The organism is Chryseobacterium tructae (assembly GCF_030409875.1).
Taxonomy (GTDB): Bacteria; Bacteroidota; Bacteroidia; order Flavobacteriales; family Weeksellaceae; genus Chryseobacterium; species Chryseobacterium tructae.
This window is the reverse complement of sequence record NZ_JAUFQR010000003.1, coordinates 576,715-634,385: the sequence shown is the minus strand read 5'-3', so window position 1 is coordinate 634,385 and position 57,671 is coordinate 576,715. Positions and strand designations below refer to the sequence as shown.

The window sequence follows — 57,671 nt, the reverse complement described above, 5'->3', positions numbered from 1 at the left end:
AATGATCGAACATCGAAGTGTAGCTAATTTAATAGAGCAGGAAGCCAAAGAATTTGGACTGAAGTCAGAATCGGTTCATAAAAACTGTCTGTGGTATGCTAATTATGTATTCGATGCACACGTGTGGGAATTGTATCCATCCATTACTCACGGGCATAGCATTTACATCCTTGAAAAAGACAAACAAACGGATCTTGTTGCTTTACGGAAGTATATACAAGAAAATAAAATCAGTATTGCAACCATACCACCTGTACTTCTTACGAAAGATCATATTCTGCCATTAGAAAAATGGTGGTGGCAGGAGATGTTACCAATCCGCAGGTCATGAAGTTGTATAAAGAGCATGGTGTAGATCTTATTAATGCATATGGCCCTACAGAAAGTACAGTATGTGCTACGTTGCACCATTATAATGAAGATGACAATCCTGTGAATATCGGAGGAGCCATTGGCAATATGACGGTCTATGTTCTGGATCATTATCAACGTCCGGTACCTGTGGGTGCAGTCGGTGAACTTTATATTGGTGGAGCAGGTATTGCCAGAGGCTATCTGAATCGTCCTGAACTTACAGAAGAACGTTTTATCCTTAATCCTTTCCAAACTCCGGAACAGAATGAAAAAAATGAGAATAAAAGACTGTATAGAACAGGGGATTTAGTCCGCTGGTTACCAAACGGAGAATTGGAGTATATAGGCAGAAATGACTTTCAGGTGAAAATCCGTGGGTATCGTATTGAGTTAGGAGAGATAGAAAATACTTTACTGAATTATCCCGGAATCCGTCAGGTTGCGGTAATAGCAAAAGAAAATAAATCAGGAATTAAATATCTTGCAGGGTACTATGTTTCGGACGAAGTGATTGATTCGGCAATACTCTCAGAATATTTTTCAGAAGCACTTCCGGAATATATGATTCCCGGAGCTTTTGTTCATTTAGAGGCTTTACCATTAACTATCAATGGAAAATTAGATAAAAAGGCTTTACCTGAACCTGATTTTACAGGGAATAAAGAATATTCTGCTCCGGAAACGGAACTTCAAAAAAGCATCGTAGAGATTTATGGGGAAGTGTTGGGAATCAAAGCTGAAAATATAAGTATCTATGACGATTTCTTCAGATTAGGAGGAGACAGTATCATCAGTATTCAGCTGGTAGGAAAAATAAAACAACGTCTGGATATACGATTGAGTGTGAAAGAAATATTCTCCTCAAGAACAGCAGCAGCAATTGCTATTCTGATGGAAGATAAAAAATCCGAAAATCCGATCGAAATTTTTACAGAGCAAGGCTTCCTTACTGGGGAAGTTCCGCTTTTACCCGTTCAGGAATGGTTTTTTAGCGAAAAAGAAAAGGGGTACCTAGCGGATTCAAACTACTGGAACCAGGCTTTTTTGATTAATGTTCCGGAACTGAATAACATTCTTTTAGAGAAAAGTATGGAGCTTCTGATTGAGAAACATGATGCATTTAGATTGTATTATTCGCTTGAAAAAGGAAATTACAGACAGTATTATGGAAATCAGAATACAGAGGCAAAGATCAATTATCTTGATGCATCTAAAATAGACGGAGAAGAACTTTCAAAAATATTCACTACATGGCAGGAACAGTTTAATATTGAAAAAGCACCACTCTATACGATAGGCTACATCACAGGATATCAGGATAAAACCGCAAGAATTTTCTTTGCTTTCCATCACCTCATCATTGATACGGTGAGTTGGAGAATTATTCTTGAAGATCTCAGAAACATATACCAGACGCTTGAAAAAGGAGAGAATATTACAATATCTCAAAAAGGAAGTAGTTACCGTCAATGGGTAAAAGCAATTAAAAATTATAAATCAGAAGATACTGAATCCAAAGAAAGAGAATTAGCCTACTGGAATAAAATAACGGCTCAGGTGGATCAAAGCAATCGGGTTATTGAGGAAATTTCCGGTACTGAATATCATCATGATATTCTTCTTCTAGATCAGAATACTACAGAAATTGATTAGAAGAGGGCATCATATATATCATACCCAGATCAATGATTTATTACTGGCGGCATTAGCGTCAGCACTTACAGATTTCACAGGAGAACTCCGTCATGCTATTGTATTGGAAGGACATGGGCGTGAAGACATATTCAATAATCTGGATATTACAGAGACAGTAGGTTGGTTTACCTCCATGTATCCGCTATTACTGGAGATAGGAGCAAATGTGAGTGATACTGTAATACTGACGAAAGAAGCCTTAAGAGAAATTCCTGATCATGGTATTGGATACGGAGGGCTTCTAGGCTATACTTATCATGAACTTCCAAAGATAGGATTCAACTATCTTGGACAACTTGATCAGGAAGATCATTCTGGTGAAAAAACATGGTTTATTGCGGCAGAAGACACAGGGATTTCCATTGGAAAGCAGAATAGAGATAGTCATATTATCAGCATTAATGGTGGAGTACTGAATGGGCAGCTTCGGTTTAGTATTTCAGCGTATCTGTCTCAGCAACAGGCAGAACGGCTTGCACAATGTTTTAGAGAACATATTATTCATGTGGTGGAAGAACTCTCTCAATCAAAACGCAGCTTCCTTACCCGTTCAGATATTGATTACATTATTGATCATAAACAACTCTTATCAGTTCAGGAATCAGCAGAAGTAGATAAAATATATTTGGCCAACAGCCTTCAGGAAGGATTTGTATATCATGCATTGAACCAGGGTGATAAAGATGATGCCTATCGTGTGCAGCTGATATGGGATTACCTTTCTGATATTAATGTAGAGGCTCTTATAGAAGCATGGTCTTACACTCAGCAACAATTTCCGGCATTAAGACTTAGATTTGACTGGAACGGAGAAATTATCCAGATTATCGATAAAAAAGGAGTCTTAGATTGGCGTTATCAGGATTTAAGCCTAATGAATGAAGATGGGCAAGAAGAATTGATTAGAAAAGTTACCCAAAATGATCGCTTTGAAGTATATGATTTATCAAAAGGAGGATTATTCAGAGTGTATCTGTTTAAACGTTCTGATAAGCATTATACCTGTCTTTTCAGTAATCACCATGCAGTATTGGATGGCTGGAGTATGCCTATTGTATTAACAAGTATACATGATACCTACCTGAAGCTGATCAAAAAACAGGATCTGAACATAGTAACAGATCATGCTTATATAAAAACCCAGGAATATCTTCAGCAGCACAAAGATGGCAGCCGCAACTTCTGGAATACTTATATGAATCTTCTAGAAGACCGTGAAGACCTTAGCAGTCTGATCAAAGAGTCCCAGAAACATGTTGACTTGGGAACTTATCGTCAGATTAAAGATCATCAGTCTGTAAAAATGACGATTGTTGAAGAAGAATACCAGCAGCTGAAAAAATTTACCACTGAAAATGGTTTCACGATTAATGCAGTATTACAATATCTGTGGCATAGTCAGCTAAGTGTATATGGAGGAGTTGAAACAACTGTGGTAGGGACAACTGTATCGGGTCGAAGCCTTCCTATAGATGACATAGAATCTTCAGCTGGTCTCTTTATCAATACACTTCCATTAATTGTACAACACACTCGTGGTAAAGTAGCAGATGCTATTTCTGATATTCAACAGAGAATTAGTGAACTTAACACGCATAGCGACATTAACCTTGGAGAACTGCATCAGGATGCAAGACGTATTTTCAGTAGTCTATTTGTTTATGAAAATTACCCTGTACCACAAGGAGGAGATGGTAACAATGAATTAGGATTTGTCTTCAAAGACTCTGTTGAAAAACTGGATTATCCATTAGGAATTATGGCATTTGAGCAGGGAGAAAGTGTAACGTTGAAGATCAACTATGAAGGCGTTCTCTTCGAACAAAAGACTATGGAACAGCTGATTGATGGAATGAAAACCATTTTAACCCAGATTCTTGAAAACAGAAACATCACTTCTGATAAGTTTTCACATGTTTCGAACAGCCAGTTGAAACTGATGCAGGAATGGAATACTGTAGAATCGGATTATCCATCTGATAAAACAATTCATCAATTGTTTGAAGAGCAGGCCATGAAAACGCCGGAAAATATAGCATTAATCTATCAGGATGTGGTATTGACTTACAAAGAATTGAACGAAAAATCCAATCGCTTAGCCAACCACTTAATCGCTGCTTATAACCTTCAGCCGGACGAAATAATCCCATTATGTTTAGATCGTTCCGAGAATATGCTTATCGCTATTTTAGCGGTATTAAAATCCGGAGCAGCTTATGTTCCAATGGATCCGTCTTATCCGACAGATAGGATAGAACATATTCTTCAGGATACCGGAGCAAGATTAATTTTAGGGCAGGAAAGTACATTAGAAAAGCTTCAATATGTAGTAGCAGATGTAATCTTATTAGATGGGGTTACTTTTAAAGCAACACTTGAAACAGAATCAATTAATAATCCTGTTACCAGTACTCAACCTAATAATTTGGCGTACGTTATTTTCACCAGTGGAACGACGGGATTACCAAAAGGAGTAATGGTTGAACACCGAAATGTTTCCAACCTGATTCATCAGGAAGCTAGAGAATTTGGATTGCTTGAAACAGGAGTTCAGAAGAACTGTTTATGGTACGCGAATTACGTATTTGATGCCCATGTTTGGGAATTATATCCATCCATTACTCATGGACATACCATTTATATTTTAGAAAAAGAGCTTCAAACCGATCTGTCTGCTTTAAAAGATTATATCGAAGAGAATAGCATCAGAATAGCAACAATTCCACCGGTATTATTAACGAGAGACTCTATTTTACCATTAGAAAAACTTGTGGTAGCCGGAGACGTTACCAATCCCCAGGTAATGGCCATGTACAAAGAACATGGAGTAGATGTGATTAATGCTTACGGGCCAACAGAAACAACAGTATGTGCCACATTGCACCATTATAACGAAGATGAAAACCCGGTGAATATCGGAGGGCCAATTGGAAATATGACCGCTTATGTCTTGGATAATCATCACCGAATAGTTCCTGTAGGCGCTGTAGGAGAGCTTTATGTAGGCGGAGCCGGAATTGCCAGAGGCTATCTGAACAGACCAGATCTTACAGAAGAACGTTTCATTGTAAATCCTTTCCAAACTGAAGGAAAGAACGGACGCTTATACAAAACAGGAGATTTAGTACGCTGGTTGTCCAACGGAGAGTTGGAATACATAGGAAGAAATGACTTCCAGGTAAAGATCCGTGGGTATAGAATTGAATTGGGTGAAATTGAGAATCAGTTATTGGGCTATGCTGGAATTAGCCAGGTCGCCGTTTTAGCTAAAGAAAATAATACAGATTTAAAATATCTTGCAGGTTATTATATTTCTGAAAATGAAATAGATTCATCTTTATTATCAGAATACCTCTCAGAATCACTCCCTGAATACATGGTTCCATCAGTATTTGTTCACTTAACCTCTTTTCCGTTGACCATCAATGGTAAACTGGATAAGAAAGCCCTACCTGAACCGGAATTTACAGGACGCAAAAACTATATTGCTCCTGAGAATGCATTACAGGAGAAACTATGCCAGATCTATGGTGAAGTATTAGGAATCAATGCTGAAACAATTAGTATTCAAGATGATTTCTTCCGATTAGGAGGAAACAGTATCATGGCTGTTAAGCTCATTAGTAAAATCAGGAAGGAGCTGGATCTGCAGGTCAATGTAGGAATGGTATTTAATCATAAAACAGTGGCCTCACTTTCCAATGTTTTATCTCATGAAAATCATCGTGAAAATGGAATAAACATAATTCCGGTAAAATTAAATTCTCCCGAAGAGCAACAATTATCATTTGCCCAGCAAAGACTTTGGTTTATAGAATCCTATGAAGGCGGAAGCAGTGCCTATAACATTCCTGTCATTACAAGACTAGATGAACGTATTCAGCTGAACCTTTTTGAAGAATCTTTGAGAAGGGTAATAATGCGTCACGATATACTTCGTTCAATGATCCATACAACTGAAAATGGAGTAGGATATCAACAGGTTATAGACACTCTTCCTAAGATTAAAACCTCGGAAGTAAATAACCAGGCAGAATTGGAAAGAGCTATCAACAAATGTGTGAATAAAATCTTCAAACTGAATGAAGAAATTCCTATAGAAATCAATATTTTCAGATGGGCAGAACAGGTTTATCTGGCTATTGTTATTCATCATATTGCTTTTGATGGATGGTCTACTGATATTTTATTAAAAGAAGTAGCCTCTGCTTATTACGCTCTTGCTGATGGAAAAAAACCGGAATTATCACCTGTAAAAATTCAGTATAAAGACTTTGCATTGTGGCAGCGCGACTATCTTTCAGGAGAACGCCTTGAAAATCAGATTAGATATTGGAAAAATAAACTGGATGATTTCCAGAACCTGGAATTACCTTCAGATTTCAAAAGACCATCTCAGATTTCCTACGAAGGAGAAAATCTTTATTTCAATCTGAATACAGAACAGGGAGAAAAACTTAGAGCCCTTTCCCAAAAGCTAGGCGTAAGTCTTTACAGTGTAATGCTGGGAGGTTATTACCTTATGCTGTCTGCTTATTCTGGTCAGGACGATATTGTGGTGGGAACTCCAATTGCCAATCGTCACCATGCGGGTCTTGAGGATATCATCGGTTTCTTTGTGAATACATTGGCTCTAAGAGAAAAAATAGAGCCTGCACAGAATATCAGTGATTTTATTCTTCAGGTATCGAAATCTGTCAATGAAGCCCAGTCTCATCAAGATCTTCCGTTTGAGAAATTGGTAGATGAATTGGGCGTGGAGCAGGATACTTCAAGACACCCTGTTTTCCAGGTAATGTTTGGTCTTCAAAATATTGATGGAGACGTTAAAGCCAATAAGGACGAAGCATTATTCCATCCTTTTGCCGGAGAAGTAGATTATAAAGCGGCTAAATTTGACCTTACTACAATGGTTGACGATGACGGAGAAAACATCCGAATTATGTTCAATTATGCCAAAGCTTTATTTAAAGAAGAGACCATTACCAGAATGGCTAACTCTTATCAGCTTCTTTTAGATCAGATGATAGAAACTAATCCGGATCAGACAGTTATCCGTAGCCTTTCATTGATCTCAGATGAGGAAGCTCAGCAGATCATCACAGAATGGAATGCTACACAGGAAGAATATCCGTCAGAAATGACCATTCACAAAGTATTTGAACATCAGGCAGAAAAGAATCCGGATACAATAGCTTTGGTTTACAATGATGTTAAACTCTCATATCATGAGCTTAATGAACGTTCAAATCGCCTGGCGAATCATTTGATCCATCAATACCAGGTTAGACCTGATGACCTGATCCCATTATGCCTTGAAAGATCCGAAAACATGCTGATTGCAATCCTTGCCATTTTAAAGGCAGGAGCCGCTTATGTACCAATGGACCCATCATATCCTGCAGACAGAATCAGTCATATTCTGGAAGATACCCAGGCAAAATTGGTCATTGCACAGGAAAGAACCATCAATAAATTACAGAATATAGATGTTATTTCATTGGATGAAGTGACCCTTAAAGCAACACTTGAAACAGAAGTGACTAATAACCCTGTTACAGAAGTTCATTCAGGAAATCTGGCTTATGTAATTTACACCAGTGGAACGACAGGACTTCCTAAAGGGGTAATGATTGAACATAAAGGAGTGATAAACCTCATCATATCAATGATAAAGGCACATCGACTTGAAGAATATCAGGAAGTAGGATGCTATTCCAATTATGTATTTGATGCCTTTGTATATGAAGTATTCCCTGTATTGTGCAACGGAAATACCCTTTGGTTGTATAGCAATGAGCTTAGAACTTCAGTGAGTGAGCTTAATGATTATATTAAAAACAACGCTATTGAAGTTTCCTTTATTCCACCGGTTTTATTGAGAGAAATTGTGGAAAATGAAACAAGCCTAAAACTCATCTTCGCAGGCGGAGAAAGCTTCCCGGCATTGGATAAAAATATTGAGAATATCACTCTTGTCAATGAATATGGGCCAACAGAAGGTACTGTATGTGTTACTCTTCATGAATACAAAGAAGATAAAAATCCATTGAATATTGGAGGAGCGATTGCCAATACAACGGTATACGTTCTTGATGCTCAATGTCGTCCTGTTCCTGTAGGAGCCGTAGGCGAATTGTTTATCGGGGGAGCAGGGATTGCCAGAGGCTATCTGAATAGACAAGAGCTTACTGAAGACCGCTTCATGATAAACCCTTTCCAAACTGCTGAACAAAAAGAAAAAGCTGAAAACAGTCGTTTATACAGAACCGGAGACTTAGTTCGATGGTTGCCAAACGGAGAGCTGGAATACAGAGGAAGAAACGACTTCCAGGTGAAAATCCGTGGTCACAGAATTGAGTTGGGAGAAATTGAAAATGCCCTGCTTCAATTTGAAGATATTCGTCAGACTGCTGTTTTAGCAAGAGAGAATAAATCAGGGGTAAAATACCTTGCTGCGTACTATGTTTCAGATTCAGCGATTGATGCTCACCAGCTTTCTGAATATGTATCAGAATCCCTGCCGGAATATATGATTCCAGGTGCTTTTGTTCACTTAACTGAACTTCCGCTTACCATTAATGGAAAGTTGGACAGAAAAGCACTGCCTGAACCTGAATTTTCAGGAAGTAAAGATTATGTAGCCGCTGAAACAGAACTTCAGGCAGAACTTTGCCAAATCTATGGCGATGTTCTGGGGATTGATCCAAATACGATTAGTATTCATGATGATTTCTTCAGATTGGGTGGTGACAGTATCATTAGTATTCAGCTGGTAGGGAAGATCCGTCAGCAATTAGAAATAAGAGTAAGTGTAAAAGAAGTCTTTACGACCCGAACGGTAGCCTCATTATCCCAGCTTATAGAAGATAAAAAACAGGGAAGTGAAGCCAGTATTCTTACCGAGCAGGGCGTCCTTACAGGAGAAGTTCCGCTTCTTCCGGTACAGGAATGGTTCTTTGAGCAAAAAGAATCCGGCTATCTTGCAGCATTCAATCACTGGAATCAGGCATTCGTCGTCAATGTTCCGAAGCTTGATAAAGAACTGTTTGAACAGGCTATAGTCCTATTACTGTCGAAACATGATGCCTTCAGATTGGGGTATACAGGTCATACTCAGGAATATAAATCAGAAGAAAATGCTCCTGAGATCAATTATCTTAATGCTTCTGATTTGAAACCCGAAAAATTGGCCAATATATTTACAGAATGGCAGTCCCATTTTGATATTGAAAAAGGATCATTGTATCAGATTGGATATATTGATGGATATGTTGATGATAGTGCAAGAATATTCTTTGCATTCCACCACTTGATTATTGATGCCGTAAGCTGGAGAATCCTTACCGAAGACCTGAAAAACATCTATCAGACTCTTGAAAAAGGAGAAAATTACCAGGTTCAGAAGGGAAGCAGCTACCGTCAATGGGTAGAAGCCATCAGAAACTATAAAAAAGAAGACCCGGAATCCAGAGATCAAGAAACTATTTACTGGAACCATATTGCTGATACTGTTGAGGAAAGTAATGCAACACTATCTAAGCTGACCACAGAAGAATATCATCATGGACATCTTCAACTGGATAAAGAATCTACCGGAATTTTTATTCGTGGAGTCCATCATGTATATCATACCCAGATCAACGATTTGTTGCTGTCAGCTTTATCACAGGCTCTTACAAAGATGACTGGAGATGATCGTCATGCTATTTTGCTGGAAGGGCACGGTCGAGAAGAAGTATTCAGCCAGTTAGATATCACAGAAACGATGGGATGGTTTACGACCATGTATCCGGTGCAGCTGGAAACAGGGAAATCATCAAAAGACACCGTTATCCTGACCAAAGAATCTTTGAGAAGCATCCCAAATAATGGAATCGGTTATGGTACGTTGATAGGTTATACAAACCGTGAATTACCAAAGATTAGTTTCAATTATTTAGGTCAGCTTGACAAAGAAGAGGTATCTGGTGAGAAAACATGGTTCATCACAGCCGAAGATACAGGGGCTGGAGTTGATCCTTCTAACCGCGACAATCATTTTATAAGCATCAATGGTGCTGTTGTTGATGGGCAGCTTCGCTTTGGAATTTCAGGATATCTTTCGGCTGAAAAGATTACACTTTTAGCAGAAAGCTTCAAACTGAATCTGGAATCTATTATTAAGATCCTTTCAGAAGAGAACAGAAGCTATCTTACAGCATCAGATGTAGATCATGTGTTAGAAAAAGCGCAGCTTTCAACGATTCAGGAAAAAGGAGAAATAGAAGGGGTGTATCTGGCAAACAGCTTACAGGAAGGATTCGTTTATCATGCTCTGAATCAGGGAGAAACAGACGATGCCTACAGAGTACAGTTAATGTGGGAATATCGGGCTAAAATAAATACAGAAAAACTAAGAAATTCCTGGAAACTGACTCAGGCACAATATCCGTCCCTGAGAGTAAGATTCGACTGGAATGGAGAAATTGTACAGGTAATAGATAAGGAAGGGAAATTAGACTGGAGATATCATGATATCAGCGCCATGCCTGAAGAATCGCAGGAAGAATGGATTAAAGAAATCACTCATAACGATCGTTTTGAAGGATACGATCTAACTAAAGGAAATCTATTCAGAGTCTATCTTTTCAAACGAAATGAAGAATATTACAGTTGTTTATTCAGTAACCACCATGCGATACTGGACGGTTGGAGTATGCCTGTCATGATGAATAGCGTTCATGAGGCATATTTGAGCCAAGTGAATAATGAAGAATATGTTCTGTCAATAGATCATGCGTATGCCGCAAGTCAGAAATATTTACAGGTCAATAAAAAGGCAGGTCGCAGCTTCTGGGATCAGTATATGACCCTTCTTGAAGATCAGGAAGACTTGAAAAGCCTTGTAAAAGAAGACCAAAGACAGATCGATTTAGGAACCTATCGTCACATCAAAGATCACCAAAAGGTTACCTTGTTGATCAGCGGAGACAGATACCATAATCTGAAAAACTTCACGAAAGCTCATGGATTAACCGTAAATGCTGTATTACAATACCTATGGCACAGCCAGTTAAAATTATACAGCGGATTGCAGACAACTGTAGTAGGAACTACTGTTTCAGGAAGAAGTTTACCGGTGGATGGCATAGAATCCTCAGCTGGATTGTACATCAATACCTTACCATTAATTGTGAATCATGAAGATGGCCGTATTATAGATCGTATCATGGAAATTCAAAACAGGATCAGTGATCTGAATACCCACAGTGATATCAATCTTGCAGAACTTCACCATGACGGACGTCGTATTTTCAGCAGCTTATTTGTGTATGAAAACTATCCTGTTCCAAAAGGAGAAGGAAGCAATGAATTGGGCTTTATCTTCAGGGATTCTGTTGAAAAACTAGACTATCCACTAAGCATAATGGCTTCAGAGCAAGGAGATTGTGTGACCCTTAAAATTAACTACGAAGGCTACATTTTTGAATCAGAAATGATGGAGCAACTGGTAAAAGGAATGGAATTGATGTTGAATCAGATTGTAAAAGATGCTGATATAGACTCAAACGAAATGTTATATACTACTGAAATTCAGGTGGATGTATTGAATTCGTGGAATGATACTGAAGATTTAACTATTTCCTTTAATACAACCCTTCATCAGCGATTTGAAGATCAGGTAACAAAAACGCCGGATCATATTGCATTGGTTTACAAAGAAATCCGATTGTCTTACAAAGAGTTGAATGAAAAAGCAAACCGTTTGGCAAACTATCTGATTCAAACCTATGATCTTCAGCCGGATGATTTTGTCCCATTGTGCCTTGAACGTTCAGAAAATATGTTGATTGCGATTCTGGGAGTATTGAAATCAGGAGCGGCTTATGTTCCTATAGATCAGTCATATCCGACGGACAGAATAGAACATATTCTTAAAGATACAAATGCCAGAATCATAATAAGCCAGGAAAGTACGAAAGATAAAGTACAGATGCTGCATAATGCTGAGGTTATCTCATTAGATGATTTTGAATTACAGTTAGTTATTGATAGAATGTCATCAAATACGCCTGTTACCTCAGTAACTCCGGAAAGCTTAGCCTATGTGATCTACACCAGTGGAACTACAGGACTTCCGAAAGGGGTGATGATTGAACATAGAAGTGTAATTAATACAATAGATCAGGTAAGAGAGGCTTATGGTTTCTGTAAAGAACAAAAGATAACGGCCTATACCTCTTATGTCTTTGATGTTTCCGTATCTGAGTTTTTCAATTCCCTGCTGTATGGAAATGAACTCCATCTACTGGATGAAGAAACGAAGAAAGATGCAGATTCAATAAGCCAATATTTGTTAATCCATGAATTGATTATGCTTATTTGCCGCCTGTAATGCTATCTGTAATACCACGTATAGAATATCCAACCCTTAAAGGACTGTTGTATGCAGGAGAACCGTGTGATTATGAAACCGGTAAATATTGGTCAGAATATACTAACCTTTACAACCTTTACGGGCCTACTGAAGCAACCATCTATGCAACCTATAAAAAGGTTGAACATGGTGATGTACAGTTGATCGGTTATCCCATAGGAAACACTACAACATATATTTTGGACAGTTATAATCGCTTACTTCCTATTGGAGCTATCGGAGAGCTTTATCTTGGAGGTAAAGGTATTGCAAGAGGCTATCTGAACAGAAAAGACCTTACAGAAGAACGATTTATTGATAATCCTTATCAAACAGCAGAACAAAAGGAAAAAGAAGAAAATGCACGATTATATAGAACCGGAGATTTGGTTCGCTATTTACCAAATGGAAATATAGAATATATCGGACGTAACGATTTTCAGGTAAAGATAAGAGGTTATAGAATAGAATTGGGAGAAATAGAAAGTAGCCTTTCCCAATATCCACAAATAAGAAAATCTGTAGTCTTAGCTAAAGATAATATAAATGGTATGAAATATCTGGCAGCTTACTATGTTTCAGATGCAGTATTAGAGGGAGAAAAGCTTACCGCATTTTTATCAGAAACATTGCCGGAGTATATGATCCCTTCTTCGTTCATTCATTTAAACTCATTGCCCCTGACAATCAATGGTAAGCTTGACAGAAAACTATTGCCTGAACCTGAATTTAAAGGAAAAAATGAATACACGGCTCCAATGAATGATCTTCAGAAGGAACTTTGTAAGATTTATAGTGAAATATTGGGAATTAATCCTGAATATATAAGCATTCATGACGACTTCTTCAAACTGGGTGGAAACAGTATTATGGCGATAAAGCTGATCAGTAAGATCAGAATGATATTGGAGATGCAGGCTAACGTTGCCATGATATTCAATTATAAAACAGTAGCTTCTTTATCTGTGGCGTTAATGGAAAATATCCAGGAAGATCAGATAACCATTCTTCCTTCAAAAGTAGATTCGTTAGAAGATCAGCGATTATCCTTTGCCCAGGAAAGACTTTGGTTTATAGAATCCTATGAAGGAGGAAGCAGTGCGTATAACATTCCGATGACGGTTGTTCTGAGTAGAAAAACTGATATTACAGCTTTATGTAAGGCTTTAGAAACCATAATTCAACGCCACGAAGTACTCCGTACATTCATTCTGACTACAGAAAATGGAGTGGGATATCAGGTGGTTAACGATCTCCTTCCTCAAATCAAACGATAGAAGCAAGAAACAGAGAAGAGTTGGAGGAGTTGGTCAACAGAAGTGCTCATAAAGTATTCCGCTTGGAGGAAGAAATTCCTGTTGCAATCAATATTTTCACATTAGATAATATAAGCTATTTATCAGTAGTGATCCATCACATCGCATTTGATGGCTGGTCTACCGATATATTCCTGAAAGAAGTGGCCGAAGCCTACCATGCGATTGCAGGAGGGCAGCAGCCAGAGCTTCCTGAATTAAAGATCCAATACAAGGATTTTGCATTATGGCAGCGAAACTATCTTGCAGGAGAACGTCTTGATAACCAGATCAACTATTGGAAAACAAAATTGGATGACTATCAGAGTTTAGATCTTCCGGAAGATTTCAATAGACCGGCTGAGATTTCTTATGATGGAGATACAGTTAGATTTAATATCCCTGAAGAAATAGCATTTGGATTAAAAGAAGTTTCTAAAAATCTTGGAGTAAGCTTGTACAATGTCATGTTGAGCGGTTATTATTTGACTCTTTCTGCCTATTCAGGACAGAATGATATTGTGGTAGGAAGCCCAATTGCTAACCGTCATTATGCAGGCCTTGAAGACCTTATTGGATTCTTTGTGAATACATTAGCATTGAGAGAAAAAATTGATCCTCAACAAAATATCAGGGATTTCATTCTGCAGGTTTCAAAATCTGTAACGGATGCTCAGGCTCATCAGGATCTACCATTTGAGAAACTGGTGGAAGAACTGGGAGTAGAACAGGATACTTCAAGACATCCGGTCTTCCAGGTGATGTTTGGCCTTCAGACCAGCAATGGTGGTGATACTGTAGCCCAGGAAGAAGAAGCTATTTTCCAGCCTTTTGATGGTGATGTAGATTATCAGGCGGCGAAATTTGATCTGACGACAATGATTAATGAGAGCCCTGAAGACCTTCAGATGTCTTTCAACTATGCCACTTCTTTATTTAAAAAAGAGACGATAAACCGTATAGCAGACACTTATCAATATCTGTTAAGTCAGATTGTACAAGTTATAAAATCCGATGCTGATGATCTTAAAATAGGAGAGATGTCTCTTCTTTCGGAAACAGAAAACAGACAGATCACCGAAATTTGGAATGATAACCGAAAAGCATATCAGGATAAAAATACAATTCATCAGCAGTTTGAATCTCAGGTTACCAAAACACCTGATGATAGAGCATTGGTATATCAGGATGTGAAACTATCCTATAAAGAATTGAACGAAAGAGCCAATCAATTGTCCCATTACCTTATCAAAGAATACCAGCTTCAGCCTGATGATCTTGTCCCATTATGCCTTGAGCGTTCAGAAGATATGCTGGTAGCCATTCTTGCTGTATTAAAAGCCGGAGCAGCCTATGTGCCGATGGATCCGTCATATCCTGCAGACAGAATCAACCACATTTTAAAAGATACGGGAGCTGAGGTGATCCTTATCCATGAAGAAGTAAGAGAGAAATTCAGCGCAATTCCTTTGGAAGTAACTCTGATTTCTTTGAATGATAAAACATTGATCAATGAATTGGCAAAAGAAGAGACTCATAATCCTATTACTCAGGTTGCTTCAGACAATTTAGCCTATGTGATCTACACCAGCGGAACGACAGGACTTCCAAAAGGAGTTATGATTGAACATAAGGGAGTTATCAATCTGATCGATGCGATGACAGAGGTTCATCAACTTGAAAAATACAAAAATGTAGGAGTCTATTCCAATTATGTATTTGATGCCTTTGTATATGAAACATTCCCGTCTTTATGCAACGGAAATACCCTTTGGTTGTACAGTAACGAGCTTAGAACTTCAGTGAATGAGCTTAATGAGTATATTAAAGCCAATACCATAGAAGTTTCCTTTATTCCACCAGTCCTGCTGAGGGATATTGTAGATAACGGAACAAGCTTACAACTGATCCATGCAGGAGGAGAAAGCTTCCCAGCCTTGAATAAAAACATTGGAAATATTACGCTTATCAATGAATATGGCCCAACAGAAGGAACGGTATGTGTAACGCTTCATGATTACAAAGAAGATAAAAATCCATTGAATATTGGTAAAGCGATCGCCAATACAACCTTATATGTTCTTGATGCTCAATATCGTGTCGTTCCAACAGGTGCGGTAGGAGAGTTGTATATTGGCGGAGCCGGTATTGCCAGAGGGTATCTGAACAGACCGGAACTTACTGAAGAACGTTTTATGGAAAATCCATTCCAGACAACTGATCAGAAAAGGAGAGGAGAAAATGGACGTCTATACAGAACAGGAGATTTAGTACGAAGACTGGCTAATGGAGATCTGGAATATATGGGAAGAAATGACTTCCAGGTAAAGATTCGTGGTCATAGAATAGAGTTGGGTGAAATTGAAAATACCCTGCTTCAATATCCGGGCATTCGCCAGGCAGCCGTTCTGGTGAAAGAAGACAAAGGAAATATGAAATACCTAGTAGGATATTATGTTTCTGATCCGGTCATTGATCCAAACCAATTATCAGAATTCCTGATGAAATCACTTCCTGAGTATATGGTTCCTAATGTTTTTGTTCATTTAACAGCTTTACCATTAACGATTAACGGGAAGCTAGACAGAAAACAGCTGCCTGAACCTGAATTTACAGGATTATCAGAATATGCGGCTCCGGAAAATGAGCTTCAAAGACAAGTGGCAGCAATCTATGCCGAAGTATTAGGTATTGATCCTGAATTTATAAGCATTCACGATGATTTCTTCAGATTAGGAGGAAACAGTATCATGGTAATAAAGCTGATTAGCAGAATACAGTTGATATTGGATGTGAAAGTGAAGATTGTAGATGTTTTCAAAGAAAGAACCATCAGCAAGCTAGCTGCTCTTATTGAAAAATATGGAAAAGAATACAGAACCATATCTATCCTGAATGCAGTCAATAACAATCCGAACATATTCTTCATCCATCCAGGAAATGGAGGAAGCGAGGTATATCAGTCGCTGGCAGAACAGCTGAAAACAAGTTACGATTGCTACGGGGTGGATTCTTATAACCTGTATCATGAAGAAAAAATTGATAATCTGCATAAACTAGCAGGATATTATCTGGATCACATCATTCAGATACAGGAAGAGACTCAGCAGGAAGAATATATTTTACTGGGTTGGTCTCTGGGGGGAACCATCGCGCTGGAAATTGCTTCTCAACTGGAAAAACGAGGTTGTAAAAAGATTAAAGTCTATCTGTTGGATACCATTTTCTATGCTTCAGATCAAAAATTAGCCAGCTTCCTTTCATTCCCGTCTGATGAAGAATTGAGCAGCAAACTGGAAGTTCCTGTAGACCATAGCCATTTTATGGCTACCAAAAGCTTTATGTCGGCAGAGTTTACCATTACCAGAGAACCTATTTCGGAGACCCTCAGCTTTACAAAAGTGATTTTGTTAAAAGCAATGCTGGCCGGAGAAGGATTTGACGAATCATTTAACAATTATATGATGGATTGTGCCTATAATAACATAGATTCAGTGATAGAAAATCAGAAACTGATATCGGTATATCCTATTGAAGCAGCACACCAATTTATGTTGGAAAAAGAAGAAGAGATTATTAATATCATTAATGAAACAGTTGGAAAATAAAAAGTTTGGGAGATCCCGGTCTCCCATGTTTTTATATTAAAAAAAGAAAATAAAAGTTTATGAACAAAACATCATCAAAACCTCAGATATTTTTATTGCACTACGCAGGCGGAGATAGAAATTCCTTCCGTCCCTTAATAGAAGGATTACAATCCCATTTTCAGGTAGAAACTCCGGAACTTCCGGGAAGAGGAAACCGAATGTCAGAACATCCTTTAAAAACAAACAGGAAGCTGTTGCAGATGTGTTGGAACAGATAAAAAAAGTCAGACAGAAAGAAGTTCCTTATCTGATCTATGGACATAGCATGGGAGCTATATTAGGATTTGAAATTTGTGACGCTATGGAAAAAGAAGGCGATGTACCCGTACATTTTGTTGCGACAGGATATCCTGGGCCAGGAGTAAAAGAAACAAATCCTATTGCACATCTTCCCAAAACGGAATTTTTTGCTGAAGTAAGGAAACTGGGCGGAATTTCCGATGAGGTGATGCAATATGAAGAGTTGTTAGATTTTTTTGAACCTGTATTGAGAGGAGATTTCAGTCTTCTCGAAAATAAAAGCAATCAGATTCCCAATATAAAAATACAGACACCCATTTATGCGGTTATGGGGAAAAGCGAAAAATACGCATTGAATATAAGAAACTGGGCTAACTATACTGAAGCAGATTGTGAATGTCAGATTGTGAACGGAAACCATTTTTTTATCAATCAGAACTTTAACTATCTGTCACAGGTGATCAAAAACCTAATGAATGCTACAGCTAAAGGATAAAATATCAATTCACCCATAAAGCCAACTCTATGCCTGGAAAAAAAGAACACGCGCTGACCTTTATCTATATTACAGTTCTGATCGATATCATTGGAATAGGAGTCATTGGACCCGTATTACCAACTTTGATAACCAAACTCTCTAATACGGATAATATAAGCGTCACTGCCCAATATATCGGGTGGTTTATATCCGTATATGCTTTAATGCAGTTTCTGTTTGCCCCTGTTTTAGGAGGCTTAAGTGATCGATATGGACGCAGACCCGTTCTGTTATGCTCTCTATTGGGACTAGGAATAGATTATCTCATTCTTGCACTGGCTCCGGATATTACCTGGCTGTTTGTGGGAAGAATTATCAACGGAATTATGGGATCCAGTATGACAACAGCTGCAGCGTATATTTCGGATATCAGTACACCAGAGAAAAGAGGTCAGTATTTTGGAATTATGAGTGCCGTTGCTGGAGTAGGAATGATTATTGGTCCTCTCATTGGTGGTATCCTCGGCCAATATGGAGAAAGAATTCCTTTTTATGCCGCTGCCGGATTAAGCCTGCTTAATCTTATTTATGGATTTTTTGTACTGCCCGAATCATTATCAGCAAGCAATCGTCGTCCGTTTTCCTGGAAAACAGCCAATCCGATTGGGGTTATAAAAAGCTTGAATAAAAAAATATTAGCTCCTGCATTTATCGTCGCTTTTATTTTGATTGCTTTGGCAGGACATTCCGTACAAAGTTCCTGGAGTGTATATGTAATAGATAAATTCAACTGGAAAGAAAATATGATAGGCTATTCAATGGGATTTCTGGGATTACTAATGATTATCTTTCAAGGAGGATTGATTGGGCTCTTTATCAATAAACTGGGACAGAAGAAATCAGTAGTTATTTTCCTGACATTCTTTTGCCTGAGCATGCTGTTCTTCGGAATTGCTAATAAAGGCTGGATGATGTTTGTTGTCATTGCGATGTATGCTCTCGGAGGAATGGCTTCTCCTATACTTCAGGCGATGATTTCCTCAAAAGTCCCGGATAATCAACAAGGATTATTACAGGGCGGGCTTACCAGTATTCTCAGTTTAACCTCTATTTTTGGTCCTTTGCTGATGACTTGGGTATTTGCTTATTTTACTTCTCCTCGCTCATCCGTTTCTTACAGCGGTGCCCCTTTTATTTTAGGCGCTGTTTTAGCAGTAATTGGCAGCTGTTGTATATACTTCGCGATGAGAAAAGATAAAGAATTGAAATAGGTAAATAATTATACAAATGTAAGATAATCAGTCTCTTATATTGTAAAAAGAAGCTTTGGCTATCCATCCGCTTCATCAAATCAACGCAGTTGATTGCATCTTAGCCTCCTAAAAATAAAGCGCAATAAAAATAAAGCTTTGCGTCTAAAAAAATAGAGTAAGTTTACAAACCTAACAGGTCTCAAAGACCTGTTAGGTTTTGATAATTTATCCGCTTCATCAAATCAACGCAGTTGAATTCATCTTAGCCTCGTAAAAATAAAGCGCAATAAAAATAAAGCTTTGCGTCTAAAAAAATAGAGTAAGTTTACAAACCTAACAGGTCTCAAAGACCTGTTAGGTTTTGATAATTCATCTGCTTCATCAAATGAACGCAGTTGATTGCATCCTTAGCCTCCTAAAAATAAAACGCAATGAAAATAAAGCTTTGCGTCTAAAAAAATAGAGTAAGTTTACAAACCTAACAGGTCTCAAAGACCTGTTAGGTTTTGATAATTCATCCGCTTCATCAAATCAACGCAGTTGATTCCATCCTTAGTCTCCTAAAAATAAAACGCAATGAAAACAAACCTTTGCGTTTAAAAAAAAGCATCACTATTTAGCAATAAAAGACAACTGAAGTGAACTCAGGATCAATACCTTTGTTCTCCTACATCTTTTATTTTGGAAGCATATAAAAAACGGATTGTAAAAACCATACAATATATCGATGCGAACCTTGACGCTGATCTCTCCCTGGAAAAAATGGCAGAGATCAGTGCCTATTCGCCGTTTCATTTTCACAGAATATTCAAGCTGATTACAGGAGAAACCCTTCAGAACTATATTATCAGGAGAAAAATAGAAAAAAGTGCCTTTCTTCTGGCGGTAAAAAAAGAGATAGAGATCAAGGAAATTTACTTTGATCTTGGCTTTTCCAATCACTCTGTTTTCAGCAAAACCTTTAAAAAATACTACGGACTTCCACCTTCCGAATTCCGTAAAACAGCCCCCGAAGCATTTCACAAGATTTTACAAACACAAAGCAAGAATGGACAAATTGATACGGTTTTCAGCCAATACATTTGCACTATTGAAAACCTATTAAACTGGACAACAATGAATTTAAAAATTGAAGTAAAAGAAATGCCGGAAATGAATCTGGCAGCAGTAATGAGCCTTGGGATTGCGAATGTAGAACCTTCTTACAATGTTCTGATAGATTGGGCGAAGACCAAACAACTGTTTCCCCGGGAAGATGTAAAAATGATCTCCGTGTATCATGACAGTTTTAAAGTAACCCCGCCGGATAAAGTAAGAATTCATGCGTGTATGCTATTGGATGAAAAACTGAAAGAATCTTCAGGAGAGGTTTTTTCAGAAACCATAGAGTCTGGAAAATTTATTGTAGGAAGTGGAGAAGTTACCCTTAACGATTTTGAGCAATGCTGGGTATCCTTGTTTTTGTGGATGAATGAACATAACTATTCCACAAGAAGAACTTTCCCGTTTGAGATCTATCATACCAACTTTAAAGAACACCCAGAAGGGAAAATGATCGTGGATTTCTGCATCCCGATTCAGTAATTAATACTGGATGCTTTAAACAGAAAGGAATAAAGACAATAGATATTCGTCATTACTACTAACAGTAACTTCCAGCCTCCTTTCTTCCAGCTTCCAGCCTTTTTTACCATTCAGTAACCAAAGACTGCCTTTCAGTAATATTTTTTTTACAGAAAGGCATTTACCGTAGTACTTTTGATCCAGAAATTAATAACCATGAAAATACAAGGACATAAAATACTTCTTCTGTTAGCTCTGATAGCCTTTAGTCTGGGTTATTCTCAGATAAAGATTTCAGGAAAAGTAACCTTTAAAAACAAAGGTATAAGTGAAGTAAATGTCACCTTAAAAGATACTTATGATGGAGCAACTACAGATGCACAGGGTAATTTTTCTTTTGAAACTTCAGAAAAAGGAAGTCATAAAATAACTTTTACCCATCCCAAATATGAAGAAATTGAAAAAGTAATTACTATTGAAAATCAGGATGTTGCAATTAATGCAGACCTTAAAGAGCAAATTAGTGAAATTGATGCTGTAGTGGTTTCTGCAGGTTCTATAGAAGCGAGTGATAGAAAAAGAGCAACGGCATTACTTACTCCTCTCGATATTTATACCACAGCAGGAGCAGACGGACAGATAACATCAGCTTTAACCTATCTTCCCGGGGTACAAAAAGTAGGGGAGTCTGAAGGACTTTTCATCAGAGGAGGTACCGCTTCCGAATCTAAGATTTTTATGGATGGAAGCCTTATCAATAATTACTTTTCAAACTCTATTCCGGGGATTGCAGGAAGAGATCAGTTCAATACTTCACTTTTTAAAGGGAATATTTTTTCAAGTGGTGGATATTCAGCGTTATATGGGCAGGCTCTTTCAGGAGCATTGATGTTGGAAAGCGTTGACCTTCCGGATCAGAGCTCTTACAACTTTGGTGTTTCTCCCATTTTTTTGAGTGGCGGGTTTCAAAAGCTGGGTGAACAAAAAAACTATTCATACGGTGCTTCAGCAGGGTATTCTTTACTAAGTCTGATGCAGAAGGTTTTCAATTTTAATACAGACTTTATTGATGCTCCACAGGGATTGAACGGTGATGCTAATTTTAGATTCAAAACAAAATCAGGAGGGTTTTTTAAATATTATGGAATGTTTAATACCAATAAAATGGGAGTAAAAACAGAAAGTCTGGAGCCGGGATATGAATTTGGACTGGTGAGATTAAAAGGTAAAACGATGTATCATAACCTCTCTTTCAGACAAAAATTTGGAAAATACTTGCTGAATGTAGGTGGATCTTACTCTTATAATCAATCGGATCTTAATTTTTCTACAGAAACCAAAGAGGTAGAAGATAATCATACCCAATTATTGACAGATGGAAATTATGTGAACTTCAAAACAGTCCTTGAAAGAAAGATTAACAAAATCAGTGCTTTAAGAGGAGGTTTTGAACTGAATAATACCAATGAAAATCTGAATTTGAAAGTGTTCAGAAACATTATAAAGACTTGATTTCTTCAGCATTTATAGAAACGGATCTGGGGTTTAGTAATGCTCTGTCTGCAAAGATCGGAGTGAGAGCAGAAACCTCATCTTACTTGGGTAAAAGTAATATAGCACCGCGTTTTGCACTGGCATACAGACTTTCCGATAAATGGACTACTAATGTAGCGTATGGAATTTTTTATCAGAATCCGGAAAGTAAATACATCAACGGGCCTGCTGATCTGGGTTTTCAGAAATCACAACATTATATTTTCCAACTTTTGAGAAGTTCAGAAGGAAGAAGCCTGCGTTTTGAAGCTTTTTATAAAAAATATGACCAGCTTATTAAAACCTACAATATTCTGCCGGGGAATCAACAAAGTCAACAGATCCAGACAGCTCTCAATAATGATGGGTACGGATATGCAAAAGGCCTGGAATTATTTTGGAGAGACAACAAAAAGACATTTAAAAATATAGATTACTGGATTACGTATTCTTTTTTGGATTCAAAAAGAGACTTCATCAACTATCCGGTAAGCTTAAAACCAGGTTTTGCTGCAGAACATACCCTGTCGGCAGTGGTGAAAAGATTCATTCCGGAATGGAAACTAGGGGTAAATTTATCCTATACTTATGCTAAAGGTCGCCCATATTATGATATTGCCACAGAAATTAAAAACGGAGAATCTGTTAATTATACCAGAAATGAAGGCAGACTTAAAGATTACAATGCTTTGAATATTAGCTTTAATTATGTTCCCAGCATCGGAAAAAAAGATGCAAAATCATTTACCGTGTTTGTGCTAAGTATTTCAAATGTTCTTGGATCTAAAAATGTATATGGATACAATTTTTCAACAGACGGATCAAGAAACTCTGCTGTAGTTCCTCCGGTAAATACGTTTGTCTTTGTAGGTGCCTTTTTCAGTTTTGGAGTCGATAAAACAGAAGATGCCATCAATAATAATTTATAAAAACATAACTTCGAATAAACAATCAACCAACTTTTAAAATTTGATATCATGAAAAAATACCTTTTAAGCTTTGCTTTAGTTCTAATGAGTTTAACTGCTTTTGCACAGACAGATTATGAAAAAATAATGGCTGAAAAAATTGCAAAAATAGAAACCTGTAAAACCCCTGAAGATTTTCAGGCATTGTCTAATGATTTCCAGAGAATAGGCAGCAAAGAAAGCTCACAATGGCTTCCTCCATATTATGCTGCATTTTCGCAAATTCAAAAAGGAAGGGTAATGATGAGAAATGGGAATACCCAGGATCTGGATGGAGTGGCAGCACAGGCTGAAAAATATCTGGGAACTGCACAAAGCCTTGCTGGAGGAGATAATGCTGAGATTCATCTGCTGAAAAAGATGGCTTACTCTTTAAGAATGATGGTTAATCCGCAGCAACGTTTCATGACAGATGGAGCAAGGGCTTCCGAAGAACTCACCAGAGCTGAAAAATTAGATCCATCAAACCCAAGAATTACTCTTATTAAAGCTGAAGATATCTATTTTACCCCTGAACAGTATGGAGGAAGTAAGAGCAAAGGGATGGAAATGTTCAAGGATGCTGTCTCAAAATTTAATGCCTATAAGCCTAAAACGGCATTAGATCCAAACTGGGGAAAGGCTGAAGCAGAATACTTTATGAGTCTGCCAATTGAAGGCACAAAATAATTTATTTAATATTCTTAATTATGAAAAGTACCATAGTCATGTGGTACTTTTTTAATATAAAAATCTAAGCGTATTTGGGCATTCTAAATCGGTTAAATATGAATATTTTTCAAATGAATAATGTTGATTTAAAACAAAATTCTGTTAGAGAGCAGTGTATTCAATTATTCCAACAGATGCGATTCAGCGATAAAAACGAACCCTTCGGTAAGAAATAATTTTGGATACCTTTAATAAAAGCTATTTTTGAACCAAGAAAACGAATCATGAAACGTAAGGGTATTATAACAATGTTTGGGATTTCATTCATCGTCTCTATGTTTTTCTTTTTTGCCTTCACAGAAGAGAAAAACCTGGAAAACTTTGTGCTGACCATACTCATTTCTCTTCTTTATACTTTTGTCCTGGGAGGCGGAAACGGACTGCTCAACGGATTCCTGAACAAGAGGTTTCCCTGGTCTGATGAAACATCCAAAAGAGCAGTAATAAGTATTATTTCCGTTATTATTGTCAATATTATATTGGTCTATTTTTGTAATTATATCAATTTTGTATTGATTCAGAAGGCAGCGACTACAGAAGAATATTTTTCCGGGAAATATAACTTTGCCAACTGGTTTACCATCAACATAGCATTGCTTGTTTCGGCTTTTCTTCACGCAAAGAATTTTATGCAGGAGCTGAAGAAGACTTCCAGAAAAGAAGTCGTAGAACAAAAACTTATCGCAAAATCTGCCAATGCCCAGTTTGAAAGTTTAAAGAACCAGCTGGATCCGCATTTTCTTTTTAATTCTTTAAATGTTTTAAGCTCTCTAATTGACGAAAATCCACAACAGGCACAAAAGTTTACCGCTTCAATGTCAAAGATTTATCGATATGTACTTGAACAGAAGGATAAAGAACTGGTAACCGTGGAAGATGAGATAGAATTTGCCAAAACGTATTGCGATCTTTTGAAAACAAGATTCGAAGACAGTGTGGATTTTACTTTTGATGTGAAAAAAGAAGACTATAGAAAATTTGTAGTACCTCTGTCCTTGCAGCTTCTGTTGGAAAACTGTATCAAGCACAATTTTGCGACCTCATCAAAACCATTGGTCATTAGAATCTTTGCCGAAAATGATATTCTTTGTATTGAGAACAATCTGCAGGTAAGAGAACAGATCAAAGAAAGCTCAGGAATCGGTTTGGCGAATATTGTACAACGGTATTCCCTGCTTACCAAAAGGAATGTGTTCATTGAAAAATCTGAGGATTACTTTAAAGTAAAGCTTCCGATGTTAGCCAATAAACCTAATATTGTCAGTGAAAAACAAGATGATGACTTTAAAGCCTACAAAAAAGCACAGAAGAGAATGAAAGAGATCAAAGATTTTTATATCAACCTGATTTCGTATTGTATTGTCATTCCCTTTTTAATCTTTATTAATTTTTTTACCAAAAGCTCATTTCACTGGTTTTGGTTTCCGGTATTGGGGTGGGGAATTGGACTGGCTTCACATGCTTTCCAGGTTTTTGGTGTAGGAGAATCCTGGCAGGAAAAAAAGATTCGCGAAATTATGAACAATCAAAAAAATAGAAATGATGGAAACATTTGATGAAAATGATATTCAATATCAGAAAGCAAAAAGATACGTTGAGAAATTGAGAGGTTTTTATGCGCATTTATTTGTTTATATCGCCATTAATGTGATAATTGTTTTTTACAATTATTCTCATCTAAAACCTGGAGAGAGTTATTTTGAATTTAAAAATTTCTTTACACTCACATTCTGGGGCATTGGACTATTAGCTCATGCTGCAACTGTTTTCTTGTCAAAAAGCAGCTATCTGCACAATTGGGAAGAAAAAAAGATTCAGGAACTGATGAAAAAAGAGAAGAAAGATTTGTAAGCTCTCCCTATTTTTCCTTGAATTTTGAATTGAAAACCTTTTAAATAGTAATCAAAATGAAAGCTTTACACATTCTTTATATAGTCTCTATGATTGCTTGGTTTCTCAGTGAGTTTCTGTATAAGAACATGCTGAAATCCGGTAAAGAAGATAAAAAAGGAAAAGATAAATCTACCCTCAATATTCTGTGGCTGGCCATTCCTTTTTCCATTGCTGCGGCAGTAGCGGTTTCCAATCTATCAACACTGCCCATAGCCCATGGAAACTGGATCATGTATTGTGGGGAAGCTCTTATTCTTATCGGGATTATCTTCCGTTTCATCATTATCAGATCTTTAGGGAAATATTTTACGGTAGATGTGACCATCAAAGAAGATCATAAAATCAAAAAAGAGGGGTTCTATAAATATTTGAGACATCCATCGTATGCATTTTCCCTGCTTACCTCATTAGGACTTGGATTATATCTCAATAACTGGCTGTCACTGATCTTTGCCTTCGTGCCTCCATTTTTAGCCTTTGCCTACAGAATTAAAATAGAAGAACAGGCTCTTGTAGAACAATTTGGTGAGGAGTACATCGAGTACAGAAGAACAACAAAAAAACTGATTCCGTTTATCTACTGACATTCTTAATTCACAAGCATTCTTTTACATTATTCAATAATAGATACAGATAAATTATTTGTATTCAGCCTATAAGCCTATGTCCCTATGTGGTATAAAAAAAATTAACCACATAGGGACATAGATCATATTGCTAAAATTTATTTTGTTGAGAATCTTCGAATTCCTTGCATGTTGGCATTTTCTACCGTGTAGTATCAAGGAAATTTCAGTTTTTTATACCCCATTTAATTTCATAAAATTTATTACTCCTTCATTTTTTACCATTCGGGAAGCATAATCTACCGTTCGGTCATATAAAATTGATTTGAGGCTCTTTTCCGCCATACATTTGAATCAAGAAAAACAAATCAACCTTTAAAAAATTAAAAAATGGAAACTTTTAATAAAGAAACAACTGCTTACGAAAGAGCATCAAAAAGAGTAAAAGAATTGAAAGAGTTCTACGGGAATATTTCTTCTTACTGTATTGTCATCTCCTTTTTAGCTTTTCTCAACCTTATGACTTCTCCCGAATATTTATGGTTCTTATGGCCAATGCTGGGCTGGGGGATCGGTATCGCATTTCATGCCGTAAATGTTTTTGGAATTGGAAAAACCTGGGAAGAGAAAAAGATCAAAGAACTGATGGCTGAGGAGAAAGGAAAGATTAAAACATTATAATAACTCAAAAAAACAATATATCATGGATTATAACAGAGCATACGACAGAGTTCAGCAGTTGAAAAAATTCTATAAAAACCTGATGTGGTTTGGAATTATATCTGTAATTATTATTGGAGATGACTGGTTTAATGACGAACTGCGTTATCAGATCTTCGGCGGACATTTACTTTTAGGAATCTGGGCATTGATTCTGGTGATGAAAGCTACCTCATTATTTATTTTTAATGATGAATGGGAAAAAGGAATCATCGAAAAAGAAGCAGGAAAAAATAAAAAAACAATTGACTTTTAAACCTGATTATTTTTTGTCTAATTTTATTTCTCAAATTTTAAAACTAAAACGATTAGCTCAATGATCAAAACAGTCATTATCGAAGATGAAAAACCCGCTTCAAGAAAACTAGAGAGAATGTTAAGTAACTTTCCTGATATTGAAGTCATTGCCAAAATAGAATCAGTAGAAGAGGGAGTTGCCTGGTTTTCTGAAAATGAGCATCCGCAGCTGATCTTTTCAGATATTGTTCTTGGAGACGGATTGTCATTCGATATCTTTGAAAAAGTTCCTACAAAAGGCTTTATCATTTATACGACTGCATTTGATCAATACACCCTAAAAGCTTTTAAATTAAATAGTATCGATTACCTGTTAAAACCAATTCTTGAAGAAGATCTTTCAGGAGCCGTTGAAAAATTTAAGTCCTTTATTCCTTCCAATAATGATATCGGCTCTCAGGATATCAAACAATTGATCAGAAAAGAAAAATCTATTCTTTCAAGAGTGTTGGTGAAAATAGGATACAATCTGAAAATTGTTCAGACTCAGGAAATCAGTTGCTTTTTCAGTGAAAATAAGATTGTATATCTTCAGACCGATGATCGCTCTTACCCCTCAGATTTTACGTTAGATGAACTGGAAGACATCTTGGATGATAAAAAGTTTTTCCGAGCCAACAGACAGTTTATTATCAATTCTGACTACATTAAGAATATTCATACTTCACCTTATTACAAAGTAGAACTTGAATTTCAGCCTCAGGAAGAAATTACCGTTAGCCGGGATCGTGTCAAAGATTTCAAAGATTGGCTGGTAAGCTAAACCGGAGCATTTTATACTCTAAACCCTAAAAAACATAACCATGGATCTTATTCTTTTACTTTTCAGACTTTTTCTCTCTATTTTCTCATGATGATCAGGAATAAAAATCACTGGCAGATTTTGTAAACTGATGAAAGGCTTCTGTTATTTCAGTCTTGTGCTTATGCGTCAATGGAAATGGAACCATATGAGAATACTCAAAAGGGAAATCCTGTATCTCAACCTCTACATTGATGTTTCTATATCCGCCCTGCAGCGTATTTAAGGCTTCTATGGGAGGAGCTACATTATCTTTTTCTAAAACATAAGCCTTTATCTGAGAATGAATATCTTGAATTCGTTCCTCTCTTTCCCTTTGGAAATAATTATATCGGAGCATTTTTTTGAACCAGCTTTCCTGCGGGTGAAGCTCATCATCCTGATAATGTTTCAATCTATGATCAAACTTAAAATCAGAACTCAGTAATTCTGTAAAGACAGACTGCATTTTAATCGTAGCCTGGGAATCCATGATATATTTTGAAATTGGGAACATACGGTCAATAGTCATACCTCCACAAAAGCAAAAAACTTTAGATTGGGCAAAAAAGCCATACGGATCTGCCATTTTAATGATCATGGAAAGAAAAGAACCAATGGAATATCCAAATAGATCCAGTTTTGCATCTGGAGCAATGCTTTTAATTGTATGGCCTTTAATTTCCTTTACAACTTCAATAATATCTGAATAGGTTTGTAATCCTGACCAGAAAATTCGTTGCGGATGAGCCTCCAATCTGGAACTTGTGGCAGCATTTACATAAGAAAAATGAGTGTTCTCAGGATATTTTTCCTTTCTGAACTTGACAATTTCTGTCATTTGGTGACGATCACTCCACACCGCTTCAGCACGATCCATATGAAAGGCAATCGGAAACAACATAACTGCTTTACGAGTTTTCTGAGCCAATTCATAGGCCCATGGAAGATACTTATCCCATTTCTTTTCATTCAGTCCATGGAAAAAAATAATACAGCCATCAGCAGTTTTTACGTCAGCTCTTTTGAGAATATGGTATTCAAACTTTTTATTGCATTCAATATCAAAATCTTTGATATCTATTGAAGGCTGATCATAGAGCAGATAGGCATTTTCATTAATTTTCAAAGGGTGATGATGTTTGGGACAATCCAGATTATCAGAACCATACAACACATCCGAAACCTTGGATTCAAAAGGAACAGATTCAATGGTAACATTCAAATCTTTGATTTCCACAATGCCTCTTCCGGAATCAAAATGGCTTTTCAAAACTTCATACAATTCATAATATTCCATAGCAATAGCATTGAGAGTTCATATTTAGAACACTTAAATTATGAAAATATTGCGGTAAAGTGTTGATTTTTAAAGACTAAAAGTATTCCAGGCATAAGATCAATAAAAATAAACCCGAAACAGGAATGTTCCGGGCAGATATGGTAAATAGATATTTATATTTTATTTTTTTCATCAGTTTTGGTTCCGTATTTCTGAACCATCACTGAAGTAAGTGCTACCAGAATGATACTGATAAAAAGTTCTGATTTTTCCGGGTGATAGATCTCCTGATAAATATTATATCCTAAAAGAAGAGATACGATGAAGATCAAAACATTGTTTGCAAATACATACTGATTGTTGGTGGTTGAAGTTTTCATAATGATATTTTTTATTGTTATTTACTCAGTAAGTATCGTCATTTAAAATACGTTACAGAAAAATTTTAAAAAAAATAAAAATACCTTCTCACTATCCTCACTCTTTATTTCTCACACTTAATATCCTGAACCTAGCATCTCGTATCTGCACTCACTTACCTATAATCAATCCTGTTGGATTCAGTATCTTCAAGCTGTTTAAGAATCGTTTCCGGAATCTCATCACTGTCGATGGGCAGGCTGATAGAATCAGAAATGAAATTTTTTCGGTCAGCCTTACGGAAAATCTCAAAGAGAGCAATAGGTTCCTGATTGAAACTGATACAAGTGCTGATGAAATGAAGCTCATGAAGTTTATAATCCGGATTTTTCAGTTTTTCCTTACTGTCTTTTATCCTTGATATAAAATGCCTTTGTCGGATAAAAGTATTACTGTTCATAATGATAAAAACGTAATCAGAATAAGCGGTTACCTTACCGAAGTACTTATGGTGATCCCCGCCGCTTCTTTCTATAAATATTCTCCGGTGGTTTCAGACTTATAGATTTCCATGGCAGAGCGCCAGATCCGGTCTTCCTTTGCCTGAGTAGGATTCTCCGGAAGATTTCTGTTATAGGAATACCAACAGCCTACGAGACGATCCAGAAGAGCCGTATTCTGCTTCACATTATTCATGTCAATCTTAAGATCATTAAAGTTAAAGGCTTCCGTATTGGAATTGATAAAATCAATATAATTTGAATACCCTAATACTTTGACGATCTGGCTTAATTTGGCAAGATTGGGTCGACTTAAAACCGCATTTTCATTCTGACTGAATTTTTTTAGTTTATTGATGATCAGATGTTCGTAGAGATAGTTAGTTCCCAGAAGATCAGGATCCTTCTTTATTTCTTTTTCCGAATGTTCCTGGACGATAAGCTCATTAAGTTCAGCACAGATGTAAGACCATTCGGTTTTGGTAACATCTTCCCAATGATTTTTCTTTAAAAAATGCTGACTTAAGAAATTCATCAGCTTCTCAAGATGCAATATGTCTTCCTTTTTCATAGTGTGATTTTGTAAGACTAATTTAAGATTTTTATCAAACTAAATAAGATTTTTGAAAGACTTTTATATTTTAAAATCCATTGATATTTGAGTAGAAAAACAAAAGAAAAAACAATGGAAACAAAAATGTTATTAAAAGATGAGTCCCTTTGGAGCAGAATTCAGGGATTCTCACTGGATGCTTCTGATGCTGATTTTCCTTTTTCGAAAAAACTGGCAAAAGAAGAAAATTGGAGTCTGGACTTTACCAGAAAAGCCATCGAAGAGTATAAAAAATTTGTCTATCTCTGCTGTATTCTTCCCAAAGGAGCTTCTCCAAGTGAAATTGTAGATAAAGTATGGCATATGCATTTGATTTATACGCAGAATTACTGGGAAGAGTTTTGTCCGAATATTTTAAAAAGATCCCTGCATCATCATCCTTCAAAGGGAGGAAGTAATGAAAAGGTTAAACATCAGAATTGGTTTACAGAAACCTTGAACAATTATAAAGATATTTTCCAGTCTGAAGCCCCTGAGGAAATCTGGATACAAGAGAAGCCTTCTGAAAATATAAAAAGCAAGTCACAAATATGGAAATGGATTCCATTCCTGATTTTAATCTTAATGTTGAGTTCCTGCCTTGGAGAAGTGATAATTACTATGGGTTCTATCTTCCTTTCCTTTGCAGGAATTATCATTTTTGGAGCGATCGTAGCTTTCATTAAAGAGATTAAAGTTAAAAATGAAGGAAATTCCGGGTCAGATAGTGGGGGAAATAGTAGTTGCCGCGGAGGAAGCAGTTGTAGTGGGGGAAGTAGCTGTGGCGGAGGCTGCGGTGGTGGATGTGGAGGCTGCGGTGGTTGTGGTGGATAAAAAATAATAATAAAAAGAATCATGAAAAAGCTAATCATTCATTCTATACCTGTTGCAATAAGTTTTACATGGCTTGTTATTGAATGTCAAACATTCAATCCAATTGCATTAAAAGGGCCGGATTTTTTAAAATTCTATTTGATTCTGGTTTTTGGATTCTACCTCTCAGTTCTTATTTTAAAATCATTTGGAGAAACCGTTTCACAGGCCACCTTTTATTTTTTGATGCTTATTGGCGGTTTAGGAGTTGTTAAACTGATCCGGGGAATTATGTTGGGAAAACCAATAGGATTCTTAATGATGATCTTAATTCTGGAACTGATTGTAATGTTCTTGCTAATAGCCTCTAAGGCCGGGAACGAGTTTAAAAAATAATTTAATTTCAAAACAAACCCGAAACAAAAATGCTTCGGGCTTTATATCATTAAATATTGCTATTAATTTTGTCTGATTCTATACTTTGGATTAAGAAATTACACCGCTTCCAATCAGTTCTTCATCAATATACCATGAAGCAAACTGTCCTTCAGCAATAGCAGATTGAGGTTCTTCAAACTCAACATAAAAATCGTTTTCAAACTGATATAGAGTTGCTTTTTGTAGAGATTGTCTGTATCTGAATCTGGCCATTACCTCCATAGATTCTCCGTTTTGAAGTTTCATATCCTCACGAACCCAGTGAAGTTCAGAATTATCTATTTTTAAAGCTTTCTTGTAAAGGCCTGGAAAATGACTTCCTTCTCCCACAAAAATAATATTGTTTTCCATGTCTCTGGAAACGATAAAACAACTTTCTTTATGGCCACCAATTCCCAATCCTCTGCTTTGTCCGATCGTGAAAAATTGAGCACCCTGATGCTTTCCAATTACTTTTCCGTCCGCTTTTTTATAATTGATCTTTCTGGATAAGAAGCTAAGTTCTTCTTCTTTATTAGAAAATTCAGGAGTTTCTTCAGCAAACAAAGGGGAATCTTTGAAAATCTCTACAATTTCTCCTTCATTTGGCTTCAATTGCTGTTGCAAAAACTGAGGAAGACTTACCTTTCCGATAAAACATAATCCCTGAGAATCTTTTTTATCAGCAGTTACTAATCCAATTTCCTTAGCAATCTCCCTCACCTGAGGTTTGGTAAGTTCACCGATAGGGAATAAAGCTTTTGACAATTGATCCTGGCTTAGCTGGCAAAGGAAATAAGACTGATCCTTATTATTATCCTTTCCTGCCAAAAGGTGGAAGATTTCTTTTCCGTTTTCATCAACAGTAGAATCTACTCTTGCATAATGTCCTGTAGCCACCTTATCAGCACCTAAAGACATTGCGGTCTTCATAAAAACATCGAATTTTACCTCTCTGTTACACAAAACATCAGGATTCGGAGTTCTTCCTTTCTGATATTCATCGAACATATAATCAACGATACGTTCCTTATAAAGTTCACTCATATCAATTACCTGGAAAGGAATTCCAAGTTTTTGAGCCACCATAAGGGCATCATTGCTGTCCTCAATCCATGGACATTCATCTTCTAATGTTACCGAAGCATCATTCCAGTTTCTCATAAACAAAGCCACTACTTCATGACCTTGCTGTTGTAGCAAATGTGCTGTAACACTTGAATCTACACCTCCGGAGAGGCCTACTACTACTTTCATTGTATTTCAATTTTACGAAACTCTTAACGGGAGTTCTTAGTTTGACCCGGCAAAAATACAACTAAATAAATTCGTAAAAAAACCATAATTTTAAACATTGATAAAAACGATATTAATATAAAACACGATTAATAAAGTTTTTGAATGATAAGCACAGATGAAAATGTGATTATGTATACCTTAGAACAAAATAAAATATTTAGATATGAAAAAGTTTATTATTTCCATGATGCTGATGGTTTCAGGATCTGTATTTTCCCAGGTTTCAATAGGCACTCCAGTACAGGAAAACAATAAATGGACGTTTGGTGGTGGGATCGGCCTTGGATTTGGAAGCAACAGCTCTTTACCTGCAGGCTTCTCCAAGAGTAGGGTATCGTCTTACTGAAGATCTGGAAGCAGGGGCGGTGGGAAGTGTATCTTGGCAAACCTCAGATTATTATAGATCCACGATGTTTGGAATAGGACCGTTTACTAATTATTATATTGCACGATCATTTTATTTAAGTGCCAATTTCCAGCATTATTTCATCAATTATAATGATAAATACTACGATTATAAGTACAACAGAGAAGAAAATGCATTATACCTTGGAGGAGGATATATGCAGAGAATCGGAAATAATTCTTTCATGCAGATTGGGTTGATGTATAATGTACTTTGGAAAGAACATTCCAGTGTCTTTTCAAACGGCTTAGTCCCGAATATCGGATTTGTAGTAGGCCTCTAACCATTATATTATATATATTGAAAAGCTCAGCAGTATTCCATTTTATCGAAGATAAAATCCTTGCGCCTTAAAACGCACTGCACATAAAGACCTTTTGCGCCTTGGCGTTTTCCAACAAAAATTACTGTGTGTAAATATTATCTTGCAGATTTTCCGGATCACGCAGATCATTTAAACTTCACAATATAAATTCAATAGGAATGCACTTTAGCCAAAACCTATAAAAGCAAAAAGCACCAGGAAAATCCCGGTGCTTTTCTATTGAAATTAAATTATTTATTTAAGATTGAGGTGAAGATTTTTCAGCCGCTGATTTCTTAGGCTTTGAAGTTTTTCCTCCTACTAACCCGTCTTTTGCTTCGTTAAGCTCAAGAATTACAGTTTCTCCTTCATTCAGTTGTTTATTCACAAGCATTTCTGCCAATAAATCCTCAATGTATTTCTGGATCGCTCTCTTCAATGGTCTTGCACCAAAGTCTTTATCCCATCCTTTTTCAGAAATAAAGTTTTTCGCTTCTTCAGTTAATTCTACTTTATAACCTAATTTTTCAAGTCTGCCATACAGTTTGTTCAGTTCAATATCAATGATTTTCTTGATATCATCCTGTACAAGAGAGTTGAAGATTACAATATCATCAATTCTGTTTAAGAATTCCGGAGCAAACGCCTTTTTAAGTGCATTTTCGATTGTACTTCTTGCTCTTGAGTCTGAAGTAGTTTTCTTAGCCGAAGTACCAAATCCTACACCATCTCCGAAATCTTTAAGATCTCTTGTTCCGATATTGGAAGTAAGGATAATGATCGTATTTCTGAAGTCGATTTTTCTTCCTAAACTATCTGTAACATGTCCTTCATCAAGGATCTGTAACAGAATGTTGAATACATCCGGGTGAGCTTTTTCAATCTCATCCAGAAGAACCACAGCATAAGGTTTTCTTCTTACAGCTTCAGTTAATTGACCACCTTCTTCGTATCCAACGTATCCCGGAGGCGCACCAACCAATCTTGAAACCGCAAATTTCTCCATGTATTCACTCATGTCGATACGGATAAGAGACTCATCAGATTCAAAAAGTTCTCTAGCCATTACTTTTGCAAGCTCGGTTTTACCAACCCCGGTTGTTCCAAGGAAGATAAATGTACCGATTGGACGGTTAGGATCTTTAAGACCAGCTCTGTTTCTTTGAATAGCTTTCACTACTTTTTTCACAGCGTCTTCCTGACCGATTACTTTTCCGTTCAGTTTTTCATCCATCTGAGCCAATTTATCAAGCTCATTTTTACCTACTTTCGTTACAGGAACTCCACTCATCATAGAAACCACTTCCGCTACATTTTCTTCACTTACGGTTTCTTTTTTCTCTTTAACATCTTTATCCCATTTTTCCTGAGCTGCATTCAATTCCATCTGAAGACGTTCTTCTTCATCTTTAAGCTTTCTTGCCTCAAGATAATCCTGAGCTTTTACAGCCTTTTGTTTCAGCTCTTTGATATCTTCGATTTTCTTTTCAAAATCAATGATTTCAGTAGGAACTTTCATGTTCTTGATATACACTCTTGACCCTGCTTCGTCCATCGCATCAATCGCTTTGTCCGGTAAAAATCGGTCTGTAATATATCTTGATGTCAAATTGACACACGCATTAATAGCTTCAGGAGTATAAATTACGTTGTGATGCTCTTCATACTTATCCTTAATCTGGTTCAAAATCTGAATGGTTTCCTCAATAGAAGTAGGTTCCACCATTACTTTCTGGAATCTTCTTTCTAGAGCTCCATCTTTTTCAATATACTGACGGTATTCGTCCAGAGTAGTTGCTCCAATGCATTGAATTTCACCTCTTGCCAAGGCAGGTTTAAACATATTGGATGCATCTAGACTTCCTGTAGAACTTCCTGCACCTACAATAGTGTGAAGCTCATCAATGAATAGGATGACATCTCTGTTTTTCTCCAACTCAGTCATGATGGCCTTCATTCTTTCTTCAAACTGACCACGGTATTTAGTTCCGGCTACTAAACTTGCCAAATCCAAAGTGATCACTCGTTTTCCGTAAAGAACTCGGGATACTTTTTTCTGTTGAATTCTTAAAGCCAACCCTTCAGCAATCGCAGATTTACCAACTCCCGGCTCTCCAATAAGAAGAGGGTTGTTTTTCTTTCTACGGGATAAGATCTGAGAGACTCTCTCAATTTCTTTTTCACGACCAATTACAGGGTCTAATTTTCCATCTCTGGCCAAAGACGTTAAATCTCTACCAAAGTTGTCCAATGTAGGGGTTTTGCTTTTTGCTGAGCCTAAGTTTCCTGTAGGCTTTCTCATTTGCTCGAATTCCTCTCTTTCATCATCATCATCATAAGCACTCATTTGTGGTGACTGCCCGGAATTTTTAAGCATAGTCTGGTACTCTCTTGAAACACCTTCATAGTCGATGTCATAAGCTCCCAAAATATTTGAAGTAGGATCCTCATATTTATATAGAATACCTAAAAGCAGGTGAACGGTATTAATTTCATTGCTTTTGTATTGTCGGCATTCTAACTCCGCACGTTAATAGCATGATCTGCCATTTTGGTGAAAGAAATATTGGTAACCTCCTCAGAAATAGGATTAAGACTTGCTGTATTTAGAGTTTCAATTTTTCTTCTGATTTGTGTTAAATCCGCATTGAGGTTTTGAAGGATTTCTTTAGCAGAGTTTTCCGTTTTTATAATACCTAAAAGTAGATGTTCTGTATTAAGAAATTCACTTTTCAGCCTTTTAGCTTCGCTTTTGCTTTGTTTGAACACCTGGCTCAAACCTTGTGAAAACTTATAATCCATAATATATCTCATTAGAACAAAGGCAACATTACCTTTTATTCATTATCTAAATTACAAATATTTTACCAAAAATCAATAAATGACTTTATGGCAGAAAAAATTTTATTATCTTATTGAAAATGATTAAGTTTGTGATCTTTAAAATTTCCCAATGAATCCTGAAATTATTACTTACGTCGGATACTCAGCCTCAGTTTTTATCGTATTGAGTTTCATACTGAAAGATGTAAGAAAAATCAGAATTGTTAACATGATCGGGTGTGCCTGTTTTGTCATCTATGGTTTCTATAGCGGACCATTATGGCCGGTTATTATCCCGAATGGACTCATCTGCTTTATTCAAATCTATCATTTACTGCTTGGAAAAAAAGCATAATGAAAAAAAAAATAATCACATCAGCCTTCAGTAATTTGTATACAGACCAGCGTATTGAGAAAGTATGCCAGACTTTATATGAAAATGGCTATGAGATTGAGCTGATAGGAAATGACTGGAACGGAGCAGAAGAAATGCAGCGTCCTTATTCTTTTTCAAGAATTCACCTGGGTTCAAAAAGTCTGAAAACGGCTTACTTTGAATTTAACTGGAAACTGTATCATGAACTCAAAAAAAAGGCAGATCAAAATACAATTCTTCATGCCAACGATATCGATGCGTTGTACCCCAACTATCTTATCGCCAAAAAATTAAATATTCCATTGGTTTTTGACAGTCATGAGATTTTTTCGGAAATGCCTGCTGTTCAGGGCAAAATGTCACAAAAACTGTGGCGTTATGTCGAAAAGACTGTCATTCCGGAGTTAACATGGATGATTACGGCAAGTGGAAGTTATGCAAAATGGTTTCATAAAAAGTATGGTGTCAACCCGGATGTGGTTCAAAATGCCCCCCGAAGGTTAGACTTTACCATTACTATTCCACAAAATAATCCTAAAATAGTTTTATATCAAGGTGCGATTAATCCTTTTAGAGGAATTGATAAAGTGATTTTTTCCATGCATCATCTGGATAATGTCCTATTGAAAATAGCAGGAGATGGTCCCAGAAAAAAAGAATATGAAGAATTGGTGGCGAAGGAAAAACTTCAGCATAAAGTTCTGTTTCTGGGAAAACTGAAGCCTGAAGATTTAAGAAAAATTACAGTAACTGCCGATTGTGGAATGAGCATTGAAGAAAATGGAGGCGATAGTTACCTGTATTCTTTACCTAATAAAGTGTTAGATTGTATTCAGGCGAGAGTTCCTTTAATTCTGTCAAATCTTCCTGAACTTCAGAATATTAAAAATCAGTTCGATGTTGGTGAGATCATTAAAGACCATCATCCTGAGAATATTGCTGATGCTGTAAAAAAAGTTTTAGAAAAAGGAAGAATGAGCTATCAACCAGAGTTAGAAAAAGCATCTCAAGCACTTTGTTGGGAAAATGAAGAAATAAAGCTATTGCAGGTTTTTCAAAAAGCTTCTAATTCATTAGGCTTTAAGCAATAGACAGTTCTATTATATAATATTTCTGACATTAGCTTATTGTGTATCGCTTTAAGCCTAAAGCATAATTTACTATCTTTGCACAAAGAAATTTGATTTAAAATGACCATTAAGGAAAAACAGCAGGAAATAATTGACGAATTTGCTTTTCTTGAGGATTGGGAGCAGAAGTATGAGTACATCATTGACCTTGGAAAAGAGCTGAAAGGGCTTCCTGAAGATAAGAAAACAGATGATAACCTGATCAAAGGCTGCCAAAGTAAAGTTTGGATAGATGCTGAATTTAAAGATGGTAAACTTTTCTTTAATGCAGACTCAGACGGGATTTTGCCAAAAGGTATTGTTTCTCTTTTGGTGAGCATTTATAGTGGACATTCTACCCAGGAAATTTTAGATTCCGACTTTGAATTCATTGCAGAGATTGGGTTGCAGGAATTTCTTTCACCATCCAGAGCGAATGGTTTGATGGCTATGACAAAACAAATCAAATTTTACGCAGTTGCTTACCAGCTGAAATCATAATCGTGACCAGAATTTTAGCATATCGTTTTTCTGCATTTGGAGATGTTGCCATGACTGTTCCTGTTTTTAGGGAATTTTTAGAGCAAAATCCCAATGTGGAGATTATCATGGTTTCCAGAAAAAACTTTGAAGCTTTGTTTGCGGGTATTCCTAATGTAATATTTAAAGGAATTAATGTAGATGATTATAAAGGATTCTTTGGATTGAGCCGATTAGGGAACGAATTGATTAAAGAATTTAAACCTGATTATATTGCCAATCTTCATGATGTGATCAGAACTAAGGTTCTGGACAGGATCTATAGGAGAAAAGGCTTAAAGGTTTTTAAAATAGATAAAGGGAAGGAAGAGAAAGAACATCTTACCGATGTCTGGAATCTGGATAAAGTTCAATTGAAAAAAACGGTTGAACGATATGCGGATGTTTTTCGGGCAATGGGTTTTAAAGTAGAACTTTCTCAAAAGCTTAGACCAATTACTGATCATAAATCAGGCATTGGATTTGCTCCTTTTGCCCAACATAAAGGAAAAATGCTTCCACTGGAAAAGTCATTTGAATTGGCCAGACTTTTGGCCCAGAAACATACTGTATATTTCTTTGGAGGCGGAAAAAAGGAAACTGAAACCCTTGAGGCCTGGGAAAGTCAGATTCCGAATACCCAAAGTCTCTCCGGAAAATTAAGTCTTACGGAAGAACTTCAGAAGATCTCGGAACTTGAAGTAATGATCTCCATGGATTCTGCGAATATGCATTTGGCGAGCCTTGTAGGAACCCGATGCGTTTCTATATGGTGTGCAACACATCCTTATGCCGGATTTTTAGGATTTGGCCAAAGTGAAGAAGATGTAGTGCAGGTGAAAGATCTTTCCTGCAGACCATGTTCTGTTTTTGGAGATAAAGAATGCTATAGGGGAGACTGGGCATGTCTTGAAGAGTTCAGTATTCAAAAGGTTATGGAGAAAATCTGAGCAAATGAAACTTTCAATCTGTATTCCTGTCTATAATTTCGATGTCCGTGAATTGGTTTTTGATTTAAAAAAAGAAATTGATAACCAAAGAATTGATGCCGAAATTATATTGATAGATGATGCTTCGCAAGAAAAGTATAAACAGATGAACAAGGAACTTCAAAATGTTACTCCTCATTTTATGTTTCTTGAAAATAATATCGGCCGTTCCAGGATCCGAAATCTTTTTTTGCAATATTCTACAGGAGAATACCTTTTATTTCTTGACTGCGATGGGAAAATCGTAAGGAAGAACTTCTTAAGTAAATACATACAATTTATACAGAAGTACTCAGGAACACAAGTTATGTATGGAGGTCGGGAAGTGCTGGATTCTGCATTAGACCTGAATCATTACTTAAGATGGAAATTTGCTGTTGAAAGAGAAAATCTTCCTGTAGAACTACGTAAAGAAAAACCGTATTTAAGCTTTCAGACCAATAATTTTGTGATTCGAAAAGAGACGTTGGGTAAAGTAGGGTTTAATCCCGAGTTTCAGAAATATGGATATGAAGATCTACTTTTTGCGATGGATCTAAAGGCAGAGCATATTAAAATTGATCATATTGATAATCCGATTCTTAATAATGATCTGGAAAATAATAGTGTTTATCTGGGTAAAGTAGAAGAGTCTGTGGAAAGCTTATCCAATATGCTTAAAGATGAGACTTTGAATTCAAAACTATCAGAGGTTAAACTTGTAAGGGTGTATAATGAGCTTAAAAAGACTCCTTTTAAGGCTGTTTTAGGGCTTTTATTCAATATAGGGGAGGGAAGTATAAGAAAGAAGCTTTCGAAGGGGGATGTGAGTCTCCGTTATCTGGATATGTATAAGCTTGGAATTCTTTTGAGGAAGATGAAATAAACTTTATCCCGTTTGTATCGGATTATAACAGAAACGTGATATAAATAAAAAAACTCTCAGAAATCTGAGAGTTTTTTGTGGGCCCTGAGGGATTCGAACCCCCGACCCTCTGGGTGTAAACCAGATGCTCTGAACCAACTGAGCTAAGAGCCCGAATTTTTTTGAAAGGTTTCGTTTCCTTTCTGTGGGTCCTGAGGGATTCGAACCCCCGACCCTCTGGGTGTAAACCAGATGCTCTGAACCAACTGAGCTAAGAACCCGAATTTTTTTGAAAGGTTTCGTTTCCTTTTCTGTGGGTCCTGAGGGATTCGAACCCCCGACCCTCTGGGTGTAAACCAGATGCTCTGAACCAACTGAGCTAAGAACCCTCTAGACTTTTTTGTTGTTTTCTCGTTTAGAGTGGTGCAAATATACAACTTATTCTTTAAACTCTAAATTTTTTTCTAAAAAATCTCCAACAATAAAGTTACTTCCGCCAATAAAAATCATTTCATCGTTTGTACATCGTTCTTTTGCAGCGAGATACGCTTCTTGAACGGAATTGAAAATTTTATAAAAAATTTTCGCCTCTTGAAGTAAGTTTTCGTAATCTTCGGGATGTCTTCCCCTGTTGATGGAGGGTTTGGCAAAATAAAACTCAGAATTTTCAGGGAGCAAATTCATCACTTCATCTATTTTTTTATCATTCACAAACCCCAAAATGATATGTTTATGTCTGTCTATAGAGTTTAATTGTGAAAAAACATATTCCAAACCTGCCTGATTATGTCCCGTATCACAAATGGTAAGCGGATCTTTTGAAAATTCAAACCAACGGCCAATGAACCCTGTATTCTGATGGACATTCAGTAATCCTGTCTCCAGAGCCTTATCTGTAATCTTTACCTGTAGTTTTCTCAGTTCTTCAACGATACCCAGCACTACACGAATGTTTTTTTGCTGATAATTTCCTTTCAGATCCGAGCTAAGATTCGAATGAAGTAGAGTAGCATCTATAAAAGGAGCATCTTCTTTAATGGCTTTTTCTTTAATGATTGCTCTTACTGTATCATTCTCATCGCCTGAAATGATGGGAGTGTTCTTTTTAATGATACCTGCTTTTTCTCCAGCAATTTCTTCAATAGTATCACCTAATATATTCTGATGATCAAGCTGAACATTGGTAATTGCAGAAACCAGAGGCTGTATAATATTCGTAGAATCCAATCTTCCCCCTAATCCAACTTCAATAAGGGCATAGTCTACCTGTTGCTGATAAAAATATTCAAAAGCCATGATGGTTGTAAACTCAAAGAATGACGGTCGGATATCTTCCGGAATATTTTTAAGCTTTTGAATAAAATCAAAGACAAATTCCTTATTACAGTTTTTACCATTTACCTTAATACGTTCTGTAAAATCGATAAGATGGGGAGAATTGTATAATCCTACTTTATACCCGGCTTCCTGAAGTACAGATGCCAGCATATTGCTTGAAGATCCTTTTCCATTGGTACCGCCAATATGAATGCATTGTATTTTTTCCTGAGGATTTCCAAAATATGCACATAGCTTGGTAATGTTGTCAAGTCCCGGTTTATATGCCTTTTGCCCGTCTGTTTGATAGTTGGGCATTTGTACGAAAAGCCAGTCGATTGCTTCCTGATATTGTTCATTTGTCATGGTACAAAATTCTCAAAAGTTTTATGAAAATGAAACTATTTTTTTTAATCTGTAACTTTTTTATATTTACTTCGTCTAATAGGGAAAAATCTTAATATGAAATCGCTGTGATTTACAAGTTATAATACTGATGAAGACGACACGATTGCATATGACCATTAAAAACAAATAAACATCTACATAATATGAAAAAAGTTTGGATCATCGTTTTTGGATTAGGCTATCTGGGTTTAAGTGCTCAGAAGAAATGGTCCTTAAAAGAATGTGTAAGCTATGCGGTGGAACATAATCTTCAGGTTATCCAAAATCAATATAATAAACAGAATCAGGATTATAATCTTAAAGCAGCCAAGAAAGAATATCTGCCATCTGTATCGGGGAGTTTTATGAACGGCGTGAGTTTCGGACAGGCTTCTCTTGGAGCAGGAAGTTTCAGGAATGATAGATTTAATAATAGTATAGGAGTAAGTGCAGATGTTTTAATCTATAATAATGGAAGGCTCGAAAAGAATGTAAGAAAACTTCAGTTTGATGTAGAGGCGAGCCAATATGATATTGAAACTATTAAAAATGATATTTCTGTACAAATTGCACAACAGTATTTAACAGCCTTATTGAATAAAGAAATTGTTAAGATTTCTCAAAGTGCTGTAGAGAATGCTAAAAAACAATATGACAGAGCAAAGATAACGACTCAGGTCGGAACTACTGCCCAAACTGTTTTAGCCGAAGCTGAAGCTGCACTAGCTAGAGAAAAGCAAAATCTTAAAACAGCGGAAGTAAATGTAGGAAGAGCATTGTTTGCTATTGCTCAGCTTTTACAGCTTACGGATTATAAAGATTTTGATGTGGAAAATGTGGATGTTCCTGATGTATTAGATTCACAATTGGTAAGTGTTGACCAGGTGTTGGCAACAGCTTATGATATACAGCCTCAGATAAAAGCAGCTGAAAGCAGAATAAAGTCAGCTGAAGCACAAACTGAAGTAAGCAAAACAGCATTCTGGCCTACTTTATCAGCGAGTGCAGGTCTTTCTACGTTCTATAATAACATACTTAACGGTGGCCCTGTAGCGAGTAGTCAGCCTGGTTTTTTTCAACAATATAAAGATCAGTTTGGACAAAACGTAGGTGTATCACTTAATATCCCTATTTTCAATAAAGGAAAAACAAAACTACAAGTTGAGCAATCTAAATTAAATGAAAGTGCTAGTAAGATTACTCTTGAACAACAGAAGCAGACGGTAAGACAAAATATACAAAAAGCTCAGTTTGATGCAGATGCAAATCATGAGTCGTATCTGGCAGCGGTAGAAGCAGAAAAGAGTTCCAAATTAGCTCTTGATTTTGCAGATAAAAGCTATGCTGCAGGAAAAACAACGATTTATGACGTGAATGTTGCGAGGAATAATTATGCAAATGCACAGGGATCTGTTGCTCAGGCGAAATATAATTATCTTTTCAGTCTTAAATTATTGAATTTCTATGCGGGAATTCCACTAAGTTTGTAAAATGTCTATCCAATCGTTAGAAAAATATTTACCACAAAATACAATTAAATACTTAAGAATTTGGTTTTCCGACTATTATATTCATATAAAAGTTACAAGAAACAGAAATTCTAAACTGGGAGATTATAGAAAGCTTCCGGACAACTCTCATGAAATTACGGTAAACTCTACGCTTACCCCACAACTTTTTTTCTTTGTGCTTACTCATGAGCTGGCACATCTGATTGCTTTTGAAAAATATGGAAGAAAAATCTCTCCTCATGGTAATGAATGGAAAGTAACCTTTAGAAATATGCTGCTTGAAAGTCTGGAAATCTATGACGAAGAGCTGAAGCCTATCATTGTGAAATTTTCAAAATCACCAAAGGCAAATTTTATGGCGAGCCCTGATTTAGTGAGGTATTTTCATACTGAAAAACAAGATGATAGCCTTCATTTTATTGAACAACTTCAAAAGGGAGAGTTTTTTATATATCGCAACGAAAAGTATTTATTAGAAGGTCTGATTAAAAAGAACTATCTTTGTAAGAACCTGGCTACTGGGAGGAAGTATTCTTTCAAACCTTTAGCGAGAGTAGAAAAATGTAGCTAAGAATGTTAAAATCAGATAGATACTGCGTGATAATGGCGGGAGGGATCGGTAGCCGATTCTGGCCTATGAGCACGCAGAAATTTCCCAAACAATTTCAGGATATTTTAGGAACAGGCCGTACCATGATTCAGCAAACTTATGATAGAATCAGTAAGGTAATTCCTAAAGAACATATATTCGTCATCACCAATAAAGAGTATGTAGCTCTTTCTCACCAACAACTTCCGGAGATTCCTGAAGAAAATATTGTGGGTGAACCTTTGATGAAAAATACAGCGGCATGTAATCTTTACATGGCGAATAAAATTGCTGAAATCAATCCGAATGCTACCATGATTGTTCTTCCGGCAGATCACCTGATCCTGAAAGAAGATGTGTTTTTGGAAAAGGTACTGTTAGCATTTGATCTTGCTTCTAAGAATGATTATCTGGTGACATTGGGTATAACTCCTACAAGACCTGATACTGGCTACGGATATATTCAATTTGTAGAAAAGAAAAATTCAGAATACTTCAAAGTAAAAACATTTACGGAAAAACCGATTCTTGAGATTGCACAAAGCTTCTTAGATAGCGGGGATTTCCTTTGGAATGCAGGGATTTTTATCTGGAATATAAAAAGTATTCACCACGCATTTGAAATGTATCTTCCCGAAATGACACAGCATTTTATGGCATGTGAGTATAATTCGGCAAAAGAAAACAGCTGTATAGAAACGATTTATCCAAAAGTACAGAAAATTTCGATTGACAACGGAATTTTAGAAAAAGCTAAAAATGTATACGTAATTCCATCTGATTTGGGGTGGAGTGACCTCGGAACATGGACTTCCGTTTATGAAAATACAGAAAAAGATAAGAATGGAAATGCTGTAAAATTAAAGCATTTACTTTCTTATAATTCAAAAGGCAATATTATCCGATTAAAAAATAATAACAAAGCAGTCATTATTGATGGTCTAGAAAATTATATTGTGGTAGATACCGATAAGGCTCTTCTTATCTGTCCTAGAGACAATGACCAGCTGATTAAAGACTATGTCCTGGATCTGAAAAGTTTCAAGAAAGGAGACAAGTTTATGTAGTATTTGGTATCTTTTATGCTTATTTTAGGCTATGATTAAATTTACACTTAGATTCACAACGTTCGTACTTTTACTTTTTACAGTTTTAGGATATGCTCAGGAAAAGAAAAAATTTTCAAGTATTCCTAATATATTACAGCGAATCGAACCTGACGATAAGGTAGATTCCTGGACTTTGGTATACAATACCTATGGAAAAGGAGAGGAGATCAAAGTCTCCGGTGGAAAAATGAGTTATACTCCCCAGTTTTCCGGATTTAATCTCTTTCCTAATGAAGATAGCTTTTATTATATAGCATATTCTTCTGGTGGGAAAATTAATTATATTCTTGATACAGAAGCTTTAAAGAGGTTTGTAGGAAAGATTGATAATGCTCAGGAAGCTGCTATACTATTGGCTGCTGACGGTTATATGATTGATGAAGAATTCAAAGATCTTGCAGGAAATTATCATGAAGATCAATCGAATTACTACCTGGATCTTGGAAAATTAACTTCACAGGAATGCCCTTATCAGAAAACACATTATACTTTAACGGTTAATAAAAAGACTGGTATTGTAACAAATGTAAAGGATAATGGAACTTATATTGAGCTTTACAATAAAAAATGTGCTAATAACCCAAGACTTTTAAAAGTCGAAAAAAAAGAAGAACCAAAGAAAGATGAGCCTACAAAAACATCCAAGCGCAGATAATACCTATGAAACTGAGCGATTAATACTTCGCCCCATGTCTGGTGAAGACAAAGATTTTATTTTTGAACTTTATAACAGGCCTAAATTTGTTCAATATATCGGCAACCGAAATGTAAATAGTACTGAAGATGCTGAAAACTATATCCTGAACAGATTTGCTCCACAGATTGAAAGGCTTGGATATGGAAACTATCTTTTAGTAACGAAGGATAGTAATGAAAAATAGGAGCCGTGGGAATCTTTGAAAGAGAAGGTCTTGATGTAGTAGATATCGGATATTCTCTATTGGAAGAATTTGAAGGGAAGGGCTATGCTTATGAAGCTGCTCTGAAGGTGAAATCAATCGGAATGGACGATTTTGGGTTGTCGAAAATATCAGCAATCATTTCGAAAGATAATCTTTCTTCACAAAAATTAATAGAAAAACTAGGACTGACGTTTAAAAAATATGTTACCCTTCCTGGTGAAACAGAAGAGCTTAATTATTACGAAACGGAATAAAATCAAACATTATAGTACAAAAAATCCACAAGTAGACTTGTGGATTTTTTCTTTGTATTTAGCATTAAAAACTATCCTTCTAAGATCTGTTCAGCAGCTGTTTTTGAGGTTACTTTTTCAATAACTCTTGTGCATACCCCATTTTCATCAAAAATAAAAGTGGTTCTTACAATTCCCATATACGTTTTACCAAACGTCTTTTTCTCTTGCCAAACTCCGAATTTTTCAAGAATATCATGGCTTTCATCAGCGATAAGATCATAAGGAAAGGCGAATTTGCTATGAAAGTTTTTCTGCTTTTTTACAGAATCGCCACTCACTCCTAGCAGTTGATATCCTGCTGCTTCAAGTTTAGAATAATTATCACTCAGATTGCAAGCTTCAACGGTGCATGTTGGAGTACTCGCCTGAGGATAAAAGAAAACAACAAGTTTTTTTCCGATTAATTTTGATGAAGAGATTGCTTCTCCATCCTGATTGGTTCCTTCAAATTGAGGTAATTTATCTCCAACTTTCAACATAATGATTTAATTTTGTTCAAATTTAAGGGTAAAATGACAAAAAAGCAAAGAGCTGAGCTCGTTCAGATAGAACTGGATAAATTATATCCTACCACACCTATTCCTTTGGATCATACCGATCCTTATACTTTGATGGTTGCCGTTGCTTTATCTGCACAAACAACTGATAAAAAAGTAAATGAAGTAACTCCAAACCTTTTTGAGGTAGCCGGAACCCCGCAAAGAATGGCAAAACTGGAAGAATTTCAGATCAAAGAATTGATTAAAGAAATCGGACTGTCTAATACAAAGGCCAAGAACCTAAAGAGAATGGCCGAGCTTTTACTGGAAAGACATAATGGTATTGTTCCTCAGACATATGAAGAATTAGAAGCGCTTCCGGGCGTAGGGCATAAAACGGCTTCCGTAGTGATGAGCCAGGGGTTTGGTTTTCAGGCATTCCCGGTAGATACTCATATTCATCGCCTGATGACCCAATGGAAACTTACTTCCGGTAAAAATGTGGTAGAAACAGAAAAAGATGCCAAGAAACTATTTCCCGAAGAAGTATGGAACAAACTTCACCTTCAGATCATTTTCTATGGTAGAGAATATTCTCCGGCAAGAGGAAAAGGGGAGAAGGACTTTATTACCAAAATGATGTTTGAGAAGTAAAAAATCCTGACGTTATACTAAGCAAAATTCCCCTTCTTTGAAGGGGGTGGATTTTTACGCAGCAAAAAGACGGGGTAGTTTGATCGTGATTACATATCCAATAATCTTCTGTGATAATTAATTTGTCCTAAATGATAATCCAGATGAGCAACTAGGTGAATAAGAAAATAATCTGTTGTCATAGGGTTTTCAAAGACAACAAGAGGATATTCTTTTTTAAGATCTTCTTCTGGTAGTTGAGGCAAAACCATGTCTATCATAGTGATTGTGGCTTCAATTTTTTCGATAAGTTCAGCTTTTGGAATATCTTTTAAGGAGAATTCCTGCTCTCGATGTCTTATATATCCGGTATTCCCTAGTTGTGCTCCTATAAAATGATTGATATTTCCTACTAAATGAAGGCAAAGGTTACCAGCTGAGTTGGCAATACTTTTATCAATTTTCCAAAGGTTCTCTTCTTTTTGATAGCTTTCTATCTCTGTCTTCAATTTGTATAAATCTCTATTGAAAAGAGATCTGATGCTTTCTGTGATCATTTGATTTATTGTATTAAAGTTTTAAAATATCCTCTGAAGTGTTTTTTAACCTGATAATCCAAACTACATGTATAATTTACAAAACCATAGATGCTATCATTTCTTTTGAAATTGGATTTATTAAGAACTAATTTTTGATTCAATACATCTGCTGCAATGAATTTTATCTCATTTCTTAATGTTTTTGGGTCTATATTCTTAATTTTAAATTTATGATTGAATACCTGAACTAAAATACCATTCCCAAAATATCCGTTATTATTGTTTAACCAGATTTCTAAAGTATCATTTTTGTAAATACTTTTACATTTATAGTCCTCGAAAATAGCTCTTTGTTCATGGATCCCAATGGAAAAGCTTGAGTTTTGAACAATATAAGCTGTCCTTGTTCGGCTTTCAACTATTTCACTGTTAAACAGTTTTAATTCCGGATACTTTGACAGAAGTTTTAAGGTATCGTTGGATGGTAAATTAGAGTCCACAACTACTTGTAGATCTTCTTTAGCATTCTGGTCTTTGTTTTTGCATGAAAAAGTAAGACTCACAAGAAGCAATAAAAAGACTCTCATGAAATTAGTTTTGTTAAAAGTATAAAATTTGCGTATTACTTGTATTCGTTTTTTTAAACAAAAAATGGGACAATTAAAATAACTGCCCCATTGGTATATCGTTTTGTATAATTATTTCTGTTTTTTCGCCCAAAGCTCCATCTTTCTGTTCAGAACATCCAACGGAAGGCATCCCTGGCTTAATACTTCATCATGGAAGCTTGCCAGATTAAACTTATTACCAAGTTCTTTCTGATATTTTTCTCTCAATTCACGAATTCTTAAAGACCCGATTTTATATCCTAAAGCTTGTCCCGGCATAGCCATATATCTTTCCACCTCAGCTACTGCAGCTCCTTCATCATAGGAGATATTGCTTAGGAAGTATTTAATAGCTTCTTCTCTGGTCATTTTTCCAGTATGTATGCCTGTATCTACTACCAACCTTACTGCTCTCAGCATCTGGTCACTTAAATACCCCATTTTTTGATAAGGATCCGTGTATAATCCGAATTCAGGGCCTAAGGTTTCACAATAGTGTGCCCATCCTTCTCCATAAGCACCAAACCATCCGAATCTCATGAATTTTGGAAGCTTTGTATTTTCCTGTTGAAGAGAAACCTGATAATGGTGCCCCGGAATCGCTTCGTGTAAGAACAACGATTCCATTCCAGAGGTTACATTGAATTTGGTAGGGTCAGGAAGAGGAACGTAGAAAATTCCGGCTCTTTTTCCGTCAGGAGTTCCCGGGATATATTCTGCACTGGCACTGGCTTCTCTGAATTTTTCCGTTTGCCTGATTTCAAACTTTGTTTTCGGAGTTACGTTAAACATCGTTTTCAGCTTTGGAGTAATCTTGGTCAGAATACTGTTGAATCCATTTAAAACATCTTTAGAAGTTTTATAAGGCATTGCTTTAGGATCTGTTTTCACGTAGGTGATAAACTCCTCCAATGTTCCTGTAAAACCAACTTGTTGTTTTACTTTTTCCATCTCTGCACGAAGCATGGCAACCTGTTGCTGCCCGATTTTGTTGATCTCATCAGGCGATTTTTTGGTAGTAGTCCAGCTTTTTACATAATACCCGTAAATTTCATTTCCGTTGGGAAGGCTGTTGTATCCGTCTGTATCTCTACCTTTTGGCAAATACTCTTTTTCCAGGAATATTCCCATTTTAGTATAAGCAGGAATGATCTTTTTAGTAATGGCATCCTTATAAAGTGCTGAGAATTTATCTTTTTGAGCCTGAGTAAAACTCTTTGGGAAGTGTTTAATAGGTCCATAGAAAATATTTTTTTCCATATCCTGAGTCGTAATCTCTTCAGCTTTCATTTGAGGGATCATTTTGACAATCAGTTTTTTAGGGAGAACAACCTTATTGTTGATCCCATCGCGGAAATTATCTGCTGCTGCATCCATCCATTCCGGGAGTTTTTCCATTCTTTTCAGCCAGTCGCTATAATCTTTTTCAGTTTTGAAGGGTTGGCTTCCTTGTCCGCTGCCATACAGAGGGAAGTTTAATGGAAGACCTCCGAACTGAGTGAACGGGATATATTCAGGGTGATAGGCATATGCTTCAATTTTATCTTTTAAAGTATAATCCAATACGTCATATACTACCTTATCTTCATCGGAAAGGGTTTTATAATCTACATTTTCCAATTGCTTTTGTACTGAGTTGTAAAAAGCGACTTCTCCTGAGATGAAGTCTTTATCAATATTGATGGGAAGCTGGTCGTTATATCTTAGGTCTCCCTGAGAAGTAGCGTCTAAAGGATAGAGTTTAAGATACTGTTCGTAATAATTGGATGCAATAGAATCCAGATTGGTAGGCGTTACCTTCGTAAGGGGAGAATCGGTCTTTTTGCACGAGGCAAGACCCATTATCAGTCCTAATCCCAGAATACTTTTCGATAAAATACTTTTCATTTTCAGAATCTTTATAAAGCAAAAGTAAGTATTATTGGGAGATTCATCACATTCTGGGAATTGATTTTAAAAAATAATATTCAAAATCCTTTTCACATTAAATCAATTTTTTATCTTTGTCTAAAACGTTTAACAATCATATTATTACAGTTCTTTTTTTAAGAAAAAATGAAAGGGATTTTAAAAATTTACCATCCGGAGGAAACGCTAAAATACAATATTAGAAACACTTATTGTAAGGCAGTTTACAGCAACCAGCAACATTTTTTAGAGGTTGAAATTATTACGGATGACGGTTTGGATCACGTAGACGATGATTCATTACAGTACAAGTTTCCGCAGCTTTCACTTGAGATCTTCGATTTTCCTATCGACTCTGCGGAAATAGAAGGAAAAACAATAAAAATCAATGACTCTGATGAAGAAACTTATACAGAGGTAGATCTTTTCGATGATGAAGATGCCTATGTCTACGATAATGAGCTTCTTTTCGAGAAAAACGAAGAGGGCGAGCTTCAGATGATATGGAAGGGAACCATTGATGATTTCTATACCGGATCAGATACTCCGATTCCTTTTAGGTTAAAATGCGAGTTCAAACAGGATGATATTGAAGTAGACGAAGACTAAACGCTACTGATTCTTCCTTTTTAATAGCAGATTTCTTTTCAAAATTATTTTTTGGAAAGAAATTTGTTGTTGACACATAATAACAAACTTTAAGTTGTTTTTAAGCAATTTTTAAGAGAGCAATTCATAATATTCCACTACATTTGTCGTTGAAACTTTAATAAAATTCACATTTAATGCTGTTAACGGAACTTTCTCAGATTTTATTTGCACAAATCACTACACCTGCAGTTGCCGCAGACAATTTAGAATTTTCATTCTGGAAAATCATGTTCCATGGAGGAGCCTTCGCTAAAATAGTGATGATGACCGTATTATTACTTGGAGTATTTTCCCTATATCTGTTTTTTGAAAGATTTTTCTTTATTAAAAGACTGACTTCAAAGACGGATTCTAACTTCATGAATAATATTGAAGACTTTATTAAGGCAGGAAAAATAGAAGCTGCTGCTGATTATTGTAAAACACAGAACTCTCCGGAAGGAAGAATTCTTGAAAAAGGGATCTCAAGGCTTGGCCGTCCTGTTTCTGATATCGTAAGTGCGATGGAATCGCAGGCTCAGGTAGAAGTGGCCAATATGGAGAAAAACCTGAATCTTTTGGCTGTAGTACCCAGTATTGCACCAATGTTAGGTCTTTTGGGAACGGTAATCGGGATGATTATTGCCTTCTTTAATCTATCACATGCAACAGGTTCTTTCTCTCCGAAAACACTTTCAGAAGGTATCTATACGGCATTAGGGCAGACTGCTGTAGGTCTTGCTGTAGCAATTCCTGCTAACTTCTGTTACAACATTCTTTTAACGAGAATTGATAAATTTGTATTGAAGGCTCAGAATATGTCAGGAGAATTTTTAGACCTTATCAACAAACCTTTATAAATCTTTCTTAAGATGAAAATTCAGAGAAGAAATAAAGCAAATCCGGAATTCAGTTTAGCAGCGATGACAGATGTTATCCTGTTGATGCTGATTTTCTTTATGATTACATCGTCTGCAGCCAATCAAAGTGCTATAGAGGTGAATTTGCCAAAGCCGGAGCCGTTGAAGATAATATTCCCAACCCTGTTGTGGTAAGTATTAAGCCGGACGGATCTTATTTTGTGGATGATAATCCTGTAAATAAAGGAGAACTTGAGCAGATCATTGCAGATAAATTATCAGGGCAGACTAATAAATCTTTCACAATCAGAGCTGATGAAAATACCATGCACAAAGATGTTGTTTTCGTTATGGAAATTGCTGAAAAACATAAATTTAACATTGCTATTGCAACGGTTAAGGATAAATAAATGCTAAGAATCATTTTTTAAGATGAGAAGCTACACTACAAACAGAAACGAGGAAAACCGAGACCGGATAAAGAGTGCATTACTCTCTGTCCTGATTTGGGCTGCCATTTTGCTTTTTGTTTTTTATTATAAATTAAAACCAGAGCTGGATAAAGAACCCGAAGTAGTGACTACCATGTTAGTGAACTTTGGAGACAACAGAAACGGGAATGGTGCTGAAGAACCCGCGGAACAACCAGGAAGTCTGGCTGCTGAGACAGAAGTCGTAACACCGGAACCTGTAGAAGTTCCAGTTCCTGAAACAAAAACAGAAATAAAGCCTGAACCGGTAGTGAAACCCGAGCCAAAGAAAGTAGAAGCGAAGGAAAAAGTGATTACTGGAAATAATTCAAAAAATACAGTTCCTAAAAAAGAGGAATCTAAAAAAGCAGAGAAAAAAGCAGCTACAAATACAAGTACAGCTAAGAATACTAAAAAATCTGGAGCTGCAAAAGCCAATTCAAAGACTGGAAACGGTGACGGACAAGGAAATGCCGCTATTGGTAAGTTTATTGGCGGAAAAGGACAGAAACCTGGTGGACAGGGTGATGGAAATGGATCTGGTAATGCAGGAGATCCGCTAGGAGGTGAAGGAAATGGTGACAGTAAAGTAGGAATTGATAGAAAACTGGTAGGATATATTCCCGGAACAATGGGAAGAGGAGGAGCACAGCCATCTCACAGCTGTACAGCCAGTGGATCTATTACGATTGCTTATACGGTAGATAAAGCAGGAAACGTAGTGTCAGCAAGAAGAGCAGGAGGAGTTTCAGATCCTTGTGTATCATCTACATCTGTTAGCTGGGTGAAGAAATATGTAAAAGCTGAAAAAGCCAATGTATCTTCCAGTGGAACTTATAAAATTACATTCTAAAAATACAAAAGCACTTTATTCAAGTGCTTTTTTTAATTCATTGATTCTGTTAATAATTGGGAGGGCAAAAATTCCACTGGTCTGTAAGTACAGCTCATAGAACGTTTTAGCCTTATCCTGAAAATCTTTATTTTGATCTTCTCTGCCCTTGAAGTAGAAAAGGTTTCCAAGCATTTCGTAATAGTCTTTATGATCCCTTTCCTGTCTTTCATTGACAAGGGCAATCATTTCTTCTTTAGTCATTGAAGATACTTCCGTAAAATTCATTTTGAAAATATCTCTCATCAGAGTATCAAAATCCAACTCTTTCTGTAGTAAGCTTTCTTCAGGCTTATCAAGGATCAGTTTTTCTAATGCCTGGCTTAGCTGGCGGATGAGTCTTAGGGTAAATTCTTTATCTGTAATCATAATGGGTAGTTTTGCCGCTAGTTGCTAGTTGCTGAGTTATGTGCGCCAGCTTAGCTGAACGTATTTTATAAAATTATTTATTTTTCCTCCTAATAATTTATATTGTTCTGATTTGTCTTTAAATTCTTGGCTTAATTCCGGGTAAAGTCTTGTTATTTTTGATAAATGACATACCGTTTCATCACAACTTGCCTGAGAATAAGTAAGGAATCTGATGAAGTCTCCTTTGTAATTATTTCTTCCATAGCCTTCTGCAATATTTGTAACAACTGAGTCTGCCGAGCGTCTTAATTGACTGCCAAGCTCATATAATTCATACTTTGGTAGTTGTAATGACAATTGATGCGTTTCAACAAACAACTCAAAAGCAATGTTATAAATATCAAGTTTATTGTAGCTCATATATCATTTTTAGCAGTAAGAACTAGCAACCGACAAACCAGCAACTAGATTAAGCAAAGAAAAGGTACGCTAAAGCAATAGAGGTAATAATACCCACCAAATCTGCCAAAGCATAGCAATCACCGTGTATCTTGTATTCTTTATGGCTACGGCACCAAAGTATACCGCAATCACATAGAATGTCGTGTCTGAGCTTCCCTGAAGAACGGCAGCTAATTTACCCTGAAAGCTATCTGCTCCGAAAGTTGCCATGGTGTCTACCATCATTCCTCTGGCTCCGGAACCGGATAAAGGTTTGATTAATGCTGTGGGAAGTCCATCAACGAATCTTGGGTCAAGGTTAGCTGTATAGGCAACCCATTTCATCCCGTCAATGAGAACATCGAAAACTCCGGAAGTTCTTAAAAGAGAAATAGCGATCAGCATTCCAACGAGGTAAGGAATAATCTTTACACAGGTTGTAAATCCTTCTTTAGCGCCTTCAATAAAGGCATCAAAAACGTTGATCTTTTTATAAACCGCTCCAAGTACGATCGCTAGGAAAATAAAGAGAATAAGACCATTACTTAATACCTTACTAAAATCATCAAGTTCGTCCTTGCTCAAATGTACAAGATAGACCACTAATAATCCGATAATAGCAGAAATTCCTCCTACGTAAGCAATCACTACAGGGCGGAGAAGATTGATCTTTTGGTATAAAGAAACAATAATCATAGCTGCTAAAGTTGCTGCAAAAGTTGCAATCATACAAGGCAGAAAGATATCGGTAGGAGTTTTAGAGCCCATTGATGCCCTGATCGCAATAATAGATACCGGAATAAGTGTCATTCCTCCTGCGTGAAGACACAGAAACATGATTTGTGAATTGCTGGCAGTATCTTTATTAGGATTTAAAGTCTGAAGACTTTCCATCGCTTTCAATCCAAATGGAGTAGCTGCATTATCCAATCCCAGAAGATTGGCGCTGAAATTCATCAGCATATGCCCGAATGCCGGGTGATTTTTAGGAATATCAGGAAATAATTTAGAAAAGAAAGGTTGAATGAATCGGCTTAAAAGATTGATTCCGCCCGCTTTTTCAGCAATACTCATGAATCCCATAAAAAGAGTCATAATTCCAATCAAGCCAATGCATATTTTTACAGCGGTTTCAGAGGTTCCGATAACGCCATCAGCTTCCTGAACGCGGTAAACCTTTACATTTTGCTTTAAAGAATCTGTTTTATAGTGAATTCTACTATCAGCAAAATCGTTTTTCTTCATCAGGCTGTCTTTCACCACCGGAGAAAGGACAGTCATAGGCTGAGTCGCAATCTTGACCGTATCACCACCTTTTCCAACAACCATGTCGTTGAAAATCGTTTTGTAATTGCTTGACGAGATGTATTTTATACTGGCAATGGCAATGGCGATGATAATAAAAGCCGACCAAATTCTGCTGAGAACCATTCGATTGATTTAATTGTTTAAACTTATCAAAAATACTTTAAACCACAAAAGTTACAAAAGAATTAAACACTTAAGTTTTTGAGAAGTGAGAAGGATTCTTTTGATAACAGTCTCAAGCTATTGAAAATCATTTGTTTTAACGCGATGTTCGCAAAGATTTTTATAGGAAGATGTATATTTTTCGTTCGCAGTGGCGTTAACACTTAGCAGAGGACACTAATTAGATTCCCTTGCTGAATGAAATGCCCTTGCGCTCAAAAAATATGTATAAAGTTTTATAACTTCTTTGCGTATTCTTAGCGTTAAAAATAAAATATATTTAATTAATCTTCCAGGTAAACAAGGTGTCCTTCAAAATCATCATCTAGATTTTTCAATACCTTGGCATCATCCATCTTTTTTACTAATCCGTCTACAAAAAAGCTTTTTTCAAAAAATTGGCGGTGAATTCCTGGTAATAGTTCCATAAAATAATCCATTCCGAATTTGTTGTTGTGGAGATCCATTTTGGTTTCCAAGGGTTGATTGGGGAAAAGTTCTTCGTGCATATCTGTCATTCTTTTACAGAAACCCAATGCTTTTTTAGGGGAAGAAACCTTGCTGCAATACATCATGATGAAACAGCACCAGAGTGCATGTCTGAATGCATTTCCTATCCCATTGTTAGACGCTGTTTTAGGAAATTTTGCCTGTGCAATGGTATATGCCTTAGCTGTAGCATGAAAGCTCAGTATGGCAAAAAGAGGATGGGGAAGAACAAGCGATAAAAGACGAATGATCTTTTTAAAGCTCATACTCCGGATGGTATTGAAAAATATCTTAAAAGTCCTCATAAATAAAAATCTCTCCCTAATTAGAGAGAGATTGTATTGTTTTTGTTACAGAATTATGCTTTTGCAGCTAATAAATTAACGGTTTTAGCAACAGTATCCTGAATTTCAGTTCTTTTTACAATGAAGTCCACAAATCCTTTTTCTTGTAGGAATTCAGAGGTCTGGAATCCTTCCGGTAAGTCTCTACCGATGGTTTCACGGATTACTCTTGGCCCTGCAAAACCGATTAATGCACCCGGTTCAGCCATGATGATATCAGCAGTCATCGCGAAAGATGCTGTAATTCCACCAAAAGTTGGGTCACAAAGGTAAGCGATGTATAAAAGACCCGCTTCTGAAAGCTGAGCCAATTTAGCCTGTACCTTAGCTAACTGCATCAAAGAATAAGTTGCTTCCTGCATTCTAGCTCCTCCGGACTGACAGATAATCATATACGGAAGTTTGTTCTTGATACAA

The 57,671-nt window shown here is 36.5% G+C and carries 51 protein-coding genes, 3 tRNA genes and 3 pseudogenes (2 of these 57 only partly in view); 38 read left to right on the top strand and 19 right to left on the bottom strand.

Annotation, left to right across the window (positions count from 1 at the left end; translation table 11 throughout):
- From QWZ06_RS26655 to QWZ06_RS26570, 18 genes are all read left to right on the top strand, one after another.
- Window positions 1-331, top strand: the end of a protein-coding gene (locus QWZ06_RS26655) for a non-ribosomal peptide synthetase (protein WP_290302173.1). 1,355 nt of this gene lie to the left of the window's left edge; only the last 331 of its 1,686 coding nucleotides appear in the window; its start codon lies beyond the left edge, outside the window; the stop codon is at window positions 329-331.
- Window positions 292-2,007, top strand: a complete 1,716-nt coding sequence (locus QWZ06_RS26650) for a condensation domain-containing protein (RefSeq protein ID WP_290302172.1) — start codon at window positions 292-294, stop codon at window positions 2,005-2,007. The genes QWZ06_RS26655 and QWZ06_RS26650 overlap by 40 nt, the downstream gene beginning before the upstream one ends.
- Window positions 2,000-12,427: a non-ribosomal peptide synthetase gene (locus QWZ06_RS26645; protein ID WP_290302171.1), complete on the top strand. Its 10,428-nt coding sequence runs from the start codon at window positions 2,000-2,002 to the stop codon at window positions 12,425-12,427. Before QWZ06_RS26650 ends, QWZ06_RS26645 begins: the two co-directional genes overlap by 8 nt.
- Window positions 12,427-13,725, top strand: coding sequence for an AMP-binding protein (locus QWZ06_RS26640; RefSeq protein WP_290302170.1), 1,299 nt, complete (start codon window positions 12,427-12,429; stop codon window positions 13,723-13,725). Before QWZ06_RS26645 ends, QWZ06_RS26640 begins: the two co-directional genes overlap by 1 nt.
- A 20-nt stretch (window positions 13,726-13,745) precedes the next feature.
- Complete coding sequence (locus QWZ06_RS26635; RefSeq protein WP_290302169.1) at window positions 13,746-17,351, top strand: non-ribosomal peptide synthetase; 3,606 nt, start codon at window positions 13,746-13,748, stop codon at window positions 17,349-17,351.
- Between the two features lie 59 nt (window positions 17,352-17,410).
- Window positions 17,411-17,611: a hypothetical protein gene (locus QWZ06_RS26630; protein WP_290302168.1), complete on the top strand. Its 201-nt coding sequence runs from the start codon at window positions 17,411-17,413 to the stop codon at window positions 17,609-17,611.
- Window positions 17,596-18,129 (top strand): thioesterase II family protein, encoded by a 534-nt coding sequence (locus tag QWZ06_RS26625; RefSeq protein ID WP_290302167.1) that lies wholly within the window; start codon window positions 17,596-17,598, stop codon window positions 18,127-18,129. Before QWZ06_RS26630 ends, QWZ06_RS26625 begins: the two co-directional genes overlap by 16 nt.
- Before the next feature lie 29 nt (window positions 18,130-18,158).
- Complete coding sequence (locus QWZ06_RS26620; protein ID WP_290302166.1) at window positions 18,159-19,382, top strand: TCR/Tet family MFS transporter; 1,224 nt, start codon at window positions 18,159-18,161, stop codon at window positions 19,380-19,382.
- Window positions 19,383-20,045: 663 nt separating this feature from the next.
- Window positions 20,046-20,948 (top strand): AraC family transcriptional regulator, encoded by a 903-nt coding sequence (locus tag QWZ06_RS26615; protein WP_290302165.1) that lies wholly within the window; start codon window positions 20,046-20,048, stop codon window positions 20,946-20,948.
- Between the two features lie 195 nt (window positions 20,949-21,143).
- Entirely contained in the window at window positions 21,144-22,439 is a 1,296-nt protein-coding gene (locus tag QWZ06_RS26610; RefSeq protein WP_290302164.1) for a TonB-dependent receptor, read from the top strand.
- On the top strand, window positions 22,436-23,389 hold the full coding sequence (locus QWZ06_RS26605) for a TonB-dependent receptor (RefSeq protein ID WP_290302163.1): 954 nt from the start codon (window positions 22,436-22,438) through the stop codon (window positions 23,387-23,389). The genes QWZ06_RS26610 and QWZ06_RS26605 overlap by 4 nt, the downstream gene beginning before the upstream one ends.
- A 48-nt stretch (window positions 23,390-23,437) precedes the next feature.
- Entirely contained in the window at window positions 23,438-24,097 is a 660-nt protein-coding gene (locus QWZ06_RS26600) for a hypothetical protein (RefSeq protein ID WP_290302162.1), read from the top strand.
- 266 nt (window positions 24,098-24,363) lie between these two features.
- A complete protein-coding gene (locus QWZ06_RS26595) occupies window positions 24,364-25,695 on the top strand; it encodes a 2TM domain-containing protein (protein WP_290302161.1) in 1,332 nt (443 codons plus the stop codon).
- Complete coding sequence (locus tag QWZ06_RS26590; RefSeq protein WP_290302160.1) at window positions 25,679-25,990, top strand: 2TM domain-containing protein; 312 nt, start codon at window positions 25,679-25,681, stop codon at window positions 25,988-25,990. Before QWZ06_RS26595 ends, QWZ06_RS26590 begins: the two co-directional genes overlap by 17 nt.
- Window positions 25,991-26,046: 56 nt before the next feature.
- Window positions 26,047-26,616 carry a methyltransferase family protein gene (locus tag QWZ06_RS26585; protein ID WP_290302159.1) on the top strand — a complete coding sequence of 190 codons (570 nt, stop codon included), beginning with the start codon at window positions 26,047-26,049 and terminating at the stop codon, window positions 26,614-26,616.
- Between the two features lie 372 nt (window positions 26,617-26,988).
- A complete protein-coding gene (locus QWZ06_RS26580; protein WP_290302158.1) occupies window positions 26,989-27,279 on the top strand; it encodes a 2TM domain-containing protein in 291 nt (96 codons plus the stop codon).
- A gap of 22 nt (window positions 27,280-27,301) precedes the next feature.
- A complete protein-coding gene (locus QWZ06_RS26575; RefSeq protein WP_290302157.1) occupies window positions 27,302-27,574 on the top strand; it encodes a 2TM domain-containing protein in 273 nt (90 codons plus the stop codon).
- 60 nt (window positions 27,575-27,634) lie between these two features.
- Window positions 27,635-28,378 carry a LytR/AlgR family response regulator transcription factor gene (locus tag QWZ06_RS26570; RefSeq protein WP_290302156.1) on the top strand — a complete coding sequence of 248 codons (744 nt, stop codon included), beginning with the start codon at window positions 27,635-27,637 and terminating at the stop codon, window positions 28,376-28,378.
- A 94-nt stretch (window positions 28,379-28,472) separates the two neighbouring features.
- Here the strand turns inward: QWZ06_RS26570 and QWZ06_RS26565 are convergent, their stop codons facing one another.
- The 4 genes from QWZ06_RS26565 to QWZ06_RS26550 all read right to left on the bottom strand — a co-directional run bounded on the left by QWZ06_RS26565 (window position 28,473) and on the right by QWZ06_RS26550 (window position 31,109).
- The gene (locus QWZ06_RS26565; protein ID WP_290302155.1) at window positions 28,473-29,696 is read right to left on the bottom strand and encodes a DUF6051 family protein; all 1,224 of its coding nucleotides are present in this window, start codon (window positions 29,694-29,696) and stop codon (window positions 28,473-28,475) included.
- Window positions 29,697-29,851: 155 nt separating this feature from the next.
- Window positions 29,852-30,058 (bottom strand): hypothetical protein, encoded by a 207-nt coding sequence (locus QWZ06_RS26560; RefSeq protein WP_290302154.1) that lies wholly within the window; start codon window positions 30,056-30,058, stop codon window positions 29,852-29,854.
- Window positions 30,059-30,213: 155 nt separating this feature from the next.
- The gene (locus tag QWZ06_RS26555) at window positions 30,214-30,498 is read right to left on the bottom strand and encodes a hypothetical protein (protein ID WP_290302153.1); all 285 of its coding nucleotides are present in this window, start codon (window positions 30,496-30,498) and stop codon (window positions 30,214-30,216) included.
- Between the two features lie 71 nt (window positions 30,499-30,569).
- Window positions 30,570-31,109 (bottom strand): hypothetical protein, encoded by a 540-nt coding sequence (locus tag QWZ06_RS26550; RefSeq protein ID WP_290302152.1) that lies wholly within the window; start codon window positions 31,107-31,109, stop codon window positions 30,570-30,572.
- Window positions 31,110-31,223: 114 nt separating this feature from the next.
- Between QWZ06_RS26550 and QWZ06_RS26545 the strand changes: the two genes are divergently transcribed.
- Both QWZ06_RS26545 and QWZ06_RS26540 read left to right on the top strand, forming a co-directional pair.
- A complete protein-coding gene (locus tag QWZ06_RS26545; protein ID WP_290302151.1) occupies window positions 31,224-31,964 on the top strand; it encodes a glycine-rich domain-containing protein in 741 nt (246 codons plus the stop codon).
- A 21-nt stretch (window positions 31,965-31,985) separates the two neighbouring features.
- Window positions 31,986-32,339 carry a DUF2207 domain-containing protein gene (locus QWZ06_RS26540; protein ID WP_290302150.1) on the top strand — a complete coding sequence of 118 codons (354 nt, stop codon included), beginning with the start codon at window positions 31,986-31,988 and terminating at the stop codon, window positions 32,337-32,339.
- A gap of 90 nt (window positions 32,340-32,429) precedes the next feature.
- Here the strand turns inward: QWZ06_RS26540 and mnmA are convergent, their stop codons facing one another.
- Complete coding sequence (gene mnmA / locus QWZ06_RS26535) at window positions 32,430-33,617, bottom strand: tRNA 2-thiouridine(34) synthase MnmA (protein ID WP_290302149.1); 1,188 nt, start codon at window positions 33,615-33,617, stop codon at window positions 32,430-32,432.
- A gap of 205 nt (window positions 33,618-33,822) precedes the next feature.
- Between mnmA and QWZ06_RS26530 the strand changes: the two genes are divergently transcribed.
- Both QWZ06_RS26530 and QWZ06_RS26525 read left to right on the top strand, forming a co-directional pair.
- A complete protein-coding gene (locus tag QWZ06_RS26530; protein ID WP_290302148.1) occupies window positions 33,823-34,005 on the top strand; it encodes a hypothetical protein in 183 nt (60 codons plus the stop codon).
- Entirely contained in the window at window positions 33,926-34,348 is a 423-nt protein-coding gene (locus QWZ06_RS26525; protein WP_290302146.1) for a hypothetical protein, read from the top strand. The genes QWZ06_RS26530 and QWZ06_RS26525 overlap by 80 nt, the downstream gene beginning before the upstream one ends.
- A 280-nt stretch (window positions 34,349-34,628) precedes the next feature.
- Here the strand turns inward: QWZ06_RS26525 and QWZ06_RS26520 are convergent.
- Window positions 34,629-37,171 (bottom strand): annotated as a pseudogene (locus QWZ06_RS26520) (ATP-dependent Clp protease ATP-binding subunit).
- A gap of 151 nt (window positions 37,172-37,322) precedes the next feature.
- Here QWZ06_RS26520 and QWZ06_RS26515 point away from each other — a divergent pair.
- The 5 genes from QWZ06_RS26515 (at window position 37,323) to QWZ06_RS26495 (ending at window position 41,050) form a co-directional block, all read left to right on the top strand.
- Entirely contained in the window at window positions 37,323-37,547 is a 225-nt protein-coding gene (locus QWZ06_RS26515) for a uroporphyrinogen decarboxylase (RefSeq protein WP_290302144.1), read from the top strand.
- Entirely contained in the window at window positions 37,547-38,659 is a 1,113-nt protein-coding gene (locus tag QWZ06_RS26510) for a glycosyltransferase (RefSeq protein WP_290302143.1), read from the top strand. The genes QWZ06_RS26515 and QWZ06_RS26510 overlap by 1 nt, the downstream gene beginning before the upstream one ends.
- 99 nt (window positions 38,660-38,758) lie before the next feature.
- Entirely contained in the window at window positions 38,759-39,178 is a 420-nt protein-coding gene (locus QWZ06_RS26505; RefSeq protein ID WP_290302142.1) for a SufE family protein, read from the top strand.
- Between the two features lie 2 nt (window positions 39,179-39,180).
- On the top strand, window positions 39,181-40,146 hold the full coding sequence (locus QWZ06_RS26500; RefSeq protein ID WP_290302141.1) for a glycosyltransferase family 9 protein: 966 nt from the start codon (window positions 39,181-39,183) through the stop codon (window positions 40,144-40,146).
- A gap of 4 nt (window positions 40,147-40,150) precedes the next feature.
- Window positions 40,151-41,050, top strand: a complete 900-nt coding sequence (locus QWZ06_RS26495) for a glycosyltransferase family 2 protein (RefSeq protein ID WP_290302140.1) — start codon at window positions 40,151-40,153, stop codon at window positions 41,048-41,050.
- A gap of 78 nt (window positions 41,051-41,128) precedes the next feature.
- Here QWZ06_RS26495 and QWZ06_RS26490 read toward each other — a convergent pair.
- The 4 genes from QWZ06_RS26490 to QWZ06_RS26475 form a co-directional block, all read right to left on the bottom strand.
- Window positions 41,129-41,203: transfer RNA gene (locus QWZ06_RS26490), tRNA-Val, on the bottom strand.
- A 32-nt stretch (window positions 41,204-41,235) separates the two neighbouring features.
- Window positions 41,236-41,310 (bottom strand) — tRNA-Val (locus tag QWZ06_RS26485).
- 33 nt (window positions 41,311-41,343) lie between these two features.
- Window positions 41,344-41,418 (bottom strand) — tRNA-Val (locus tag QWZ06_RS26480).
- Between the two features lie 49 nt (window positions 41,419-41,467).
- Window positions 41,468-42,712 carry a bifunctional folylpolyglutamate synthase/dihydrofolate synthase gene (locus tag QWZ06_RS26475; protein WP_290302139.1) on the bottom strand — a complete coding sequence of 415 codons (1,245 nt, stop codon included), beginning with the start codon at window positions 42,710-42,712 and terminating at the stop codon, window positions 41,468-41,470.
- 185 nt (window positions 42,713-42,897) lie between these two features.
- On the opposite strand from QWZ06_RS26475, the gene QWZ06_RS26470 reads away from it, so the two are divergent.
- From QWZ06_RS26470 to QWZ06_RS26445, 6 genes are read left to right on the top strand one after another with little or no spacing between them, the layout of a single operon-like run.
- Window positions 42,898-44,223 carry a TolC family protein gene (locus QWZ06_RS26470; protein ID WP_290302138.1) on the top strand — a complete coding sequence of 442 codons (1,326 nt, stop codon included), beginning with the start codon at window positions 42,898-42,900 and terminating at the stop codon, window positions 44,221-44,223.
- Window position 44,224: 1 nt separating this feature from the next.
- The gene (locus QWZ06_RS26465) at window positions 44,225-44,815 is read left to right on the top strand and encodes a SprT-like domain-containing protein (protein ID WP_290302137.1); all 591 of its coding nucleotides are present in this window, start codon (window positions 44,225-44,227) and stop codon (window positions 44,813-44,815) included.
- Between the two features lie 2 nt (window positions 44,816-44,817).
- Entirely contained in the window at window positions 44,818-45,900 is a 1,083-nt protein-coding gene (locus QWZ06_RS26460; RefSeq protein ID WP_290302135.1) for a mannose-1-phosphate guanylyltransferase, read from the top strand.
- A gap of 31 nt (window positions 45,901-45,931) precedes the next feature.
- On the top strand, window positions 45,932-46,597 hold the full coding sequence (locus QWZ06_RS26455) for a hypothetical protein (protein ID WP_290302133.1): 666 nt from the start codon (window positions 45,932-45,934) through the stop codon (window positions 46,595-46,597).
- A complete protein-coding gene (locus QWZ06_RS26450; RefSeq protein ID WP_290302132.1) occupies window positions 46,566-46,823 on the top strand; it encodes a GNAT family N-acetyltransferase in 258 nt (85 codons plus the stop codon). Before QWZ06_RS26455 ends, QWZ06_RS26450 begins: the two co-directional genes overlap by 32 nt.
- A 5-nt stretch (window positions 46,824-46,828) precedes the next feature.
- Window positions 46,829-47,098: a GNAT family N-acetyltransferase gene (locus QWZ06_RS26445; RefSeq protein ID WP_290302130.1), complete on the top strand. Its 270-nt coding sequence runs from the start codon at window positions 46,829-46,831 to the stop codon at window positions 47,096-47,098.
- Window positions 47,099-47,169: 71 nt separating this feature from the next.
- Here the strand turns inward: QWZ06_RS26445 and bcp are convergent, their stop codons facing one another.
- Entirely contained in the window at window positions 47,170-47,619 is a 450-nt protein-coding gene (gene bcp / locus QWZ06_RS26440) for a thioredoxin-dependent thiol peroxidase (RefSeq protein WP_290302129.1), read from the bottom strand.
- Between the two features lie 33 nt (window positions 47,620-47,652).
- On the opposite strand from bcp, the gene QWZ06_RS26435 reads away from it, so the two are divergent.
- Window positions 47,653-48,273, top strand: coding sequence for an endonuclease III domain-containing protein (locus QWZ06_RS26435; RefSeq protein WP_290302128.1), 621 nt, complete (start codon window positions 47,653-47,655; stop codon window positions 48,271-48,273).
- Window positions 48,274-48,362: 89 nt separating this feature from the next.
- Here QWZ06_RS26435 and QWZ06_RS26430 read toward each other — a convergent pair whose 3' ends face one another.
- The 3 genes from QWZ06_RS26430 to QWZ06_RS26420 all read right to left on the bottom strand — a co-directional run bounded on the left by QWZ06_RS26430 (window position 48,363) and on the right by QWZ06_RS26420 (window position 51,286).
- Window positions 48,363-48,809, bottom strand: coding sequence for a DinB family protein (locus QWZ06_RS26430; RefSeq protein WP_290302127.1), 447 nt, complete (start codon window positions 48,807-48,809; stop codon window positions 48,363-48,365).
- 5 nt (window positions 48,810-48,814) lie between these two features.
- Window positions 48,815-49,378 carry a hypothetical protein gene (locus QWZ06_RS26425; RefSeq protein WP_290302126.1) on the bottom strand — a complete coding sequence of 188 codons (564 nt, stop codon included), beginning with the start codon at window positions 49,376-49,378 and terminating at the stop codon, window positions 48,815-48,817.
- A gap of 111 nt (window positions 49,379-49,489) precedes the next feature.
- Window positions 49,490-51,286 carry a DUF885 domain-containing protein gene (locus tag QWZ06_RS26420; RefSeq protein WP_290302125.1) on the bottom strand — a complete coding sequence of 599 codons (1,797 nt, stop codon included), beginning with the start codon at window positions 51,284-51,286 and terminating at the stop codon, window positions 49,490-49,492.
- 168 nt (window positions 51,287-51,454) lie between these two features.
- Between QWZ06_RS26420 and QWZ06_RS26415 the strand changes: the two genes are divergently transcribed.
- The 4 genes and pseudogenes from QWZ06_RS26415 to QWZ06_RS26395 all read left to right on the top strand — a co-directional run bounded on the left by QWZ06_RS26415 (window position 51,455) and on the right by QWZ06_RS26395 (window position 54,120).
- Window positions 51,455-51,916 (top strand): hypothetical protein, encoded by a 462-nt coding sequence (locus tag QWZ06_RS26415; protein WP_290302123.1) that lies wholly within the window; start codon window positions 51,455-51,457, stop codon window positions 51,914-51,916.
- Window positions 51,917-52,092: 176 nt separating this feature from the next.
- Window positions 52,093-52,797: a MotA/TolQ/ExbB proton channel family protein gene (locus QWZ06_RS26410; protein ID WP_290302122.1), complete on the top strand. Its 705-nt coding sequence runs from the start codon at window positions 52,093-52,095 to the stop codon at window positions 52,795-52,797.
- Between the two features lie 12 nt (window positions 52,798-52,809).
- Window positions 52,810-53,207 (top strand): annotated as a pseudogene (locus QWZ06_RS28080) (ExbD/TolR family protein).
- A gap of 22 nt (window positions 53,208-53,229) precedes the next feature.
- Window positions 53,230-54,120, top strand: a complete 891-nt coding sequence (locus tag QWZ06_RS26395; RefSeq protein ID WP_290302118.1) for a ferric siderophore ABC transporter substrate-binding protein — start codon at window positions 53,230-53,232, stop codon at window positions 54,118-54,120.
- A 15-nt stretch (window positions 54,121-54,135) separates the two neighbouring features.
- Here QWZ06_RS26395 and QWZ06_RS26390 read toward each other — a convergent pair whose 3' ends face one another.
- The 5 genes and pseudogenes from QWZ06_RS26390 to accD all read right to left on the bottom strand — a co-directional run.
- Window positions 54,136-54,528 carry a hypothetical protein gene (locus QWZ06_RS26390; RefSeq protein ID WP_290302116.1) on the bottom strand — a complete coding sequence of 131 codons (393 nt, stop codon included), beginning with the start codon at window positions 54,526-54,528 and terminating at the stop codon, window positions 54,136-54,138.
- A 36-nt stretch (window positions 54,529-54,564) separates the two neighbouring features.
- Complete coding sequence (locus QWZ06_RS26385; protein ID WP_290302114.1) at window positions 54,565-54,930, bottom strand: four helix bundle protein; 366 nt, start codon at window positions 54,928-54,930, stop codon at window positions 54,565-54,567.
- Between the two features lie 49 nt (window positions 54,931-54,979).
- A pseudogene (locus tag QWZ06_RS26380) lies at window positions 54,980-56,382 on the bottom strand (nucleoside recognition domain-containing protein).
- A gap of 323 nt (window positions 56,383-56,705) precedes the next feature.
- Window positions 56,706-57,215 carry a DUF6973 domain-containing protein gene (locus QWZ06_RS26375; RefSeq protein ID WP_290302110.1) on the bottom strand — a complete coding sequence of 170 codons (510 nt, stop codon included), beginning with the start codon at window positions 57,213-57,215 and terminating at the stop codon, window positions 56,706-56,708.
- Window positions 57,216-57,268: 53 nt separating this feature from the next.
- Window positions 57,269-57,671, bottom strand: partial view of an acetyl-CoA carboxylase, carboxyltransferase subunit beta gene (accD, locus tag QWZ06_RS26370; protein ID WP_290302108.1) — the 3' portion only. It continues 452 nt past the right edge of the window; 403 of the gene's 855 nt are visible here — the last part of the coding sequence; its start codon lies beyond the right edge, outside the window; the stop codon is at window positions 57,269-57,271.

Excerpts from the sequence above, each read along its gene's own strand:
- QWZ06_RS26580 (WP_290302158.1), top strand. The coding sequence starts at position 26,989 with ATGGAAACTTTTAATAAAGAAACAACTGCTTACGAAAGAGCATCAAAA.
- QWZ06_RS26420 (WP_290302125.1), bottom strand. The coding sequence starts at position 51,286 with ATGAAAAGTATTTTATCGAAAAGTATTCTGGGATTAGGACTGATAATG.
- QWZ06_RS26495 (WP_290302140.1), top strand. The coding sequence starts at position 40,151 with ATGAAACTTTCAATCTGTATTCCTGTCTATAATTTCGATGTCCGTGAA.
- QWZ06_RS26410 (WP_290302122.1), top strand. The coding sequence starts at position 52,093 with ATGCTGTTAACGGAACTTTCTCAGATTTTATTTGCACAAATCACTACA.
- QWZ06_RS26640 (WP_290302170.1), top strand. The coding sequence starts at position 12,427 with ATGCTATCTGTAATACCACGTATAGAATATCCAACCCTTAAAGGACTG.
- QWZ06_RS26585 (WP_290302159.1), top strand. The coding sequence starts at position 26,047 with ATGAAAGCTTTACACATTCTTTATATAGTCTCTATGATTGCTTGGTTT.
- QWZ06_RS26375 (WP_290302110.1), bottom strand. The coding sequence starts at position 57,215 with ATGAGGACTTTTAAGATATTTTTCAATACCATCCGGAGTATGAGCTTT.
- QWZ06_RS26385 (WP_290302114.1), bottom strand. The coding sequence starts at position 54,930 with ATGAGCTACAATAAACTTGATATTTATAACATTGCTTTTGAGTTGTTT.
- QWZ06_RS26550 (WP_290302152.1), bottom strand. The coding sequence starts at position 31,109 with ATGAAAAAGGAAGACATATTGCATCTTGAGAAGCTGATGAATTTCTTA.
- QWZ06_RS26460 (WP_290302135.1), top strand. The coding sequence starts at position 44,818 with ATGTTAAAATCAGATAGATACTGCGTGATAATGGCGGGAGGGATCGGT.
- QWZ06_RS26430 (WP_290302127.1), bottom strand. The coding sequence starts at position 48,809 with ATGATCACAGAAAGCATCAGATCTCTTTTCAATAGAGATTTATACAAA.
- mnmA (WP_290302149.1), bottom strand. The coding sequence starts at position 33,617 with ATGAAAGTAGTAGTAGGCCTCTCCGGAGGTGTAGATTCAAGTGTTACA.
- QWZ06_RS26545 (WP_290302151.1), top strand. The coding sequence starts at position 31,224 with ATGGAAACAAAAATGTTATTAAAAGATGAGTCCCTTTGGAGCAGAATT.
- QWZ06_RS26530 (WP_290302148.1), top strand. The coding sequence starts at position 33,823 with ATGAAAAAGTTTATTATTTCCATGATGCTGATGGTTTCAGGATCTGTA.
- QWZ06_RS26570 (WP_290302156.1), top strand. The coding sequence starts at position 27,635 with ATGATCAAAACAGTCATTATCGAAGATGAAAAACCCGCTTCAAGAAAA.
- QWZ06_RS26540 (WP_290302150.1), top strand. The coding sequence starts at position 31,986 with ATGAAAAAGCTAATCATTCATTCTATACCTGTTGCAATAAGTTTTACA.
- QWZ06_RS26425 (WP_290302126.1), bottom strand. The coding sequence starts at position 49,378 with ATGAGAGTCTTTTTATTGCTTCTTGTGAGTCTTACTTTTTCATGCAAA.
- QWZ06_RS26390 (WP_290302116.1), bottom strand. The coding sequence starts at position 54,528 with ATGATTACAGATAAAGAATTTACCCTAAGACTCATCCGCCAGCTAAGC.
- QWZ06_RS26450 (WP_290302132.1), top strand. The coding sequence starts at position 46,566 with ATGAGCCTACAAAAACATCCAAGCGCAGATAATACCTATGAAACTGAG.
- QWZ06_RS26630 (WP_290302168.1), top strand. The coding sequence starts at position 17,411 with ATGAACAAAACATCATCAAAACCTCAGATATTTTTATTGCACTACGCA.
- QWZ06_RS26620 (WP_290302166.1), top strand. The coding sequence starts at position 18,159 with ATGCCTGGAAAAAAAGAACACGCGCTGACCTTTATCTATATTACAGTT.
- QWZ06_RS26470 (WP_290302138.1), top strand. The coding sequence starts at position 42,898 with ATGAAAAAAGTTTGGATCATCGTTTTTGGATTAGGCTATCTGGGTTTA.
- QWZ06_RS26465 (WP_290302137.1), top strand. The coding sequence starts at position 44,225 with ATGTCTATCCAATCGTTAGAAAAATATTTACCACAAAATACAATTAAA.
- QWZ06_RS26590 (WP_290302160.1), top strand. The coding sequence starts at position 25,679 with ATGATGGAAACATTTGATGAAAATGATATTCAATATCAGAAAGCAAAA.
- QWZ06_RS26560 (WP_290302154.1), bottom strand. The coding sequence starts at position 30,058 with ATGAAAACTTCAACCACCAACAATCAGTATGTATTTGCAAACAATGTT.
- QWZ06_RS26510 (WP_290302143.1), top strand. The coding sequence starts at position 37,547 with ATGAAAAAAAAAATAATCACATCAGCCTTCAGTAATTTGTATACAGAC.
- bcp (WP_290302129.1), bottom strand. The coding sequence starts at position 47,619 with ATGTTGAAAGTTGGAGATAAATTACCTCAATTTGAAGGAACCAATCAG.
- QWZ06_RS26455 (WP_290302133.1), top strand. The coding sequence starts at position 45,932 with ATGATTAAATTTACACTTAGATTCACAACGTTCGTACTTTTACTTTTT.
- QWZ06_RS26565 (WP_290302155.1), bottom strand. The coding sequence starts at position 29,696 with ATGGAATATTATGAATTGTATGAAGTTTTGAAAAGCCATTTTGATTCC.
- QWZ06_RS26650 (WP_290302172.1), top strand. The coding sequence starts at position 292 with ATGGTGGTGGCAGGAGATGTTACCAATCCGCAGGTCATGAAGTTGTAT.
- QWZ06_RS26595 (WP_290302161.1), top strand. The coding sequence starts at position 24,364 with ATGAAACGTAAGGGTATTATAACAATGTTTGGGATTTCATTCATCGTC.
- QWZ06_RS26555 (WP_290302153.1), bottom strand. The coding sequence starts at position 30,498 with ATGAACAGTAATACTTTTATCCGACAAAGGCATTTTATATCAAGGATA.
- QWZ06_RS26610 (WP_290302164.1), top strand. The coding sequence starts at position 21,144 with ATGAAAATACAAGGACATAAAATACTTCTTCTGTTAGCTCTGATAGCC.
- QWZ06_RS26395 (WP_290302118.1), top strand. The coding sequence starts at position 53,230 with ATGAGAAGCTACACTACAAACAGAAACGAGGAAAACCGAGACCGGATA.
- QWZ06_RS26415 (WP_290302123.1), top strand. The coding sequence starts at position 51,455 with ATGAAAGGGATTTTAAAAATTTACCATCCGGAGGAAACGCTAAAATAC.
- QWZ06_RS26600 (WP_290302162.1), top strand. The coding sequence starts at position 23,438 with ATGAAAAAATACCTTTTAAGCTTTGCTTTAGTTCTAATGAGTTTAACT.
- QWZ06_RS26435 (WP_290302128.1), top strand. The coding sequence starts at position 47,653 with ATGACAAAAAAGCAAAGAGCTGAGCTCGTTCAGATAGAACTGGATAAA.
- QWZ06_RS26575 (WP_290302157.1), top strand. The coding sequence starts at position 27,302 with ATGGATTATAACAGAGCATACGACAGAGTTCAGCAGTTGAAAAAATTC.
- QWZ06_RS26515 (WP_290302144.1), top strand. The coding sequence starts at position 37,323 with ATGAATCCTGAAATTATTACTTACGTCGGATACTCAGCCTCAGTTTTT.
- QWZ06_RS26505 (WP_290302142.1), top strand. The coding sequence starts at position 38,759 with ATGACCATTAAGGAAAAACAGCAGGAAATAATTGACGAATTTGCTTTT.
- QWZ06_RS26475 (WP_290302139.1), bottom strand. The coding sequence starts at position 42,712 with ATGACAAATGAACAATATCAGGAAGCAATCGACTGGCTTTTCGTACAA.